The sequence below is a fragment of the Streptomyces sp. NPDC057271 genome, assembly GCF_042668715.1.
In the GTDB taxonomy this organism is placed as follows: Bacteria; Actinomycetota; Actinomycetes; order Streptomycetales; family Streptomycetaceae; genus Streptomyces.
In genome coordinates this window covers 1-48,386 of the sequence record NZ_JBHUYJ010000060.1, presented here as the reverse complement: position 1 = coordinate 48,386, position 48,386 = coordinate 1, and the positions used below count along the sequence as shown (strand labels likewise).

General features: G+C 72.0%; 46 protein-coding genes and 1 riboswitch. Of the genes, 25 read left to right on the top strand and 21 right to left on the bottom strand.

Annotated features, from left to right (window positions below):
- Positions 1 to 54 precede the first annotated feature (54 nt).
- Positions 55 to 1,851, bottom strand: coding sequence for an AMP-dependent synthetase/ligase (locus ACFUJR_RS25005; protein WP_383180670.1), 1,797 nt, complete (start codon positions 1,849 to 1,851; stop codon positions 55 to 57).
- A gap of 255 nt (positions 1,852 to 2,106) precedes the next feature.
- On the opposite strand from ACFUJR_RS25005, the gene ACFUJR_RS25000 reads away from it, so the two are divergent.
- The 6 genes from ACFUJR_RS25000 to ACFUJR_RS24975 all read left to right on the top strand — a co-directional run bounded on the left by ACFUJR_RS25000 (position 2,107) and on the right by ACFUJR_RS24975 (position 7,052).
- Complete coding sequence (locus tag ACFUJR_RS25000) at positions 2,107 to 2,874, top strand: metallophosphoesterase (protein WP_383180667.1); 768 nt, start codon at positions 2,107 to 2,109, stop codon at positions 2,872 to 2,874.
- 90 nt (positions 2,875 to 2,964) lie between these two features.
- Complete coding sequence (locus tag ACFUJR_RS24995) at positions 2,965 to 3,408, top strand: SRPBCC family protein (protein ID WP_383180664.1); 444 nt, start codon at positions 2,965 to 2,967, stop codon at positions 3,406 to 3,408.
- Between the two features lie 124 nt (positions 3,409 to 3,532).
- Positions 3,533 to 4,648 (top strand): ArsA-related P-loop ATPase, encoded by a 1,116-nt coding sequence (locus ACFUJR_RS24990; RefSeq protein WP_383180661.1) that lies wholly within the window; start codon positions 3,533 to 3,535, stop codon positions 4,646 to 4,648.
- A 135-nt stretch (positions 4,649 to 4,783) separates the two neighbouring features.
- Positions 4,784 to 5,227 carry a DUF5304 domain-containing protein gene (locus tag ACFUJR_RS24985; RefSeq protein ID WP_383180658.1) on the top strand — a complete coding sequence of 148 codons (444 nt, stop codon included), beginning with the start codon at positions 4,784 to 4,786 and terminating at the stop codon, positions 5,225 to 5,227.
- Positions 5,228 to 5,293: 66 nt separating this feature from the next.
- Positions 5,294 to 6,235, top strand: coding sequence for an ROK family glucokinase (locus ACFUJR_RS24980; RefSeq protein ID WP_383180655.1), 942 nt, complete (start codon positions 5,294 to 5,296; stop codon positions 6,233 to 6,235).
- A 73-nt stretch (positions 6,236 to 6,308) separates the two neighbouring features.
- Positions 6,309 to 7,052, top strand: a complete 744-nt coding sequence (locus ACFUJR_RS24975; RefSeq protein WP_383173014.1) for an endonuclease/exonuclease/phosphatase family protein — start codon at positions 6,309 to 6,311, stop codon at positions 7,050 to 7,052.
- Positions 7,053 to 7,143: 91 nt separating this feature from the next.
- Here ACFUJR_RS24975 and ACFUJR_RS24970 read toward each other — a convergent pair whose 3' ends face one another.
- Both ACFUJR_RS24970 and ACFUJR_RS24965 read right to left on the bottom strand, forming a co-directional pair.
- Complete coding sequence (locus ACFUJR_RS24970) at positions 7,144 to 7,833, bottom strand: hypothetical protein (protein WP_383173016.1); 690 nt, start codon at positions 7,831 to 7,833, stop codon at positions 7,144 to 7,146.
- Entirely contained in the window at positions 7,826 to 8,608 is a 783-nt protein-coding gene (locus tag ACFUJR_RS24965) for an alpha/beta hydrolase (RefSeq protein ID WP_383173018.1), read from the bottom strand. The genes ACFUJR_RS24970 and ACFUJR_RS24965 overlap by 8 nt, the downstream gene beginning before the upstream one ends.
- Before the next feature lie 224 nt (positions 8,609 to 8,832).
- Between ACFUJR_RS24965 and ACFUJR_RS24960 the strand changes: the two genes are divergently transcribed.
- The 5 genes from ACFUJR_RS24960 to ACFUJR_RS24940 all read left to right on the top strand — a co-directional run bounded on the left by ACFUJR_RS24960 (position 8,833) and on the right by ACFUJR_RS24940 (position 13,812).
- Positions 8,833 to 9,564: a lysophospholipid acyltransferase family protein gene (locus tag ACFUJR_RS24960; RefSeq protein ID WP_361433551.1), complete on the top strand. Its 732-nt coding sequence runs from the start codon at positions 8,833 to 8,835 to the stop codon at positions 9,562 to 9,564.
- Positions 9,565 to 9,598: 34 nt separating this feature from the next.
- Positions 9,599 to 10,825 carry a MacS family sensor histidine kinase gene (gene macS / locus ACFUJR_RS24955; protein WP_383173019.1) on the top strand — a complete coding sequence of 409 codons (1,227 nt, stop codon included), beginning with the start codon at positions 9,599 to 9,601 and terminating at the stop codon, positions 10,823 to 10,825.
- Positions 10,822 to 11,493, top strand: coding sequence for a response regulator (locus ACFUJR_RS24950; protein WP_383173021.1), 672 nt, complete (start codon positions 10,822 to 10,824; stop codon positions 11,491 to 11,493). The genes macS and ACFUJR_RS24950 overlap by 4 nt, the downstream gene beginning before the upstream one ends.
- A 161-nt stretch (positions 11,494 to 11,654) precedes the next feature.
- Complete coding sequence (locus ACFUJR_RS24945; RefSeq protein ID WP_383173023.1) at positions 11,655 to 12,683, top strand: 6-phosphofructokinase; 1,029 nt, start codon at positions 11,655 to 11,657, stop codon at positions 12,681 to 12,683.
- 130 nt (positions 12,684 to 12,813) lie between these two features.
- The gene (locus tag ACFUJR_RS24940) at positions 12,814 to 13,812 is read left to right on the top strand and encodes a 2-hydroxyacid dehydrogenase (RefSeq protein WP_383173025.1); all 999 of its coding nucleotides are present in this window, start codon (positions 12,814 to 12,816) and stop codon (positions 13,810 to 13,812) included.
- On the opposite strand, the gene ACFUJR_RS24935 is transcribed toward ACFUJR_RS24940, so the two are convergent.
- From ACFUJR_RS24935 to ACFUJR_RS24925, 3 genes are all read right to left on the bottom strand, one after another.
- Positions 13,809 to 15,770 (bottom strand): anthranilate synthase family protein, encoded by a 1,962-nt coding sequence (locus ACFUJR_RS24935; protein WP_383173027.1) that lies wholly within the window; start codon positions 15,768 to 15,770, stop codon positions 13,809 to 13,811. The genes ACFUJR_RS24940 and ACFUJR_RS24935 overlap by 4 nt on opposite strands.
- Positions 15,771 to 15,868: 98 nt before the next feature.
- Complete coding sequence (locus tag ACFUJR_RS24930) at positions 15,869 to 15,925, bottom strand: trp operon leader peptide (protein WP_383173064.1); 57 nt, start codon at positions 15,923 to 15,925, stop codon at positions 15,869 to 15,871.
- A 95-nt stretch (positions 15,926 to 16,020) separates the two neighbouring features.
- Positions 16,021 to 18,663 (bottom strand): N-acetylmuramoyl-L-alanine amidase, encoded by a 2,643-nt coding sequence (locus ACFUJR_RS24925; protein ID WP_383173029.1) that lies wholly within the window; start codon positions 18,661 to 18,663, stop codon positions 16,021 to 16,023.
- Positions 18,664 to 18,820: 157 nt separating this feature from the next.
- Between ACFUJR_RS24925 and ACFUJR_RS24920 the strand changes: the two genes are divergently transcribed.
- Positions 18,821 to 20,173, top strand: coding sequence for a class II 3-deoxy-7-phosphoheptulonate synthase (locus ACFUJR_RS24920; protein WP_383173031.1), 1,353 nt, complete (start codon positions 18,821 to 18,823; stop codon positions 20,171 to 20,173).
- Positions 20,174 to 20,305: 132 nt separating this feature from the next.
- Positions 20,306 to 20,557: a bacterioferritin-associated ferredoxin gene (locus ACFUJR_RS24915; RefSeq protein ID WP_383173033.1), complete on the top strand. Its 252-nt coding sequence runs from the start codon at positions 20,306 to 20,308 to the stop codon at positions 20,555 to 20,557.
- On the opposite strand, the gene bfr is transcribed toward ACFUJR_RS24915, so the two are convergent.
- Positions 20,554 to 21,030 (bottom strand): bacterioferritin, encoded by a 477-nt coding sequence (gene bfr, locus ACFUJR_RS24910; RefSeq protein WP_383173036.1) that lies wholly within the window; start codon positions 21,028 to 21,030, stop codon positions 20,554 to 20,556. The genes ACFUJR_RS24915 and bfr overlap by 4 nt on opposite strands.
- A 176-nt stretch (positions 21,031 to 21,206) precedes the next feature.
- On the opposite strand from bfr, the gene ACFUJR_RS24905 reads away from it, so the two are divergent.
- Positions 21,207 to 21,839, top strand: coding sequence for a sulfite oxidase-like oxidoreductase (locus tag ACFUJR_RS24905; RefSeq protein ID WP_383173038.1), 633 nt, complete (start codon positions 21,207 to 21,209; stop codon positions 21,837 to 21,839).
- 119 nt (positions 21,840 to 21,958) lie between these two features.
- Here the strand turns inward: ACFUJR_RS24905 and ACFUJR_RS24900 are convergent, their stop codons facing one another.
- The 5 genes from ACFUJR_RS24900 to thiO form a co-directional block, all read right to left on the bottom strand.
- On the bottom strand, positions 21,959 to 22,810 hold the full coding sequence (locus tag ACFUJR_RS24900; RefSeq protein ID WP_383173040.1) for a deoxyribonuclease IV: 852 nt from the start codon (positions 22,808 to 22,810) through the stop codon (positions 21,959 to 21,961).
- Positions 22,811 to 22,816: 6 nt separating this feature from the next.
- The gene (gene pknB / locus ACFUJR_RS24895; RefSeq protein WP_383173042.1) at positions 22,817 to 24,727 is read right to left on the bottom strand and encodes a Stk1 family PASTA domain-containing Ser/Thr kinase; all 1,911 of its coding nucleotides are present in this window, start codon (positions 24,725 to 24,727) and stop codon (positions 22,817 to 22,819) included.
- A gap of 81 nt (positions 24,728 to 24,808) precedes the next feature.
- Positions 24,809 to 25,603 (bottom strand): thiazole synthase, encoded by a 795-nt coding sequence (locus tag ACFUJR_RS24890; RefSeq protein WP_383173044.1) that lies wholly within the window; start codon positions 25,601 to 25,603, stop codon positions 24,809 to 24,811.
- Between the two features lie 5 nt (positions 25,604 to 25,608).
- On the bottom strand, positions 25,609 to 25,857 hold the full coding sequence (gene thiS / locus ACFUJR_RS24885; protein WP_383173046.1) for a sulfur carrier protein ThiS: 249 nt from the start codon (positions 25,855 to 25,857) through the stop codon (positions 25,609 to 25,611).
- Positions 25,854 to 27,020, bottom strand: coding sequence for a glycine oxidase ThiO (thiO, locus tag ACFUJR_RS24880; protein ID WP_383173048.1), 1,167 nt, complete (start codon positions 27,018 to 27,020; stop codon positions 25,854 to 25,856). Before thiO ends, thiS begins: the two co-directional genes overlap by 4 nt.
- Positions 27,018 to 27,130: riboswitch (TPP riboswitch) on the bottom strand. It overlaps the preceding gene by 3 nt.
- A 51-nt stretch (positions 27,131 to 27,181) precedes the next feature.
- On the opposite strand from thiO, the gene ACFUJR_RS24875 reads away from it, so the two are divergent.
- The 6 genes from ACFUJR_RS24875 (at position 27,182) to ACFUJR_RS24850 (ending at position 32,099) form a co-directional block, all read left to right on the top strand.
- Positions 27,182 to 27,577 carry a hypothetical protein gene (locus ACFUJR_RS24875; RefSeq protein ID WP_383173050.1) on the top strand — a complete coding sequence of 132 codons (396 nt, stop codon included), beginning with the start codon at positions 27,182 to 27,184 and terminating at the stop codon, positions 27,575 to 27,577.
- Positions 27,578 to 27,656: 79 nt separating this feature from the next.
- Positions 27,657 to 28,820, top strand: a complete 1,164-nt coding sequence (locus tag ACFUJR_RS24870) for an NAD(P)/FAD-dependent oxidoreductase (protein ID WP_383173066.1) — start codon at positions 27,657 to 27,659, stop codon at positions 28,818 to 28,820.
- Between the two features lie 232 nt (positions 28,821 to 29,052).
- Positions 29,053 to 29,418: an Rv2175c family DNA-binding protein gene (locus ACFUJR_RS24865; protein ID WP_260228814.1), complete on the top strand. Its 366-nt coding sequence runs from the start codon at positions 29,053 to 29,055 to the stop codon at positions 29,416 to 29,418.
- Positions 29,419 to 29,504: 86 nt separating this feature from the next.
- Positions 29,505 to 30,152 carry a thiamine phosphate synthase gene (thiE, locus tag ACFUJR_RS24860; RefSeq protein WP_383173053.1) on the top strand — a complete coding sequence of 216 codons (648 nt, stop codon included), beginning with the start codon at positions 29,505 to 29,507 and terminating at the stop codon, positions 30,150 to 30,152.
- Between the two features lie 135 nt (positions 30,153 to 30,287).
- Entirely contained in the window at positions 30,288 to 31,205 is a 918-nt protein-coding gene (gene metF, locus ACFUJR_RS24855; protein WP_383173055.1) for a methylenetetrahydrofolate reductase [NAD(P)H], read from the top strand.
- Positions 31,206 to 31,256: 51 nt separating this feature from the next.
- Positions 31,257 to 32,099, top strand: coding sequence for a hypothetical protein (locus tag ACFUJR_RS24850; RefSeq protein ID WP_383173057.1), 843 nt, complete (start codon positions 31,257 to 31,259; stop codon positions 32,097 to 32,099).
- Positions 32,100 to 32,137: 38 nt separating this feature from the next.
- Here ACFUJR_RS24850 and ACFUJR_RS24845 read toward each other — a convergent pair whose 3' ends face one another.
- The 5 genes from ACFUJR_RS24845 to ACFUJR_RS24825 all read right to left on the bottom strand — a co-directional run bounded on the left by ACFUJR_RS24845 (position 32,138) and on the right by ACFUJR_RS24825 (position 38,208).
- Positions 32,138 to 33,571, bottom strand: a complete 1,434-nt coding sequence (locus ACFUJR_RS24845) for a phytoene desaturase family protein (protein WP_383173059.1) — start codon at positions 33,569 to 33,571, stop codon at positions 32,138 to 32,140.
- 94 nt (positions 33,572 to 33,665) lie between these two features.
- Positions 33,666 to 34,286, bottom strand: coding sequence for a DUF4126 domain-containing protein (locus tag ACFUJR_RS24840; RefSeq protein ID WP_383173061.1), 621 nt, complete (start codon positions 34,284 to 34,286; stop codon positions 33,666 to 33,668).
- Between the two features lie 263 nt (positions 34,287 to 34,549).
- Positions 34,550 to 35,158: a TetR/AcrR family transcriptional regulator gene (locus tag ACFUJR_RS24835; protein WP_383172485.1), complete on the bottom strand. Its 609-nt coding sequence runs from the start codon at positions 35,156 to 35,158 to the stop codon at positions 34,550 to 34,552.
- A 43-nt stretch (positions 35,159 to 35,201) separates the two neighbouring features.
- The gene (locus tag ACFUJR_RS24830; RefSeq protein ID WP_383172487.1) at positions 35,202 to 37,289 is read right to left on the bottom strand and encodes a YhgE/Pip family protein; all 2,088 of its coding nucleotides are present in this window, start codon (positions 37,287 to 37,289) and stop codon (positions 35,202 to 35,204) included.
- A complete protein-coding gene (locus ACFUJR_RS24825) occupies positions 37,261 to 38,208 on the bottom strand; it encodes an ATP-binding cassette domain-containing protein (RefSeq protein ID WP_383172488.1) in 948 nt (315 codons plus the stop codon). The genes ACFUJR_RS24830 and ACFUJR_RS24825 overlap by 29 nt, the downstream gene beginning before the upstream one ends.
- A gap of 168 nt (positions 38,209 to 38,376) precedes the next feature.
- Between ACFUJR_RS24825 and ACFUJR_RS24820 the strand changes: the two genes are divergently transcribed.
- The 3 genes from ACFUJR_RS24820 to ACFUJR_RS24810 all read left to right on the top strand — a co-directional run bounded on the left by ACFUJR_RS24820 (position 38,377) and on the right by ACFUJR_RS24810 (position 40,478).
- Complete coding sequence (locus ACFUJR_RS24820; protein WP_383172489.1) at positions 38,377 to 38,937, top strand: SAV_6107 family HEPN domain-containing protein; 561 nt, start codon at positions 38,377 to 38,379, stop codon at positions 38,935 to 38,937.
- Between the two features lie 79 nt (positions 38,938 to 39,016).
- Positions 39,017 to 39,805, top strand: a complete 789-nt coding sequence (locus ACFUJR_RS24815; protein ID WP_383172491.1) for a methyltransferase — start codon at positions 39,017 to 39,019, stop codon at positions 39,803 to 39,805.
- A 268-nt stretch (positions 39,806 to 40,073) separates the two neighbouring features.
- Positions 40,074 to 40,478: a DUF3040 domain-containing protein gene (locus ACFUJR_RS24810; protein WP_352191812.1), complete on the top strand. Its 405-nt coding sequence runs from the start codon at positions 40,074 to 40,076 to the stop codon at positions 40,476 to 40,478.
- Between the two features lie 359 nt (positions 40,479 to 40,837).
- On the opposite strand, the gene ACFUJR_RS24805 is transcribed toward ACFUJR_RS24810, so the two are convergent.
- The 4 genes from ACFUJR_RS24805 to ACFUJR_RS24790 all read right to left on the bottom strand — a co-directional run bounded on the left by ACFUJR_RS24805 (position 40,838) and on the right by ACFUJR_RS24790 (position 46,348).
- Positions 40,838 to 43,258 carry a DUF3488 and DUF4129 domain-containing transglutaminase family protein gene (locus ACFUJR_RS24805; RefSeq protein ID WP_383172492.1) on the bottom strand — a complete coding sequence of 807 codons (2,421 nt, stop codon included), beginning with the start codon at positions 43,256 to 43,258 and terminating at the stop codon, positions 40,838 to 40,840.
- Positions 43,255 to 44,628: a DUF58 domain-containing protein gene (locus ACFUJR_RS24800; RefSeq protein ID WP_383172494.1), complete on the bottom strand. Its 1,374-nt coding sequence runs from the start codon at positions 44,626 to 44,628 to the stop codon at positions 43,255 to 43,257. The genes ACFUJR_RS24805 and ACFUJR_RS24800 overlap by 4 nt, the downstream gene beginning before the upstream one ends.
- On the bottom strand, positions 44,628 to 45,647 hold the full coding sequence (locus ACFUJR_RS24795) for an AAA family ATPase (RefSeq protein WP_383172495.1): 1,020 nt from the start codon (positions 45,645 to 45,647) through the stop codon (positions 44,628 to 44,630). The genes ACFUJR_RS24800 and ACFUJR_RS24795 overlap by 1 nt, the downstream gene beginning before the upstream one ends.
- Positions 45,648 to 45,808: 161 nt before the next feature.
- Complete coding sequence (locus ACFUJR_RS24790; protein ID WP_383172497.1) at positions 45,809 to 46,348, bottom strand: beta-class carbonic anhydrase; 540 nt, start codon at positions 46,346 to 46,348, stop codon at positions 45,809 to 45,811.
- 313 nt (positions 46,349 to 46,661) lie between these two features.
- Between ACFUJR_RS24790 and rsmH the strand changes: the two genes are divergently transcribed.
- Entirely contained in the window at positions 46,662 to 47,618 is a 957-nt protein-coding gene (rsmH, locus tag ACFUJR_RS24785; protein WP_383172499.1) for a 16S rRNA (cytosine(1402)-N(4))-methyltransferase RsmH, read from the top strand.
- 100 nt (positions 47,619 to 47,718) lie between these two features.
- Positions 47,719 to 48,270 carry a septum formation initiator family protein gene (locus ACFUJR_RS24780; protein ID WP_383172501.1) on the top strand — a complete coding sequence of 184 codons (552 nt, stop codon included), beginning with the start codon at positions 47,719 to 47,721 and terminating at the stop codon, positions 48,268 to 48,270.
- Positions 48,271 to 48,386: the final 116 nt, after the last annotated feature.

The following is a 48,386-nucleotide window of genomic DNA, read 5'->3' as shown; positions in this document are numbered from 1 at the left end:
GGCCCCCTACCCGGGGGGGGGGGGGTCGCCCCCCTCCACGTCCCGGGTTCCGCGCTACGCGCGGTAGATCGCCTCGATCTCGTCCGCGAAGTCCTTCGCCACCACGTTCCGCTTCAGCTTCAGCGACGGCGTGATGTGGCCCGCCTCCTCCGTGAACTGGGACGGCAGGACGCGGAACTTCCGGACCGACTCGGCCTTGGACACCGCCGCGTTGCCGTCGTCCACCGCCCGCTGGACCTCGGCGAGCAGGTCGGCGTCGTCACGCAGCGACGCGGCCGTCGCGTCCGCGGGCTTGCCGTGCTCGGCCGCCCAGCGGCCCAGGAACTCCTCGTCCAGGGTGACGAGCGCGCCCACGAACGGGCGCCCGTCGCCGACCACCATGCACTCCGCGACCAGCGCGTGCGCCCGGATCCGGTCCTCGATGACCGCCGGGGCGACGTTCTTGCCGCCCGCCGTCACCAGGATCTCCTTCTTCCGGCCGGTGATCGCGAGGTAGCCGTCCTCGTCGAGGGTGCCGATGTCGCCCGTGTGGAACCAGCCGTCCGCGAGCGCCTCGGCCGTCGCCGTCTCGTTCTGCCAGTAGCCCGAGAAGATGTGCTCGCCGTGCAGCAGCACCTCGCCGTCGTCGGCGATCCGCACCACCGAACCCGGCAGCGGCTGCCCGACCGTGCCGATCTTCTGCCGGTCCCACGGGTTGAACGCGGTCGCCGCGCACGACTCCGTCAGGCCGTAGCCCTCCAGGACCGTGAAGCCGATCCCGCGGAAGAAGTGGCCGAGCCGCTCGCCCAGCGGCGCGCCGCCCGAGATCGCGTACTCGCCGCGCCCGCCGAGCACCGCCCGCAGCTTGGAGAAGACCAGCTTGTCGAAGACCTTGTGCTTGAGCCGCAGGCCGAGGGACGGGCCCTGGGGCGTGCCGATCGCCCGGCTGTACGCGATCGCCGTGTGCGCCGCCTTGTCGAAGATCTTGCCCTTGCCGTCGGCCTGGGCCTTCGCCCGCGCCGAGTTGTAGACCTTCTCGAAGACACGCGGCACACCGAGGATCAGCGTCGGCCGGAAGGACGCCAGCTCGTCCGTGAGGTTCTTGATGTCCGGAACGCAGCCCAGCTTGATCGGCGCCATCACCGACGCGACCTCGACAAGGCGCCCGAAGACGTGCGCGGCCGGCAGGAACAGCAGGACCGAGCACTCGCCGGTGCGGAAGAGCGGCTTCAGGCGCTCCACCACGTTGCCGCACTCGGCGAAGAACGCCCGGTGCGTCAGCACACAGCCCTTGGGGCGGCCCGTGGTGCCCGAGGTGTAGACGATCGTCGCCGGATCGTCGGCGTGCGCGGTCGACATCCGCTGGTCGAGGAGTTCGTCGGAGATGTCCGCGCCGGTCGCCGTGAGCCGCGCTACGGCGTCCTCCTCGATCTGCCAGAGGCCCTTGAGGGCCGGCAGGTTCGCCCGTACCGACTCCACCGACTCCTGGTGGGCCGCCGATTCGACGAGGGCGAGCGAGGCGCCCGAGTCGCCGAGGATCCACTGGATCTGCTCCGGCGAGCTGGTCTCGTACACCGGCACGGTCACCGCGCCCGCGCTCCAGATCGCGAAGTCGAGGAGCACCCACTCGTAGCGCGTTCTGGACAGCAGGGCCACGCGGTCGCCCGGCTCGACGCCGGCGGCGATCAGGCCCTTCGCGGCCCCGCGGACCTCGGCGAGGAACTGCTTGGCGGTGACGTCCGTCCAGACGCCGGCCACCTTGCGTCCCATCACGGCGGTGTCTGGGTGCTGAGTGGCGTTGCGGCGGATGAGATCCGTCAGGTTGCCGTCCGAGGGGACCTCGTACAGGGCCGGAAGGCTGAACTCGCGCAAGACTGCTGCTCCTCATCGGGCGCCGGCGCCACGGCTCTGTGTGAATGCACCGGTGCGGTCCAAGATCGGGCAGGTGCTCAGTGGGGTGAGCACAACTGGACTGCCCGGACGTTACCCATCAGTACTGGGTTCCCGATAGGGGGTCCTGACCAGATGTTCCATGCGTCACACAGCTGTGGCGATGCTTCGCGCACAGTAGTCCACAGCTTTGACGACTCGGAAGTAACCGCAGGTCCGGCGCCCTACGCTGACCGCATGAGGATCAACGTGGTCAGCGACGTACACGGGAACAGCGGGGCCCTCGCCAAGGCGGGGCAGGGCGCGGACGCCCTGGTCTGTCTCGGTGACCTGGTGCTCTTCCTCGACTACGCCGACCACAGCCGGGGCATCTTCCCGGACCTCTTCGGCGTCGAGAACGCCGACAGAATCGTCGAGCTGCGCACCGCCCGGCGCTTCGACGAGGCGCGTGACCTGGGACGACGCCTGTGGTCCGAGCTCGCCGTCGACCGCGACACCGCGATCGAGTCCGCGGTGCGCCACCAGTACGAAGAGCTCTTCGCCTCCTTCCCGACCCCGACGTACGCGACCTACGGCAACGTCGACATCCCCGGGCTGTGGCGCGAGTACGCCCGCCCCGGAACGACGGTCCTGGACGGTGAGCGGGTCGAGCTCGACGGACTGGTCTTCGGCTTCGTCGGCGGCGGACTGCGGACGGCGATGCGGACGCCGTACGAGATCTCCGACGAGGAGTACGCGGCGAAGGTCGAGGCACTCGGCGAGGTCGACGTGCTGTGCAGCCACATCCCGCCGGACGTGCCGGAGCTGACGTACGACACGGTGCCGCGGCGCTTCGAGCGCGGCAGCCGGGCGCTGCTGGACGCGATCCGGCGCACCCGGCCGCGGTACGCGCTCTTCGGCCACGTCCACCAGCCACTGGTGCGGCGGATGCGGGTCGGGAGCACGGAATGCGTGAACGTCGGCCACTTCGCGGCGACGGGCAGGCCGTGGACGCTGGAGTGGTGACGGGCGTTCGGTGACGGCGCGATAGCCTTCGGTCGGCACGTTCGTGCCCTTACGACTTCCGCCGGACCGCACAGTGGAGGAGCCACCACGATGGCCGAACACACCAGCTCGAGCATCACCATCGAGGCGGCGCCGGCTGACGTCATGAGCGTCATCGCCGACTTCGCGCGCTACCCCGAGTGGACGGGCGAGGTGAAGGAGGCCGAGGTCCTGGAGAAGGACGCGGCCGGCCGCGCGGAGAAGGTCCGGCTGCTGCTCGACGCGGGCGCGATCAAGGACGACCACACCCTGGCCTACACCTGGACCGGCGACGACGAGGTCTCCTGGACGCTGGTCAGGTCCCAGATGCTCCGCGCGCTCGACGGCTCCTACCGGCTGGCGCCGGCGGGCGGCGGAACGCGGACCGAGGTGACGTACCAGCTGACGGTGGACGTGAAGATCCCGATGCTGGGGATGATCAAGCGCAAGGCGGAGAAGGTCATCATCGACCGGGCGCTGGCGGGCCTGAAGAAGCGAGTCGAATCGGGCGCGTAACCCCTCCCGCGGCGGGGCGCGCCCTCGCCCGTCGTGGGCAGTCCTCCCGCCGGGGCCGGGCCCCGGCCCCGGCGGAACGACTGCCCGCAACCGGGGCCGGTTCGTACCGGTAACGTTCCGCCGTATGGGGATCTTGCTTGTCACCGGGGCCGGCGGCGCCGGGCGGACCACCGTCGCCACCGCGGCCGCGCTCGCCGAGGTGCACGCCGGGCGTCGCGTTCTGCTCGTCTCGGGAGACGTCGACGACGGGATCGGGGTGGACGTCCTCCGTCCCACCCCCGCCGCCGACTTCCGGCGCGAGTTCCTCGCCCTCCAGGAGCGCTCCACCACCGCCCTCGACCTCCTCGGCGCCACGCCCTTCGAGGACGCCGAGCTCACCGAGCTCCCCGGCAGCGCCTCCTTCGCCCTCCTCCGCGCCCTGCGCGACGCCGCCGCCCAGGACCGGGACCTCGTCGTCGTCGACCTGCCCCCGCTCCCGGACGCCCTCGCCCTCCTCGCCCTGCCCGAGCAGCTGCGCCGCTACCTCCGCCGCCTCCTGCCGCCCGAACGGCAGGCCGCCCGCGCCCTGCGCCCCATGCTGGCCCAGCTCGCCGGCGTCCCCATGCCCGCGCAGTGGCTCTACGAGACGACCGCCCGCTGGGAGGCCGAGCTCGCCGCCGTCCAGGCCGTCGTCGACGCCCCCACCACCGGCGTCCGCCTCGTCGTCGAGCCGGGGCCCGCCGCCGCCGACACCCTGCGCACCGCCCGCCTCGGGCTCGCGCTCCACGGCCTCACCCTCGACGCCGTCGTCGCCAACAAGCTGCTCCCCGACGAGTCGGCCGACCCCTGGTTCGCCGCGCTGACCGCCCAGCAGCACGAGCACCTGGCCCGGCTCCGTACCGGACACGACGGAGTCGTCCACGCGCTCCCGCACCTCGGCCGGGACCCTCGCGGCCCCGAGGACCTCGCCCTGCTCGCGGTCGACGCCAAGCCCGCCGCGGCACCCGAGTGGGCCGTCGAGGACCGCCGTGCCGAGGACGGCATCCTGGTCTGGCGCATCCCGCTGCCCGGCGCCGTCAAGGAGGAGCTGTCCCTCGTCCGCCGGGGCGACGAACTCCTCCTCGCCGTCGGGCCGTTCCGCCGCCACGTCCCGCTGCCGTCCGCCCTCCGCCGCTGCACGGTCGCCGGCGCCGGGCTGGTCGACGGCGACCTCCGGATCAGGTTCACCCCGGACGCCGGTCTCTGGCCGAAGCGGCCGTAGCGCCGTGGCGGCCGTGGCGGCCGTGGCGCTCAGGACACCGTGGCGGCCGTGGCGGCCGTGGCGCTCAGGACGCAGTGGCCCCCGAGACCCCCGACGCCGTGTACCGTCGACGGTATAAGCCGTAAGGAGTACGCCATGAGCGATTCGGATGCCTGGGCCAAGGCGTGCGCCGAGGACCTGGAGGCCGAGAAGGCCCGCCGCCGCGCCGCGGCCGGCCAGGAGCCCGGCTCGGCCACCGAGGAGTTCCGCAAGCTCTTCGAGGCTGTCGCCGAGAAGGTCTCCACACTGCGCAGCCCGCTGATGGGCATGGCCGCACAGGGAACGGTGCAGCAGTTCGTCAACCAGGCGAAGGCCGCCGTCGAGCCGATCATCGAGCGCAACCCGCAGGTCTTCGACCACCTCGCCGCGGCCGGCAACGAGCTGCTCGCCGCGTACCGCTCGGCGGTCGAGAACCACGAGACGCGCTGGACGCGCGAGGAGCCGGACGACCCCCGCAGGGAAGCCCCGGCCGAGCGGCCCGAGGACGCGAAGAGAGACGACGAGGGGCCCGGAACCGGGCAGCACATCGACCTGGACTGATCAGGACGGTCGGCCCCCTCGGGTACGGTTGGCCTTAGCGGGGCTCGACCGAAAACTGAGGGACACATGGGACTCACCATCGGCGTCGACATCGGCGGCACGAAGATCGCGGCCGGCGTGGTCGACGAGGAGGGCAACATCCTCGACACGCACAAGGTGCCCACCCCGCCGACCCCCGAAGGCATCGTCGACGCGATCTGCGCCGCTGTCTCCGAGGCCGGCAAGGGCCACCAGATCGAGGCTGTGGGCATCGGTGCCGCGGGCTACGTCGACGACAAGCGCGCCACCGTCCTCTTCGCGCCGAACATCGACTGGCGGCACGAGCCGCTGAAGGACAAGGTCGAGCAGCGGGTCGGTCTGCCGGTCGTCGTCGAGAACGACGCGAACGCGGCCGCCTGGGGCGAGTACAAGTTCGGCGCGGGCAAGGGTCACGAGGACGTCATCTGCATCACGCTGGGCACCGGCCTCGGCGGCGGCATCATCATCGGCAACAAGCTGCGCCGCGGACGCTTCGGCGTGGCGGCGGAGTTCGGCCACATCCGGGTCGTCCCGGACGGTCTGCTCTGCGGCTGCGGCAGCCAGGGCTGCTGGGAGCAGTACGCCTCCGGGCGCGCGCTCGTCCGGTACGCCAAGCAGCGGGCCAACGCCACCCCCGAGCGCGCCCAGATCCTCCTCGGCCTCGGCGACGGCACCTCCGGGGGCATCGAGGGGAAGCACATCAGTCAGGCCGCCCGCGCCGGCGACCCGGTGGCCGTGGACTCCTTCCGTGAGCTGGCCCGCTGGGCCGGCGCCGGCCTCGCCGACCTCGCCTCGCTCTTCGACCCGTCCGCCTTCATCGTCGGCGGCGGCGTCTCCGACGAGGGCGAGCTGGTCCTCGACCCGATCCGCAAGTCCTTCCGGCGCTGGCTGATCGGCGGCCAGTGGCGCCCGCACGCCCAGGTCCTCGCCGCCCAGCTCGGCGGCAAGGCCGGCCTGGTCGGCGCGGCCGACCTGGCCCGCCAGGGCTAGCTTTCCCAGCACACCGACACCCGCCCGCCGCGTCCTCTGGGGACCGGCGGGCGGGTGTCGTATGTTGCTCGGCATGGCGATCACCCCGTTGCCCAACTCCCGTACCGAGGCGGACGGTTCGGCTGTCCTCCGGGTCCTCTCCTACAACGTCCGCTCGATGCGGGACGACGAGGAGGCCCTCGCCCGGGTCATCCGGGCCTGCGCGCCCGACCTCGTCTTCGTCCAGGAGGCACCGCGGTTCTTCCGCTGGCGCAAGCACGCCGCCCGGCTCGCCGCCAAGAGCGAACTCGTCATGCTCAGCGGTGGCGCGACGGCCGCCGGGCCGCTGCTGATGTGCTCGCTGCGGGCGACCGTGGAGCGCACGGAGGACGTGCTGCTGCCGCTCACCCCCGGCCTGCACCGGCGCGGCTTCGCCACCGCCGTCGTACGGTTCGCGGGCGCCCGGGTCGGCCTGATCAGCTGCCATCTGAGCCTGCGGGGCGAGGAACGGTACGCCCAGGCCGGGATGCTCCTGGACCGGGTGGCCGCCATGGACGCCCCGCACGCGATCGTGGCCGGAGACCTCAACGAGCGCCCCGGCGGCCGGAGTTTCACCCGGCTCGCGAAGGAACTCCAGGACGGCTGGGCGGTCAGCCCCTGGGGCGGCGAGTACACGTCGACGCCCGTCGACCCGCATCAGCGCATCGACGCGATCCTGGCCACGCCGGGGGTGGAGTTCCTGGGCTGCGGCGTACCGCAGGACCTCGATCCGGCGGACCTGCGGGCGGCCACGGACCACCTCCCGGTCCTGGCCGCCGTACGGATCCCGGCCTCCTGACCCCCGCCGGGCAGGCGTCCGCGGAACGGGACCGGCGACGTGAAGGCCCCCGCCGGACCGAGGCGGGGGCCGTACGCGAGGGTGCGCGCCGTCACACCACCGCGCCGCGGCCCGGGTCGTCGAAGCCGTCGTCCTCGTCGTCGTGCCGCATCCGGGCGACCAGCGTCGCGAAGCCGCCCAGGAAGCCGCCCACGCACACCGTGGTGAGCCACCACGTCATGTCCCACCGGAGCAGCACGGCGAGGAGCATGAGGACCGGGCCGCCGACGACTCCCAGCCACGCGAACTTCGTCGTCGCGTCCGCCTCCGGCAGCGGCGGCGGCTCCGGCGGGACGAAGTGCCCCTCGCCGTCGTCGTCGCCCCTCTTCCCCGCCTTCCTGCCGCCCTCACCGGCGCCCTCCGCGGCGGCCTCGGCGTCCGGGTCCGCTAGCTCGTAGTCGCGGGGACCGCCGCCGGCCACGCCCACCCCGGGCGCGAAGACGATCGAGCTGCCGAGCGCGGGCTTGGCCGGCCCTTCGGTGTCGCCGTCCCCGTCGTCGTCCTCGTCCTCGTCGTCGTCCTCGTCGTCGTCGTCCTCGTCGGCGTCCGCCTCGCCGTCCGCGTCACCCTCGTCCTGGCCCTCCACCGGCTCCGGGAGCGCCAGATCCTCCACCGACCGGAACGGCCTCGCCCCCGGAGGGTCCGCCGGCTCCTCGCCGTACCCCGCGACGATCGCGGCCCAGGCCGCCTCCTCGTCGATGGGCTGCGGGTCGCCGCGCTCCCCGTCCTGCTGCTCAGCCACCGCTCGTGCTCCCCTTCTCGCCGGCCATGTCCGGAGCGAGCCGACCCACGAAGGCCAGGCTCTCCTCGAAAATCCGCTCCGCGTCATGGTCCAACGTCGCCACGTGGTAGCTCTGTTCCAGCAGGATCTCCGTCACGTCCGTCGAGGAGATCCGGCTCAGGATCCGCGCCGTGTCGGCGGGCGGCACCACATGGTCCTGCGGGCTGTGCAGGATCACCACCGGCTGCGTGACCTGGGGAAGCTCCGCGTCCACCGTCAGGAAGAACCGGCGCAGGGAGTACGCCGCGTGCAGCGGCACCCGGTCGTATCCGAGCTCCGCCACGCCCTCCTTGGCGATGTCGCTCGCGATGCCGTTCGTCGAGCGGACGAAGTGGCGGACGACCGGCAGCGCGTGCGCCGCCACGCCGTGCACCTTGTTGCCCGGGTTCACCAGGACCACACCCCGCACCGCGTCCCCGTGCTTGACCGCGAGGCGCAGCGCCAGCGCCCCGCCCATGGAGAGGCCGAAGACGAAGACCTGCTCGCAGCTTGCCAGCAGCTCGCGCAGCTCCCGGTCCACCTCCGCGTACCAGTCGTGCCAGGTGGTGAGCTGCATGTCCTCCCACCGGGTGCCGTGACCGGGCAGCAGTGGCACCGACACCGTCAGTCCGCGCTCGGCCAGGTACTCGGCCCAGGGGCGCATCGACTGCGGGGAACCGGTGAATCCGTGACAGAGAAGGACACCGACCTTGCCGCCCTCGTGGCGGTACGGCTCGGCTCCAGGAAGGACCGGCACCGGGGTCTCCTGTTCGGGGGTTTCGGCTTCGAGGAGGACGAGGCTTCGACGAAGCGACGACAAAAGGGGAAGGCCTTCACGGTACGCGACCGGGCCGACACCGACCAGGTCCGTATCCACGAAGGTGTCCCGCTCACGGCCGCACCCGCGCGGGCAGGCGGGAAAAGGCGGGATAAGGTCTGTCCGACGGCACACGGAAGGTACTCGAGTTGATCTACGGCGCAATGAAGTTCTCCATCGGAGGGTCACTGAAGCTCGCCTTCAGGCCGTGGGTGGAGGGCCTCGAGAACATTCCCGCCGAGGGGCCGGCGATCCTCGCGAGCAACCATCTCTCCTTCTCCGACTCCTTCTTCCTGCCCGCCGTCCTCGATCGCAAGGTCACCTTCATCGCCAAGGCCGAGTACTTCACCTCGCCCGGAGTGAAGGGCAAGCTCACCGCCGCCTTCTTCAAGGGTGTCGGCCAGCTCCCCGTGGACCGCTCCGGCGCACGCGGCGCGGGCGAGGCGGCGATCAAGGCCGGCATCGAGGTCATCGAGAAGGGCGGGCTCTTCGGCATCTACCCCGAGGGCACCCGCTCGCCCGACGGCCGGCTCTACCGGGGCAAGCCCGGCGGCCTCGCGCGCGTGGCGCTGGCCACCGGAGCGCCGGTCATCCCGGTCGCCATGATCGACACCGAGAAGATCCAGCCGCCCGGCAAGGTCGTCCCCAAACTGATGCGCCCGGGGATCCGGATCGGCAAGCCGCTCGACTTCAGCCGCTACCACGGCATGGAGGGCGACCGCTTCATCCTCCGCTCGGTGACCGACGAGGTCATGTACGAGATCATGAAGCTGTCCGGCCAGGAGTACGTCGACATCTACGCGACCGCCGCCAAGCGTCAGATCGCGGAGGCCGAGAAGGCCGCCAAGGAGGCCGTCAAGGCCGAGATCGCGGCACGGGAAGAGTCCGGCGCCTGATCCTCGTCGAAGGGGCGCCCGGGGGGTGGGGGAGATGGCCAAGCGCGAGCGTGTCGTGCGGATGTCGGTCGAGCAGCCGTTGTGGCGCGCGCTCACCGCGTACCGCGTCGGAACGATGGTCTACGCCGTTCTGATCTTCGTCTTCGCCCGGGACCGCTACGAGCGGCCCTGGGTGGCCGTCGCCTTCCTCGCCGTCATGTGCGTCTGGACGCTGGCCACCCTGCCCAAGGTGGCGAACGCGGTCAGCTGTACCAAGCGCTTCCTGATCGCCGATCTCACCGTCGCGCTGACCGGCATCCTGCTCACCCCGCTCGCGGACCAGCACGCCCAGTCGGTCGACGGGCCCACCCTGCCGACGATATGGACCGCCGGGGCCGTCCTCGCGTATGCGATCAAGGGCGGCTGGCGCTGGGCCGGCTTCGCCTCCTCGCTGGTTGCCGTCGCCAACATCATCGAGCGTGCCCACCCCAGCCGGGACACCCTCCACAACGTCCTGCTGGTGTGGGTGGCGTCCATCGCCATCGGTTACGTCGTCGAGGTCGCCCGCGCCTCCGAGCGCACCCTTGCCCGCGCCCTGGAGATCGAGGCCGCGACCCGGGAGCGGGAGCGCCTCGCCCGGGACATCCACGACAGCGTCCTCCAGGTCCTGGCGATGGTGCAGCGGCGCGGTACGGCGCTCGGTGGCGAGGCCGCCGAGCTGGGCCGGATGGCGGGCGAGCAGGAGATCGCCCTGCGCACCCTGGTCGCCGGCGGGCTGAACCGGCCGTCGCTGGTCTCGGAGGACGAGTCCGAAGGGGCGGTGGTCCGCGTCGTCGAGGAGCCGGACGACGACGCCCCGGTCGATCTGCGCGCCCTGCTCGTCCCGCGCGCCGGGGCGAAGGTCACGCTCTCGGACCCGGGCGCCCCGGTCATGCTGCCGCCGGCCGCCGGCCGGGAGCTGGCCGCCGCCGTCGGCGCCGCCCTGGACAACGTCCGGGTGCACGCGGGCGAGGACGCGCGGGCGTGGATCCTGGTCGAGGACTGGCCGGACGAGGTGATCGTCACGGTACGGGACGACGGGCCCGGCATCCCGGAGGGACGGCTCGCACAGGCGGAGGGCGAGGGACGGATGGGCGTCGCGCTCTCCATCCGCGGCAGACTGCGCGACCTGGGCGGCACGGCCGAGCTGATCTCGGTACCGGGCCAGGGCACGGAAGTGGAACTGAAGGTCCCGAGGGGCACACGCCCGACGGACACACGGGGGAAGGCGGGAACGAGATGAGCGAGCAGCAGATCAAGGTGATGGTCGTCGACGACCATCCGATGTGGCGGGACGCGGTCGCCCGCGACCTGGCCGAGGCCGGGTTCGACGTGGTGGCCACCGCGGGCGACGGCGAGCAGGCCGTGCGGCGCGCCGGGGCGGTGAGCCCGGACGTGCTCGTCCTCGACCTCAACCTGCCCGCCAAGCCCGGGGTCCAGGTCTGCAAGGAGCTGGTCGGCGCCATGCCCGCGCTGCGGGTCCTGGTGCTCTCCGCGAGCGGCGAGCACGCCGACGTACTGGAGGCGGTCAAGTCCGGCGCCACGGGCTATCTGCTGAAGTCGGCCAGTACGGCCGAGCTGATCGACGCGGTACGCCGTACGGCGGCCGGCGAACCCGTCTTCACCCCCGGACTCGCGGGTCTCGTCCTCGGCGAGTACCGCAGGCTCGCCTCCGAGCCCGCTCCGGCCGCCGGCGCGGACGAGCCGAGGGCGCCCGAACTGACCGAGCGTGAGACGGAGGTCCTGCGGCTCGTGGCCAAGGGCCTGAGCTACAAGCAGATCGCCGAGCGTCTGGTGATCTCGCACCGGACCGTGCAGAACCACGTCCAGAACACGCTCGGCAAGCTCCAGCTGCACAACCGGGTGGAGCTTGTCCGGTACGCGATCGAGCGCGGTCTCGACGACGCCTGAGGCCGTCGCCGAGGCCCTGTCGCCGCCGCGCCCGAGCGCCCGGGTGCGGAGCCGTACGCCCGTACGGCGCAGGACAATTCACTCTCCGTGCCGTGCCGAAGTGACTCAGGTCACTACTAGCGTGGGTCGCGCATCCCGTCCGCACGGCGAAGGAGAGGTCCATGCGCGTCGGCGTACTGACCGGAGGCGGCGACTGCCCCGGTCTCAACGCGGTCATCCGCGCCATCGTCCGCAAGGGCGTCCAGGAGTACGACTACGAGTTCACCGGCTTCCGCGACGGCTGGCGCGGCCCCCTGGAAGGCGTCGCCGTACCGCTCGGCATCCCCAGCGTCCGGGGCATCCTGCCGCGCGGCGGCACGATCCTCGGCTCCTCCCGCACCAATCCGCTCACCGCCGAGAACGGCATCCGCCGGATCAAGGAGAACCTCGCCAAGTACGAGATCGACGCGCTGATCGCGATCGGCGGCGAGGACACCCTCGGCGCGGCCGCCCGGCTCGTCGACGAGTACGGCGTCCGCTGCGTCGGCGTCCCGAAGACGATCGACAACGACCTGTCCGCCACCGACTACACCTTCGGCTTCGACACGGCCGTCGGTATCGCCACCGAGGCGATCGACCGGCTGCACACCACCGCCGAGTCCCACATGCGGGTCCTGGTGGTCGAGGTGATGGGCCGCCACGCCGGCTGGATCGCGCTGCACTCCGGGCTCGCGGGCGGCGCCAACGTCATCCTCATCCCCGAGCAGCGCTTCGACCTCGACCAGGTCTGCGCCTGGGTCACCTCCCGCTTCAGGGCGACCTACGCCCCGATCGTGGTCGTCGCCGAGGGTGCGATGCCCCGGGACGGCGACATGGTCCTCAAGGACGGCACGCTCGACGCCTACGGACACGTCCGGCTCTCCGGCGTGGGCGAGTGGCTCGCCAAGGAGATCGAGAAGCGGACCGGCCACGAGGCCAGGACCACCGTCCTCGGGCACGTGCAGCGTGGCGGCACGCCCAGCGCCTTCGACCGCTGGCTCGCCACCCGGTTCGGCCTGCACGCCGTCGACGCGGTCCGCGACGGGGCCTGGGGGCAGATGGTCGCGCTGCGCGGCACCGACATCGTCCGCGTCCCCATCTCCGAGGCCACCGCGCGGCTGAAGACGGTCGATCCGGCGCTGTACACGGAGGTGGGCGTCTTCTTCGGCTGAGCCGCGCGGCGCCGGTGGGGCCGGTCGGTGTTCCAGCCGGTCGGCCGTCCCGGCCTGCGGCGCGGACCGCTCCAGGAGCCGTATATTCGCCGGTACCCGACAACTCCGGCCGAACCCCGGGAGGGGATCCGTGGACATCCTGGCATTCGGTGTGCAGGCCGACGAGAAGCCGCTGATGGAGAAGGCCTTCGCGGGACTCCACGACATCCGCTGCCTGGACGTGTTCCTCACCGAGGCCACCGCCCGCATCGCGGCCGGCCACGAGATCATCTCGACGAGCGTCAACGCCGACCTCGGCCCAGATGTCCTGCACACCCTCGCCGCCGGCGGCACGAAGCTCATCGCCCAGCGCTCCACCGGCTTCAACAACATCGACCTCGGCGTCGCGGAGCGCCTTGGCCTGACCGTCGCCCGGGTGTCGTACTACTCCCCGTACTCCGTCGCCGAGTTCGCCTGGACCCTGGCCATGGCCGTCAACCGGCGGATCGTGCGCGCCTCCAACCGGACCCGCGACTTCGACTTCCGGCTCGACGGACTGATGGGCCGCGACCTGCGCGGCCGCACGGTCGGCGTCCTCGGCACCGGGAAGATCGGCGAGGCGTTCACCCGGATCGCCCACGGCTTCGGCATGCGCCTCCTCGGCTGGGACGTCGCCGAGAACCCCGCCTGCCTCGAACTCGGCATGAAGTACGTCGAGAAGGAGCGGCTCCTCGCCGAGTCCGACCTCGTCAGCCTGCACGTGCCGCTGCTCCCCGCGACCCTGCGCCTCCTCGACGCCACCGCGCTCAGGACGATGAAGGACGACGCCATCCTCGTCAACTCCAGCCGCGGCGGGCTCATCGACACCGAGGCGCTGGTGGCCGAGCTCCGCGCCGGCCGGTTCACCGGCGTGGGACTCGACGTGTACGAGGCGGAGGCCGGGCTCTTCTTCCTCGACAGGTCGCTGGAGGTCGTCGCGGACGACACCCTGGCCCGCCTGGTGACCTTCCCGAACGTGGTGGTCACCTCGCACCAGGCGTACTACACGGTCGACGCGGTCGGCCAGATCATCGACACGACCGTCCAGAACGTCCTCGACTACACCGCGGGGCGGCGCAGCGAGAACGTCCTGGTCCCGGCCGGCTCCTAGACCAGCACCCCGGCGAGCAGGGACGCCGTCACCGCCGCCCCCTCCATCGTCAGCACCGACTCCGGGTGGAACTGGACGCCCGCGAAGCCGGGGCCGCGCAGTGCGTGGACCTCGTCCGTCTCCCTGTCCCGGCTCACCTCGATACGGTGCAGGGCCAGTTCGGTGGCGGTCCGGTCGTCGCAGCGGGCCGTGAAGCTGTTGTAGAAGCCGACCGTCTGCTCCTGCCCGAAGAGATCGATCCGCACCTGCGCCCCCTGGAACGGGGTGCGCTTGCGGACGATCTCCAGGCCCAGCTCGGCCGCGATCAGCTCATGGCCGAGGCAGACGCCCAGGAGGCAGGGGCGGCCCGAAGGGCCTCGATGTGGGGTGGTGGCCGGGCGACGGGCGGGCCCGTGCCGGTGGTCCCGTACGAGATCGGCCGTGAGCCCGCGCAGGAAACGCATCTTCGGATCGGCCGCGTCCGACGGATCCCCCGGCCCGGGGCCGAGCACCACCGGACCCCGGTGGGCGAGCGCGAGGTCCCGCACCCCCGGCTCGTCGTAGCGGACCACGGAGACCTCCAGGCCGGACGAGCGCAGCAGATGCGCGAGCATCGCGGTGAAGGTGTCCTCGGCGTCGATCACCAGCGCGTGGCCGGTCAGCTCGGCCGAGCTCCCCCAAGCTCTCAGCTCCGTTCGAGCAGGGGGGTCCCCCACCTGCATCCGCAGCCAGAACGGAGCCAGGCCGGCCCTTCGGGCGTCCAGCGCCGCCCGGACCCGCGGATCGTCCGCGAGCCGCGGGACGACCGGTGACTCGTCACGCGGCCGGCCCTCCCGCACCCCCAGCGCGGCGAGCACGCCCGCCGCCTTGGCGTGCGTCTCGGCGACCTCGCCCGCCGGGTCGGAGTGCCGTACCAGGGTCGCGCCCACCGGCACCCGCAGCCGCCCGTCCCCGGAGATGTCGGCGGTCCGGATGAGGATGGGGGAGTCCAGGGTCTGCGCCCCGCCCTCGTCGGTGCCCAGCAGGGCCAGGGCGCCCGCGTAGTAGCCGCGCCCGCCGGCCTCGTGCCGCTCGATCACCCGGCAGGCGTTCTGCACGGGCGAGCCCGTGACGGTCGCCGCGAACATCGTCTCCCGCAGCACCTCCCGCACGTCGAGGGACGAACGGCCCCGCAACTCGTACTCGGTGTGGGCGAGATGCGCCATCTCCTTGAGCCGGGGCCCGACCACCACCCCGCCCATGTCGCCGACCGTGCACATCATCTTCAGCTCCTCGTCCACCACCATGGAGAGTTCCTCGGTCTCCTTGCGGTCGGCCAGGAACGTCAGCAGATCCTCGGGGGTGGGCGCGGCCCCGGCCGGGTAGCGGTACGTCCCGCTGATCGGGTTCATGACGACCGTTCCGCCCGACATCCGGACGTGCACCTCCGGGCTCGCCCCGACGAGGGTCCGGTCGCCGGTGTGGACGACGAAGGTCCAGTACGCGCCCCGCTCACCCGCGAGGAGACGGCGGAAGAGCGCGAGGGCGTCGGCCCGCCCGAAGCCCGGGATCTCGCCGGTGTAGGTCCGGCGGATGACGAAGTTGGCGCCTTCGCCGGCGCCGATCTCCTCGTCGATCACCCGCCGCACGGTCTCGGCGTAGGCCTCGTCCGACACGTCGAACCCGCCGCCCTCGACACGGACGGCGTGCGTCGGGAGCTGGGCGAGCGCGTCGGCGAGCGGCAGCTCGTACGCCTCCTCGGCGACGAGCACGGAGAGCGGGGTGCCGTCGTCGCGTACGTCGAAGCCGCGCTCGCGGATCTGCCGGAACGGTACGAGGGCGAGCGTCGGCAGCGAGCCGACGGGCAGCTCGGCGAGCCGCTCGGCCACCCGGACCGAGCCGATCAGGACCTCGACGGTGTCGTGGTCGCGGCCGGGGGTGCGGCGTCGGAGGAGGGCGAACGGGGGGCAGGAGTCGTCGAGGAGGCGGGAGAGGTCCATGGGAGTGCGTCGTTCCTTCCGGGTGGGAGAGGAACGGCCCGTGAAACGGAGAAGGCCGCCCTCTCGGGCGGCCTTCGCGTGTCTGGGGTACGCGCCAGTCAGTGGGCCGCCGGAGGAGCGGTCCACCACCAGTTCTGGATCCGGGGCGCGAACATGCGAGCACTGTAACCCAGCCGGGCATGCGCAAGGGGCCCGGTTCACACCGCGGACGGTGCGAGCCGGGCCCCTCAGAACGTCGGGCGGAGCAGGGTCAGAAGACCATGTTGTAGATCTGCCAGCCACTGCCGACCTTGGTGCGCGGCGCGTACGGGGCGGTGGTGCTGCCGGTGCCCTTGTAGAACCACAGGGTCCCGGCGCTGTCGCGGGCGACGAGGTCGGCCTTGCCGTCGGCGTTCAGGTCACCGGTGCTGACGAGCTGGTTGTAGATCTGCCAGCCGCCACCGACCTTGGTGCGCGTGGCGAACGGCACGGCCGGGTTGCCGGTGCCCTTGTAGAACCAGAGCGTGCCGGACTTGTCGCGCGCCACGAGGTCCGCCACGGAATCCCCGCTCAGGTCCCGGGCGCCCACGATCTTGTCGTAGATCTGCCAGCCGCCACCGGTCCTGAGCCGGGCCTTGAAGGGGGCGGAGGGGTTGCCGGTGCCCTGGTAGTACCAGAGCACGCCGGAGGCGTCCCGGCCGACCATGTCCCCGGTCCCGTCCGCGCGCAGCGCGGTCATCGGGGTGATGGCGTTGAACATGTTCCAGCCGCTGCCGACGCGGTAGCGAGTCAGGAACGGCGCGGTGGCGCTGCCGGTGCCCTGGTACTGGTAGAGCACACCGGAGGCGTCACGGGCGAGGAGGTTGTAGCGGTTGGTGCTCGGGACGAGACCGGCGGCGGGCGCCTCCACGACGTCGCTCTGCTTCACCCAGGTGATCTTGTGGTGGAAGCGGATCGGCACGAACATCGTGCTGCCGATGACGTTCTTCTGGGCGGAGCCGAACCAGTCGTCGCCCTTCACCGCCGGGCCGGCCTTCACATAGGCCTGACCGGAGTCGAAGCCGTAGGTGCCCGTGAACTTCGTCAGATGGGCGTTCTCGTCGCCGGGCGCGCCAAGGCCCGCGGCGGTGTACGCGGCGGTCTCGGGGAAGGAGCGCCCGAAGACCTTGGCCGTGGTCGCGCCCGCCTTGACCTTCACGGTCGTGGCACCGGTCACCGGCACGGTGTACTGGCCGCCCGGGTTGTAGAACCACGCCTTCTGACCCGCGTACCAGATCGCTGTCCAGCTGTACGTGGACTCCGCGACGACGTAGCTGCCACCGGCGCGGACCTTGTTCGCGTAGTTCGAGCCCTCCGTCCACAGCGAGGTGAAGTACGGGTCCTTCAGGGTGCTCGCGCTGGTCGAGGGCGACGTGTAGAGGTAGCCGAAGTTCGACGGGCGCGGCGTGACGGCGTTGCCCCCGGTGGTCAGCTTAGGCTGGTTCGCCGTGGTGAACGGAGGAACCACACGGACCACCTGGCCGGGCTTGAGCAGGCCGCCCGCGCCCCGGTCGCCCTGCGGGGCGCCCAGCAGCTTCATGTAGTGGTTCCAGTCCCAGTACGGGCCCGCGTCCCAGTGGAGCTTGCTCATGCCGGCGTCCGTCTGGAGCGCCACCTCGTCGTGGCCGATGATGTGCTCACGGTCCAGCGGCACGCCGTACTTGGCAGCCAGGAACTTCACGAGCTCGGCGGAGGACTGGTACTGGGACTCCGTGTACCACTTCCCCTCCTTGATCGCGTAGCCCTCGTGCTCCACGCCGATCGCGTGCATGTTGTGGGTCCAGTTGCCCGCGTGCCACGCCAGGTTCTTGTTCTCGACCATCTGGGTGACCAGACCGTCCGAGGCGCGGATCAGGTAGTGGGCGCTGCCCGGGACGTCGGGGTTGGTGAGCGCCGCGAGTGAGCCGTCGTAGCCGCCCTCGGTGTCGTGGATGATGATCTGCCGGATGTCCACACCCTGGTTGGGGCGGTCGCCGAGCGTGTAGTTGCGCTTGCCCGTGCTGGACGTGCGGGACGGCACGAAGTTGCAGTTCAGTCCGGCGGGGCACTCGGGCGTGGGAGTCGCCGTCGTGGAGGCGAAGCTCGCCGCCAGCGGCACGTTCGACGGCTTGACCGGCTCGACCGACGGGTCGGCCGGCAGGGCGACCTGCTCGCCGTCCAGCGTGAGCTCCCGCTCACCCGTCTTGATCGACTCGAAGACACGCTTCGCGAAGAGGTCGGCGCCCTTCTTGTCAGGCGACTGGCTGTAGCGCGCCACGGCCGGGTACCAGTCGCCCGGCTCGTCGGACAGCTCGGCCCCGGCCTGCTTCTGGTACTCCGCGAGGAGCGCCGCGCCGGCCCGGATGGACTCGGAGGAGTCGTTCTGGACCGCCTCGGCGGAGCTGTCGATCAGCTCGGCGGCCTTGTCCAGGGTGTGCAGCCGGGGGTCGTCGGTGTCGACCTCCACCTTGTCCAGGATCTGCCTGACCTTGGCGGGGTCGAACGTCTTCTCGATCTCCCGCTTGCCGCTGCCGTTGAAGTGGGCGACGGCCTCGTCTTCATGATCCTTGTCGCGCTCGATGTCCTCGGGCTCGACCTTCGTCAGCCCCATGACGTTGTACGCACCCGTCGTGCTGGGCTCGCCGTCGTGCGACTCCCACCGCGTCTGCCGGTACGAGACCGCCATCAGCACGCTCTGGGGGACGTCGAACTCCTCCGCCGCCTCCGCGAACTGCGACTGCAGCGACGTTTCCCCGCCGCCCTTGCCGTCCGACGACCCGAGGATCCCCGGCGACGCCACGGCGATCGTCCCGATCGTCGCGGTGGCGACGACAGCCGCCGCCGCACCGTAAAGCAGCCGTTTCTTCTTGCGGTCCCTGCGGTGCCCCTGGCTCACGCCCACCCCTGTGAAGTATTTAGGCCTCAGTTGTTTAAACGCGCGTGAGGGTAACACCACTCGAAGGCGTGATGATCGTCATCGGACAAAGCGGACGCGCGTCTCAGCCATTGGGCGGCGCGATGGACAAGGCGCCGGACACCGTAATGTGGTGGTTGTGACCGTGAACGCTAAGACCACCGCAACCGGTGGCAACACCTGGCGAGACCTTCCCGCGGCGCAGCAGCCCGAGTACCCCGATGCCGAGGCTCTGCGCGATGTGATCGCGGACCTCGAGTCGTATCCGCCGCTCGTCTTCGCGGGCGAGTGCGATCAGCTGCGCGCCCGCATGGGAGCCGTCGCCCGTGGCGAGGCGTTCCTGCTCCAGGGCGGCGACTGCGCCGAGGCCTTCGACGCCGTGTCCGCCGACCACATCCGTGCCAAGCTCAAGACGCTGCTCCAGATGAGCGCCGTCCTGACGTACGCGGCCTCCGTGCCCGTCGTCAAGGTCGGCCGGATCGCGGGGCAGTACTCCAAGCCCCGTTCCAAGGGGACCGAGACCCGCGACGGCGTGACCCTGCCGACGTACCGAGGCGACTCGGTCAACGGCTTCGACTTCAACGAGAAGGCCCGCGTCCCGGACCCCGAGCGCCTGAAGCGGATGTACAACGCGTCCGCCTCCACGCTCAACCTGGTGCGCGCCTTCACGACGGGTGGCTACGCCGACCTGCGCCAGGTGCACGCCTGGAACCAGGACTTCGTGAAGTCGTCGCCCTCCGGTCAGCGCTACGAGCAGCTGGCGCGCGAGATCGACAACGCGCTGAACTTCATGAAGGCCTGTGGCACCGACCCGGCCGAGTTCAAGGCCGTCGAGTTCTACGCCTCCCACGAGGCGCTGCTGCTCGACTACGAGGGTGCCCTCACCCGTACGGACTCGCGTACCGGCAAGCTGTACGACACCTCCGGCCACATGGTCTGGATCGGTGAGCGCACCCGCCAGCTCGACCACGCCCACATCGAGTTCGCCTCGCGGATCGCGAACCCGATCGGCATCAAGCTCGGCCCGACGACCACGGTCGACGACGCGCTGACGTACATCGACCGGCTCGACCCGGACCGCGAGCCCGGCCGGCTCACCTTCATCGTCCGCATGGGCGCCGACAAGGTCCGGGACAAGCTCCCGGAGCTGGTCGAGAAGGTCACCGCCTCGGGCGCGACCGTCGCCTGGGTCACCGACCCGATGCACGGCAACACCTTCGAGGCGGCCTCCGGCCACAAGACCCGGCGCTTCGACGACGTGCTCGACGAGGTCAAGGGCTTCTTCGAGGTCCACAAGAGCCTCGGCACGCACCCGGGCGGCATTCACGTCGAGCTCACCGGTGACGACGTCACCGAGTGCGTGGGCGGCGGCGACGAGATCTTCGTCGACGACCTGCACCAGCGCTACGAGACGGCCTGCGACCCGCGCCTGAACCGCAGCCAGTCCCTGGACCTGGCGTTCCTGGTGGCGGAGATGTACCGCGATCAGTAAGTGGCTTCGTACGACGACGGGGCGCGGATCCATGTGATCCGCGCCCCATCGTCGTCGGGAGGGCTTTTCGGCCTCGCGAGTGCCGGGTAAGGTTAGGTTAGCCTTATCGATCTCGGCAGGAGGTGAAACCGCGTGTACGTATGCTCATGCTTCGGTGTCACGGAGAAGCAGGTGCAGGAGCACGCGGACGCGGGCGCCTGCACACCTCGCCAGATCGCCTCCGCCTGCAAGGCCGGAACCGACTGCGGTTCCTGTGTCCGACGTATCCAGGCCATCCTCGGGCGCGGCAACTGCCCGCGGCGGGACCTCCTGGACCAGGGGCTGCCGGCGCTGACCTCGGTCTCGGACCCCGAGGAGCTGCGGGAGCTGCCTGAGGCCGCCTAGCTCGGCTGCTCGATCAGCGTCGAGATGTAGAGCGCCTCGCCGAGGTTCTCGATGAGCTCCAGCTGGGTGTCGAGGTAGTCGATGTGGTGCTCCTCGTCGGCCAGGATCTCCTCGAAGAGGTTGGCCGAGGTGATGTCTCCCTTGGCCCGCATGACCTCGATGCCGCGCTTGAGGCGGTCGATCGCCTCGACCTCCACCTGGCGGTCCGCCTTGAACATCTCGGTCACCGTCTGACCGACCCGCACATGGAAGAGCCGCTGGTAGTTGGGCAGGCCGTCCAGCATCAGGATGCGCTCGGTCAGCTTGTCCGCGTGCTTCATCTCATCGATGGACTCTTCGCGCGTGTACTTGGCGAGTTTCGTCCAGCCCTTGTTGTCCTGGATGCGGTAGTGCAGCCAGTACTGGTTGATGGCCGTCAGCTCGCCGGTCAGCTGCTCGTTGAGGAACTCGAGGACCTCGGGGTCGCCCTGCATCGCAGAGGCTCCTTCCACGCATGTCTGGGTCGTGACTGGGCAGGATGGCGGCATCCTTGCACCACGGATGGGGGGCGTCCAGTAAGTGGAGGCTTAGTGGGACTTGCCCTGAATCGTGTGCGCGTACGAGGTTGCCTGGTCATGACCACCCCTCGCGGTCTGTCACCATGGATGACATGGGTCAGCCGGAGAGCGGAGTACGCCGGGAAGCAGAGCAGTCGGATCTTCCGCCGGGACAGCGGCTGCAGCGCGGCTGGCCGGTCACCCATTACGGCCCCGTCCCCAAGTTCAAGCCGGACCGCTGGGAGTTCCGGGTCTTCGGGGCGACTGCGGACGGCGACAAGCGGTGCTGGAACCACGAGGAGTTCTCGGCCCTCCCGTTCGCGACGGTCGTGGCCGATCTGCACTGCGTCACGAAGTTCAGCATGCTCGGGGCCGAATGGGGTGGCGTACCCGCCCGGACGATCCTGGAGCTGGCCCCGCCGGCCCCCGGTGTCACGCATGTGATGGTCTGGGCCGAGTACGGCTTCAGCGCGAACATGCGGCTGGCCGACTTCGCCGCCGAGGGCAGCATCTTCGCCACCCACAAGGACGGAGAGCTGCTCACCGCCGAGCACGGCTTCCCGCTGCGGCTCGTCGTCCCGCACCTCTACGCCTGGAAGGGGCCCAAGTGGGTCCGCGGCGTGGAGTACATGACCGCCGATCGCCGGGGCTTCTGGGAGGAGCGCGGCTATCACAACATCGGCGACCCCTGGAAGGAACAGCGGTACTCCTACCAGGAGGAGCCGGGCGACGGCCCGGAGCTGTAGGCGCCTCGGGCCGGGGGTCTCGGTGGTGGCACCGGTGCACACGGTCGCGTTGCCTGCCGCTTCGCAGGAACCCCGTATGCCCCCTAGGGGTATTCCTCAACGGGAGACCCGAGTCCGCCTCACCCCCGGAGCTTCTTCAGCCTCTCCACGTCCGCCGCATGGCCTTCCCTGCCGCCCGGCGTCTCGATGACCAGCGGAACGCCCTCGGTCGCGTGGTGCCGCATCAGCTCGCGGAACGGCTCCTCGCCGATGTGGCCGGCCCCGATGTTCGCGTGCCGGTCCTTGTGTGCGCCGACGACGTCCTTCGAGTCGTTGGCGTGGATCAGTTTCAGCCGCCCCTCGCCCACGGTCGCCACCAGCTGGTCGAGCGTCTGCGCCATCCCGTACGGGCCGGTCAGATCGTGGCCCGCCGCGAAGACGTGGCAGGTGTCGAGGCAGATGCCGAGCTTCGGGTGGCGGTCGAGCGCGTCGAAGTACGGACCGAAGTCCTCGGCGCGCGAGCAGAGCGAGAAGCCCTGCCCCGCCGTCGACTCGAGCAGCAGGAACGGGTCGTCCGGGTGCGTCAGCTCGTCCAGCAGGGGCCGCATCCGCTCCCGTACCTGCGCCAGCGCCGCCGCGCGAGGGCGGCCCCCGGTCGCCGAGCCGGTGTGCACCACGACGCCCTTCGCCCCGATCTCCCGGCCCCTGCGCAGCGAGTGCCGCAGCGACTCGACCGATCGCTCGACGGTGGCCTCGGTGTGGGAGCCGAAGTTGATCAGGTACGGGGCGTGCACCCAGGCCGACAGGGACTCGGCCTCGCACGCGGCGCGGAACAGCTCGTCCTGCGCCGGGTTGCCCACGGGGGTCGCCCAGCCGCGCGGGTTGGCGACGAAGACCTGGACCGTCTCGGCGCCCAGCTCGCGGGCGTAGCCGAGACCGACCGTGGCGAGGCCGCCGGCCACGGGGACATGGCCGCCGACGGGGTTGCGCATGAGTGCTTACAGTCCCTTGATCGTGATGGTGATGGTGGAGCCCTCGGGAGCGGTGGTGCCGCCGTCGACCGACTGGCCCGAGACGGTGTCCCCGAGGAAGGGGAAGGTCTTCTCGACCTTCACCTCGAAGCCCGCCCCCTCCAGGGTCCGGCGCGCGGCGTCGGTCGACGCGCCCGTCACGTCGGGGACCTCGATCATCCGGGGTCCCTTGGAGACGGTGAGGACGATCCGGTCGCCCTTCGCGGCACGGCTGCCCTCGGCGAGCGACTGTGCCGCCACCGTGCCGGCCTCCTCGGAGGAGTGGATCTGCTCGGTCGCGATCCGCACGGTGAGCCCGGCGCCCTGGAGCGTGCGGGTGGCCTCGGCCACCGACTCCCCGGCGACGTCGGGGACGTCGACGGGGCGGCCCTTGCTGACCACGAGCGCGACGGCGGAGTCCGGGCTGCGCTCGGTGCCGGGTTCGGGATCGGAGCCGATCACGGCGCCCTGCGCGACGTCCTGGCTGAAGGCACTGGTGATCACACCGGGGGCCAGGCCCTCCTGCGCCAGGAGCCGCTTGGCCTCCGCCAGCGGCTTCCCCTTGAGGTTCGGGACCTTCACGATCTCGGGACCCCGGGAGATGGTCAGCGTGACCGTGCCGTTGCCGCGGATCCGCGCGCCGGAGGCGGGGTCGGTGGCCATGACCGTGCCGCGCTCGTACACCTCGCTGAACGCCCGCTTCGTCGTGCCGACGTCGAGCCCCGCGTCCGTGAGGCGCTCGGTCGCCTCGGCCTCGGTCTGGCCGAGGACGGCGGGCACCCGCGTGAACTGGCCGGAGTTGATGTACCAGACGCCGCCGCCGAGCCCGAGGACGAGCAGAACGGCGGCGAGGACGAGCAGCGGCCGACGGGGCAGACCACCGGTGTTCCGGCGTCGCGACGGAGGCTCGGGCGGCGGCATGGTCAGCCGGCTGGTGTGCTGCACCGGCTGCTCGGTGTCCACGGGCAGGACCCGGGGGATCACGCTGGTCCGGTCCTCGGAGCCCGTACGGTCCTCGGGGTGGGCCTGCGGCGGTACGGCGTCCAGCTGCTCGTCCCGGAGCGCGGCGCGGGCCTCACGGGTCTGCGCGAGGAGTGCGACGGCGTCGTGCGGACGGATGTCGGGGTTGCGGGCGGTGGCGCTCGCCACGAGCTCGTCCAGTTCGAGGGCGAGGCCGGGGAAGGCCGCCGAGGGGGCGGGAACGTCGGTGTTCAGGTGCTGGTAGAGGACCTGGGCGGGGGTGTCCCCGGAGTGCGGCTTGCCGCCCGTCAGCATCTCGTACAGGACGACGCCGCAGGCGTAGACGTCCGCGCGGGTGTCGGCGGTGCCGTGCTCGATCTGCTCCGGGGCCAGGTAGGAGACCGTGCCGAGGACGGCGCCGGTGGTGTTCGTGGCCGAGCCGACCGCGCGTACGAGACCGAAGTCGGCGACCTTCACCCGGCCGTCGTCCCCTATGAGGACGTTCTCCGGCTTCATGTCGCGGTGGACGAACCCGGCCCGGTGCGCGGCCCCCAGCGCCGCGAGCACCGGCTCCAGGACGTCGAGCGCGGCGCGCGGCTGGAGCGCCCCGCGCTCGCGCAGCACGTCGCGGAGCGTGCACCCGGCCACGTACTCCATGGCGAGATAGACGTACGCGCCGTCCGCGCCCTGGTCGAAGACCCCGACGACGTTGGGGTGGGAGAGCCGGGCGACGGACTTGGCCTCGCGGATGAAGCGCTCGACGAACGTGGCGTCGGCGGCGAGGGCCGGGTGCATCACCTTGAGCGCGAGCACCCGGTCGAGGCGGATGTCGACGGCCCGGTAGACCGTGGCCATCCCGCCGACGGCGATGCGCGCGTCGACGCGGTAGCGGCCGTCGAGCAGCTGCCCGACGAGGGGGTCCTGAAGGGTCGTGTCCACGGCCCCGAGTTTACGAGCCGCCGAGCACCGCCCGCCCCCACCGCCCCCGACCGCAGCACAGCTGTGACGCGCGGCCGCCGCTCAGAACGCCGGCCGCTCCGGGTCCAGGGCGGCCCGGCCGTCCGTGGGGGACGAGGCCCGGGCGAAGTGGCGGCGGGGGATACGGCCCGCCCGGTGGGCCAGCCTGCCCGCCTCCACCGCGTGGCGCATGCCCTCCGCCATCAGGACCGGGTCCTGGGCCCGGGTCACCGCGGAGGCGAGCATGACCGCCGAGCACCCCAGTTCCATCGCCTGCGCCACGTCCGAGGCCGTTCCGGCCCCCGCGTCCAGGATCACCGGCACGCCCGCGGCCGCCACGATCAGTTCGAAGTTGTGCGGGTTGCGGATGCCCAGCCCGGAGCCGATCGGCGAGCCGAGCGGCATGACCGCCGCGCAGCCCACGTCCTCCAGCTTCCGCGCGAGGACCGGGTCGTCGTTGGTGTACGGCAGGACCGTGAAGCCGTCGTCCACCAGCGTCTCCGCCGCCTCCAGCGTCTCGACGGGGTCCGGCAGCAGGGTCCGCTCGTCGGCGATGACCTCCAGCTTGATCCAGTCGGTCCCGAGCGCCTCCCGGGCCAGACGGGCGGTGAGGACCGCCTCGCCCGCCGTGAAGCAGCCCGCGGTGTTCGGCAGGACACGGATCGAGAGCCGGTTCAGGACGGAGAGGACCGAGCCCTGGACGGTCGGGTCCAGACGGCGCATGGCGACCGTCGTCAGCTCCGTGCCGCTGACGGCCAGCGAGCGTTCGAGCACGTCCAGGCTGGGCGCCCCGCCGGTGCCCATGATCAGCCGTGAGGTGAGCTCCGTGCCGGCGAGGAGGAAGGTGTCGTCGGACATCGCGCTCAGCCTCCCTGTACGGCGGTGAGGATCTCGACCCGGTCGCCCTCGCCGAGGACGGTCGCGGACCACTGGCTGCGCGGCACGACCGTCTCGTTGACGGCCGCGGCCACACCCGACGGCGCGGCCGTCAGCGTCGCCACCAGGGTGTCGAGGGTCGTGGGCGCGGCGAGGACACGTGCCTCGCCGTTGACGGAGACGCTGGCCGAGGTGTTCGTCGACGTGTCGGTCGAGCTGTTCGTCGAGACGTTCATACGGGCTGCTCCTGACGTACGGGGGAGAAGCGGCGGGGAGTGAAGGGGCGGGCCTCGTCCGGAAGCACGCCCGTGGTGAGCAGCTCGGCCATGACGTCGCCGGTGACCGGCGTGAGCAGGACCCCGTTGCGGTAGTGCCCGGTGGCCAGCTGGAGGCCGGGCAGCGCGGTCGGGCCGAGCAGAGGCGCGTTGTCGGGGGAGGCGGGCCGCAGACCCGCCAGTGTCTCGGTGAGCGGCAGCTCGGTGAGGCCGGGTACGAGTTCGTGGGCGTCCCGGAGCAGCTCGTAGACCCCGCCCGCCGTCACGGTGGTGTCCCAGCCCAGCTCCTCGCTGGTGGCGCCGACCACCAGCTCCCCGTTCTCGCGGGGCACCAGGTAGACGTGGCTGCCGCGGACGACGGCGCGGACGGTCCGGGACAGGAACGGGGCGAGGGCACGCGGCACGGTGAGGCGCAGCACCTGGCCCTTGACGGGACGTACCGGCGGCAGGACGTCCCGCGGTACGCCCGCGAGCCGGCCGCTCAGGCTGCCCGCGGCCAGCACCACCTGGTCGGCCTCCAGGGGGGAGCCGTCCGCGAGCACCACGCCCGTGGCCCGGTCCCGTACCACCGTCAGCCGCTCGGCGAGATCCCGGTGGAAGACCACCCCGGCCCGCTCGCAGGCGGTGACCAGCGCGGCGGCGAGTCGGCGTGGGTCGACCTGGTGGTCGCCGTCGACCCTGAGCCCGCCGCGCACCCCCGGCGCCAGCATCGGCTCCAGGCGCCGGCAGTCGCGCCCGCTGAGCCACACCGACTCCAGGCCGCAACGGATCTGCAGGGCGTGCAGTTCGCGCAGATGCGCCCGGTCGTCGGCGTCGAGCGCGACGGCGAGCGTCCCGGATGCGCGGTAGCCGACGTCGTGCCCCGTGGCGTCCCGGAGTTCGGCGACGAACTCCGGATAGCGGCGCGCGGAGGCGAGGTTGAGGGCGAGCAGGGTCTCCTCGCCGTAGTGGAGTTCGGTGACGGCGGCCAGCATCCCGGCCGCCACCCGGGCGGCCCCGCCGCCCGGCCCGGGGTCCACGACCGTGGTGCTCAGCCCGCGCTGCGCGGCCCGCCAGGCCGTGACCAGGCCGATGATTCCGCCCCCGACGACGAGAACGTCAGGGGTACTGCGTGTACGCGACATGGGCGTCCAGCCCCTCCCTTCGCCGGCATGACCCGGATCAGGTTCGTACGGTCGGAGGCCGGCCAGCCTCCCTCTCAGCCCGGTGCGTCCGGGCTCCCGCGAGTGCTCTACGTTGACGGTCAGCGTAACCCCCGCCCCCGACGCCCAGTAAGGGAGCCTCCGTGCCCCTCCCTCCCGTCTCCCACCACCACCCTCGACCGACGGGCTCCGCCCCGGGCTCTCGATCCCTCGACGGACTCGTCCTCGTTCCCGTCGCCGACCAGGCCCCCGGTCAGGTCGGGACGCGTACCCGGTTCGTGTACCACGAGGAGGACGGCCGGATCTGGGCCGAGTACGCGGGTGGGGACGTGGTCCGCGGGAATCTCGTCGGCACGCGCGCGGGGGACCGGCTCGACTTCCGCTATGTGCAGTTGAAGCAGGACGGATCGACCTCTTCCGGGCATTGCGTCTCCACCGTCGTGGAGCTGCCCGACGGCCGCGTTCGGCTGGAGGAGAGCTGGGCATGGGAGTCCCAGGAGGGCTCCGGCACCAGTGTCGTGGAGCAGCAGTCTTCCTGACAGTCTGTCAGATACGTAAGGTGATCGGGTGAGCGAGCAGAAGCAGGCACAGCAGCGGGTCGTCGTCGTGGGCGCCGGGATGGCGGGGGTGCAGACCGCCGTCGCCCTGCGCGAGCAGGGCTTCACCGGTGCGGTCACCCTCATCGGGGCCGAGCCCCACCAGCCTTACGACCGCCCGCCCCTCTCCAAGGCGGTCCTCCTCGGCAAGGCCGAGGACTCGGCCTTCGACGTCGACTTCGAGGCGCTCTCCATCGACCTGCGTCTCGGCCTCGACGTGACCGGGCTGCGCGCCGACGCCCACGAGGTCGACACGGAGGCCGGGCCCGTCCCGTACGACGTGCTGGTCGTCGCCACCGGCGCCGAGCCCGTCACCCTGCCCGGCACCGAGGGTGTGCCCGGGGTCCATCTGCTCCGCACCCTCGACGACGCCGCCCGCCTCAAGCCCGTCCTGGAGCGGCGGCACGACATCGTGGTGGTGGGCGCCGGCTGGATCGGCGCCGAGTTCGCCACCGCCGCGCGCGAGGCGGGCTGCGCGGTCACCGTCGTCGAGGCCGCCGACCGCCCGCTCGCCGGCGCGCTGCCCGTCGAGGTCTCCGCCCCGATGACCCGCTGGTACGAGGAGAGCGGCGCCGAACTCCTGACCCACGCGCGCGTGGACCGGATCGAACCCGGCACGGTCCACCTGGCCGACGGCCGGCGGCTGCCCGCCGACGCGGTCGTCGTCGGCATCGGCGCCCGGCCCGCCACCCGCTGGCTCGCCGGCTCCGGCATCGCCCTCGACGCCGACGGCTCCGTCACCGCCGACGACCGGCTGCGCACCTCGCTGCCCGACGTGTACGCCGTCGGCGACTGCGCCTCGTTCCCCTCCGCCCGCTACGGCACCCGGCTCCTGGTCCACCACTGGGACAACGCGCTCCAGGGCCCCCGTACCGTCGCGGCCGACATCATCGGCGAGACCCCCGGGGTCTACGACCCGGTGCCGTACTTCTGGTCCGAGCAGTTCGGCCGCTTCGTCCAGTACGCGGGGCACCACGCCGCAGACTCCGAGCTGGTCCACCGAGGGGATCCTGCCGAGCCCTCCTGGTCCGCGCTGTGGCTGCGCTACGGCGCCCTGGTCGCCCTCCTCGCCGTCGGCCGCCCCCGCGACCTGGCCCAGGGCCGCAAGCTGATCGAGTCCGGCGCACGGCTCGACCCGGAGCGCGCCGCCGACTCCTCCGTCCCTCTGAAGGCCGCAGTCCTTTAGGGGGTGTCTCGCCGATCAGGCCGGGCTCGCGGGGTCTGGCACGCACGCTCGCCGCGTTGTCGTCGGTCGCCAACGCTCCGCGTCGACTCTCCCCCGGCCTTCGGCCGGGGGGACCCCCATCCTCCGACTCGCGATCGCACGCACCGGACCCCACTCCCTGATCCGGCCTGATCGACGAGACACCCCCTGGGCCCGACTACCGACTGTCAGTCCGGGATGGCAGGCTTGTCCCGTGACCGAGATTGACGCAAGAACCGATGCTCTCGTCCCCGCCTGGCTCTACCTCCCCGACATCGCGGAAATGCTCGATGTCGAGGTGACGCGCGTGCGGCAGCTGGTCAAGGAGGGCCAGCTCATCGCCGTGCGCCGCGGCGAGAACAAGGCGCTCCAGGTGCCCGCCGCCTTCATCGACGGCGACAAGGTGGTCAAGGGGCTCTCCGGGACCCTGACCCTCCTGAAGGACGACGGCTTCACCGACGAAGAGATGCTGGAGTGGCTTTTCACTCCCGACCCGACCCTGCCGGGCACGCCCGCGCAGGCCCTCAGCGAGAATCGCGGCACGGAGGTGAAGCGCCGCGCCCAGGCGCTCGCCGTCTGACGCACCGAAGACATCACAAGGAGTCCCCGGGGGCCGGGCCCCGCCCGGCCCCCGGGGGGCACCGCACCCAACGGGGGGAAGCACCCATGTCCACGCCTCGCGCGCAGCTCGCCGACGCCCGGCTCTACCTCTGCACGGACGCCCGTCGGCGCCAGGGCGACCTGCCCGCGTTCCTCGACGCCGTGCTCACCTCCGGCGTGGACATCGTGCAGCTGCGCGACAAGGGCATGGAGGCCGGCGAGGAGCTGGAGCACCTCGCCGTGTTCGCCGAGGCCTGCCGTCGCCACGGCAGGCTGCTCTCCGTCAACGACCGGGCCGACGTCGCCCACGCCATCGGCTCGGACGTGCTGCACCTGGGCCAGGGCGACCTGCCGGTGCCCGCCGCCCGCGCGATCCTCGGCGAGGACATACTGATCGGACGGTCCTGCCACTCCGAGTCCGAGGTGGACGCGGCCGCCGCCGAGCCCGGCGTCGACTACTTCTGCACCGGCCCCTGCTGGCCCACGCCCACCAAGCCCGGGCGGTACGCCCCCGGCCTCGGCCTCGTGCGCCACGCGGCCGCCCTGGAGCAGGACCGGCCCTGGTTCGCCATCGGCGGGATCGACGAGACCAACCTGGACGAGGTCCTGGACGCGGGAGCGCGCCGGATCGTGGTCGTCCGGGCGATCACCGAGGCCGACGACCCGGGCGCGGCCGCGGCCCGGCTGGCCAAGCGGATCCGCGAGCGCCGGTAGCCGACGCCTCGGCCCGCACCGCCCGGTTTGTCGTATCGTCCGAGAGGCCCACCCGTTCGCTGGGCGATGTCCAAAATCGTGTCCATCACTCGGACGCCGCTACGTCGGCCGTGGCACCCCGTCTAACCTGCCGGTATGGCCCTTGGTACCGCTTCCACCCGCTCGGACCGCGCGCGAACGGTCCGCGACATCCTCGCTTCCGGCAGGCCTTCGTACTCCTTCGAGTTCTACGCGCCCAGGACCGAGAAGGGCGAGCGGAGCCTCTGGAACGCACTGCGGCGGGTCGAGGCGGTCGGCCCCAGCTTCGTCTCCGTGACCTACGGCGCCGGCGGCTCCACCCGCGGCGGCACCGTCAAGGCCACCCAGAAGATCGCCGGCGACACCACCCTCACCCCCGTCGCCCACCTCACCGCCGTCGACCACTCGATCGCCGAGCTGCGCAACGTCCTGGGCCAGTACGCCGACGCCGGCATCCGCAACATGCTCGCCCTGCGTGGCGACCCGCCGGGCGACCCGCTGGGCGAGTGGATCGAGCACCCCGAGGGTGTCCGGTACGCCGCCGACCTGGTCCGGCTGATCAAGGAGTCCGGGGACTTCTGCGTCGGCGTCGCGGCCTTCCCCGAGATGCACCCGCGCTCCACCGACTGGGACACGGACATCCGTCACTTCGTGGACAAGTGCCGGGCCGGTGCGGACTACGCCATCACCCAGATGTTCTTCGACCCCGAGAACTATCTGCGGATGCGCGACAGCGTGGCGAAGACCGGCTGCGAGACGCCGATCATCCCCGAAGTCATGCCTGTTGTGAACGTGAAGACCCTCGACCGGCTGCCCCAGCTGAGCAACGCGACCTTCCCCGCCCACGTGAAAGACCGCATCCTCGCCGTCAAGGACGATCCGGCCGCTGTACGCTCCATGGGCATCGAGTTCGCGACGGAGTTCTGCGCGCGTCTGCTCTCCGAGGGTGTCCCCGGACTGCACTTCATCACGCTGAACAACTCCACTGCGACGCTGGAGATCTACGAGAATCTCGGACTGCACGTGCAGTCGTGACCGGCGTACCCGCCCCAGACCCGCGGCGGTGGCCGTAGGAGAGGGGCGGGCATGGGGTGGACGGTCCTCTACATCGCGTTCGGTGTCGTCGCGTTGTGGCTGCTGGGTGAGGTGCTCCTGCAGTACAAGGCGAGGCTGCGCTGGCGCGTGCTCGCCTTCTGCGGCTTCCTCGGAGTCGTCCTCGGCGTGCTGGTGCCGTCCGTCGCGGTGATCATCGTGGGCGCGGTGGCCTTCGCCGTCGGCCAGACCTACGTGACCCTGTCGTTCCGCCGCGGTTTCTCCACCGGCTGGGCGATCGGCGGAAGCCCCGGCGCGAGCAGGCGGCGCAAGTCCGGCGCGCCGGTCGCGGCCGGGCCCACCCTGGAGGTCAGCGACCTCGCCTACGAGCAGGTCGATCCGTCCCCCGCCGAGACCACCGCAGTCTACGAGCCCCAGCCGCTGCCCGACGACACCGGCCAGTACGGCGTCTACGACACCGAGTACGACCACTCCCAGGCCCACGCCGAGACCCCGCAGCCCGCCTACGCGGAGTACGACGGCTACGGCACGCAGGGGGCACCGGGCTACGCCCAGCAGCCAGGCGGCTACGAGGAGCAGCCCGGCTACGCGCAGCCCGCCTACGACTACGGCACCGGCCAGCAGCAGTACGCCGCCTACTCGGACCCGTACATCGGCCCGACCACGGACGGTCAGCAGTACGCCGCGTACGACTACGGCACGGGCGGTCGGCAGCAGCCCTACGCGGACCCCTACGCGCCCTCGTACGGCTACGACACGCCGCCCGGCGGGGTGTGGGTGCCGCAGCAGCGCGACGGAGAGCAGCCCGCGCAGCCGCCGCAGCAGGGCTACGAGAACTACGAGCCCTACAACAACGACCAGCCCTACCGGTACTAGGGGGCCGCGGAGCAGGGGCCGCCGGCCGCTCCCGGGCCTCAGCGGGAGCCGCGGAAGTCGTCGCCCTCCACGATCAGCCCAGCGACCAGCGCGCCCGACATGCCCGCGTGGGCGAGCCCGCCGCCGGGGTGGGACCAGCCGCCCGCGAAGTACAGCCCGGGCAGCGAGGAGCGGTTGGCCGCGGGCAGGAAGGCGCCCCGCCCGCCCCCGAGCGCGGGCCCCGGCACCCCGGCGGCGCCGGTCTCCCGCAGGGTGTCGTCCGGGGTGCGGACCTCCTGCCAGAGCAGCCGCTCACGGAGCCCGGGCACGGCCGATTCCGCGGCCGTCACCATCCCCTCGGCGATCTCCGCCCAGTCGTGCTCCGGGTACAGACTCACCGTCGCGGTGAGGGTGAGCGACTCGTGGTCGTCGTCGGGGCGGAGCGACGGGTCGTCGGGCCGCAGCACGGTCGTGGTCGGGCGGTCCGCGGCCGCGTGGACGACCGTACGGTGGACGGAGCCCGCCTCCCGCGCGCCGCGCAGGGCAAGACAGACCGTCATCCGGCCCGTCCCGTCGGCCTGGTACCGCGGCCACTCGTCCTGGCGTCGCCGGCCCACGACGTGCTCCCGGTACAGCGCGGGGACGGGCGCGCCCGCGACGACGTGGTCCGCCTCGACCGTCTCGCCTCCCGACAGGACGACGCCTACGGCTCTGCCGCCCTGCTCCAGCACCTCGGCGACCTCGCTGTCGAAGACGAACCCCACCCGCCGCTTCAGACACCGCTGGTACACCGCGTCCGCGAGAGCCCGGATACCACCGCCCACGTACCAGGTCCCGAACGTCTGCTCCATGTACGGCAGGACGGCGGCCGCGGCAGGGGCGGTGGCCGGATCGAAGCCGTACCCCCATGCGTACGTGTCGAGGAGCGCGACCAGCCGGGGATCGCGCAGCTCCCGCGCGCCGACCTGCGCGAGCAGGGTCGTGGGGCGCCGCAACAGCCCCGCCTTCAGGGCCGGGTACGGCTCGCGGGCCAGGGGCGAGGTGTCCTCCGTCTGCGGCTCCTCCAGGAGCGGGCGGCGCGTGCGGTCCCAGGCCTCGCGGGCCCGGACCAGGAAGTCGCCCCAGCGCTCGCCGGCGCCCGCGCCGAGCGCCTCGTCCAGGGCGGAGACCGTGCCCGCCCGCGAGGCGTTCGGCAGGTCCACACGGGTGCCGTCGGCGAAGACATGACGGCTCGCCGGATCGACCTGACTCAGCTCGACGCAGTCCTCCAGCGGCTCCTTGCCGGTCTTGACGAAGAGATCGCGGTACACCGCGGGCAGATGCAGCAGCCCCGGGCCGGTGTCGAAGCCGAACCCGTCCCGCTCGAGGCGGCGCACCGCGCCGCCGTACGTCCCGCCCCGCTCGTACACCGTCACCCGGTGGCCCGCCACGGCCAGCCGGGCGGCGGCCGCCATGGCGCCGAGACCTGCGCCGATCACCACAATCCGTGCCATGTCAGCGACCTTATCGGCCGTCACCGACAGTCAGTCGGGCCGCCCCTGCCGGTCCCGAGGCAGGCTCCCCGGTCAGTAGGGCAGGGCTACCCGGTCAGTAGGGCGGGACTCTCCGGGCCCCTGCCGTGGCCAGGCGCCGCTCCTCCCGCCGTTGCGCCCTTCGGTGCAGGAAGCGGCGGATGCTCCGGGCGAGGACGACGAGTATCACCAGGCCGAACAGGAGCAGGACGGCCGCGATGATCGCCGCCACCTCCGGATTGAACAGGGCGAAGGTGATGATCCCGGCCACCCCGAGGTCCTCCGCCGCGCTCATGGCGATGTTGGAGAACGGCTCGGGCGAGGTGTTGATCGCCATCCGGGTCCCCGCCTTGACGAAGTGGCTCAGCAGGGCGGTGGTACCGCCCACCGCGCCCGCCGCGAGCTCGGGGACCGAACCGGACTGACCGGCGAGCAGCGCGGCCACCACCGCGCCCGCCACCGGCCGGATCACGGTGTGGACGGAGTCCCAGACGGAGTCGACGTAGGGGATCTTGTCCGCCACCGCCTCGCAGAGGAACAGCACACCGGCGACGATCAGGACGTCGGTGCGCTGCAGCGACTCGGGCACCTCGTCGGTGAGACCGGTCGCGCCGAAGACGCCGAGAAGCAGGACCACCGCGTAGGCGTTGATCCCGCTGGCCCAGCCGCTGGTGAAGACGAGGGGGAGCACGGACACGCCCGTGATCGTAACCAGGTCTGAGTACCCGTACCTATACGTCGAGATGAGTAGGTGCGCGGATGGGTTCCGACCTGCGAGGACGAGAGAGTGGTGGCACGGAGGGAGCGCGGCTCCGGGACCGCCGACACGGGGTGGCGGAACGGGGTCGCGTGCCTGACGGCACGGGGGTGCAACGGGGGTTGCAGGAACGGCGGACGGCGAGGCTCGGGGGGATCGAGCCTCGCCGTCCGTCGTCCTGGCCGTTCAGGTCGGCGGGGCGGTCAGCGGCCGCTCACGCGACCGTGCAGCAGCCGGGACAGCGCGCTGTGGACGTCGTCGATCGAGCGTTCCCGCTGGAAGGCCTGCCAGTCGAGGGCGGCCACCAGGACCATCCCCACCAGCGCCGCGGCGGTGAGCGGGATGTCGATCTCGTCGCTCAGCTCGCCCTCCGCGACCCCCTCGCGCAGCACGCCCTCCACCACCGCGACGGCCTGCTGGCGGACCACCAGGAGGGTCGAGTTCCAGGCCCGGTTGGTGCGCCAGAGCTCGGCCACGTACAGCTGGGTGAAGGCCGGGTAGCGGTCGATGAAGACCAGTCCCGCCCGGATCATCGCGTCCAGCGCGTCGACCCGGCTTTCGCCCCGCTCCGCCGTCTCCTCCGCCGCCGCCCGCAGGGAGGCGGTGAGGAGCCCGACGCCGTGCCGCAGCAGCTCCTCGAACAGCTCGGTCTTGCTCTTGAAGTTGTAGTAGACCGTTCCCTTGGCGACGCCCGCGCGCTCGGCGATCTCGTCCACCGTCGTCGCCGAGAAGCCCTGCTCGGCGATGAGGGTGACGGCGGCCTCGTAGAGCTTCGCGCGCGTGGCCTGGCGTCTGGTGCTGCTGCTGTCCATGGGCTCGATTCTCACAGGTCTCGCGGGGGCCACAGGGGTGGGTTCACAAGGACAGATCGGGGTGGAGCCGGTCCAGCGTCCACACCTGCTTGCGCCGCGCGGAGACGGCCGTCAGCGCCAGCGCGCCCAGCGTGAAGGCGGCCAGGACCGCGCACGCCTGCCAGACCGGTCCGATCCCGCCGCCCGAGATCAGCCGCCGCAGCGACTCGACCACATGGCTCATCGGCAGGAAGGGGTGGATCGCGTTGAAGAAGCCGGGGCTGGTCTGCACGGGGTAGGTGCCGCCCGCCGAGGTCAGCTGGAGCATCAGCACGGCCAGCACCAGGATCCGGCCCGCCGCGCCGAAGCGGGCGTTGAGCCACTGGATGATCGCGGCGAAGCAGCAGGTCACCAGCGCCAGGAATCCGACCGTTCCGGCAGCCCTGGTCATCTGGAGACCCAGCCCCCAGTGCAGGACCGACATCAGCGCGGCGACCTGGAGCAGGCCGATGGCCGCGACGGGAAGCCAGCCGGCCAGGGCGATCCGCCAGGCCGAGGCGCCCGCGGCGAGCGCGCGCCGGTTGAGCGGCTGGATCAGCATGTACGCCACCATCGCGCCGACCCAGAGGGAGAGCGGGATGAAGTACGGGGCGAAGCCGGTGCCGTAGTTGGGCGCCTTGTGGAGCGACTGGGAGGCGAGTTCGACGGGGTCGGCCATGACCTCCGTACGCCGGTCGCGGTCCTGCTTGTCGTAGTCGGGGATGTCGTCGACCCCCTGCTTCAGACCGGTGGCCAGCTCGCCCGATCCGTCGGCGAGCTTGAAGAGTCCGCCGTCGAGCTCTCCCGCGCCCTTCTTGAGCTTGCCGACGCCGCTGTCGAGGTTCGCCGAGCCGGTCTTGGCGCTGGTCAGGCCCGTGTGGAGCTCGTCGGCGCCCTTGGCGACCTTCTGGGCGCCCTCGTTCAGCCTGTTGATCTTCTTGACGGCGCCTTCGAGGTCGTCGTCCAGGTGTGGGGCGTCCTTGGCGAGCTGGTCGGCCTGCTTCTGGACGTCGGCGAGCCGCTTGTCCAGCTTCTTCAGGTCGCCGTCGCTGTCCTTGGCCAGCTCGTAGAGGTCGTCGGCGATCTTGGCCACGTCGTCGGCCGAGGTCTTGGCCTCCTTGAGGACGGGGCAGGCCTTCGGGTCGGGCAGCGGGTTGTCGACGCAACTCTTCTTGTGGAGGGCCTCCAGCTTGTCGTCCGCGATGTGGGCGGCGCCGCGGGCGACCGGGGCACGGCGGACCACGTCGTCCAGGTCGTGGCGGACGGCACCGGCCGCGTCGGCGACCAGGCGGGCGGTGTCGCCGATCGTCTTGCCGTTGTTCCTCAGGTACGGGCGGACCTTGTCGGCCTTTCCGTTGACCTTGTCCGCAAGCGCCTTGGTGCCGGCGGCGACCTGCCGGGAGCCGGTCTCCAGCTCGCTCGCGCCCTTGTCGAGCTTCTTCAGCCCGGAGGAGAGGTTGCCGCTGCCCGTCTTGGCGTCCTTCAGCCCGTCGGCCAGGCTCTTGGAGCCCTTCTTGGCCTTGTCCACGCCGTCCTTGAGATCGCCGGCGCCCTTGGCCGCGTCGGCGGTGGCGTCGTGGATGTCGGAGAACGAGATGAAGATCTTGTCGAGGAAGGAGCGCGAGGACTTGGTGGAGGCGGCGGTGCGCACCTCGGAGAAGACCGTCCGCGAGATCTGCCCGACGATGTAGTTGTTGGCGTCGTTCGTACGGACCTTCAGCGCAGCGGTCTCGGGGGCGTCGCCCGAACTGGAGGCGATCCGGCTGCTGAAGTCCTCCGGCATGGTCAGCGACAGGTAGTACGTCCCGTCCTCGACACCCTTGCGGGCCTCCTCGTCGCTCACCTGACGCCAGGCGAAGATCTTGCTGTCGAGCAGGTTCTCGGTGATGTCGTCACCGGCGTTGATCTTCTTTCCGTCGGCGGTGGCGCCCTTGTCGGCGTTGACGAGCGCGACGGGTATCCGGTCGAGCCTGCTGTACGGGTCCCAGAAGGACCAGAGGTACAGCGCTCCGTAGAGCAGCGGCAGCAGCAGGATCGCGACGAGCGCGGCGCGCGGCAGTTTCCCCCTGCCGAACCGCTTCAGCTCAAGCGCGGCCAGTTTCGGCGAGCGCATCGGCTTCCCCCTCCTCGGTCGTGTCTTCGTTCGCGGCGTCGGCGTCGGCGTCGGCAGCGGGAGCGCCAGCGGAGACGTCGGTCGCGTCTTCGGCCGTGGTGTCGGCGGTGTCTTCGGCCGGGGTGTTTTCGGCGGTGTCCTCGGTCGCGTCTTCGGCCGTGGCGTCGGCGGTGTCATCGGCCGTGGCGTCGGCCTGGGTGGCCTCGGCGGTGCGCGGGACCGTGGTGACCTTCAGGGCGCCCTCGGGGGCCTCGCTGCACACGGCGAGCACCGTCGTTCCGGCGTCGGCGATCGAGCGCAGGAGCGCCCACGCCTCGGCCCGGTCGGCCGGCGAGAGCTTGAGGTCGGTGTCGTCGAGGGCGAGCAGCCGGGGCCGGCCGATGAGGGCCAGGGCCACGGACAGGCGCAGCGCCTCCAGGCGCTCCAGATCCCGTACGGAGGTCCGCTCGCCCTTCGGCAGGGCGTCCAGGTCGAGTCCGGAGGCCTCCAGGGCCGCGTCGATCCGGGCCCGGGTGGCGGCGGCCCGCTCGCCGGGCGGCCGGAGCAGAGCGCGGACGGCGCCGTCGTAGCGGCGCTGGAGCAGGGCCCGCTCGCGCAGATGCTCGGCGACGGTGAGGGACGGGTCGAGGTCGCTGACCCCGGGCACCGGGCCGAGCGCGCTGATCCGGCGCACGGCGGCCATCCTGCGCGGCAGGGAGTGTCCCGCGACCTCCGCGTGGCCCTCCTTCGGCTTCATCCGGCCGGTCAGCGCGAGCAGCAGACAGGTGCGGCCCGATCCCGACGGGCCCTCGATCGCGACGAGCGCGCCCGGTTCGGCCCGGAAGCCGACCTCGCGGAACACCCAGCCGCGCGGTCCCTTCAGCCCGAATCCGTCCGCGACGACGGCTGCGCCGTGCGGCTCCTCCGGGTTCGCTTCCACCGGTCCACCCCCAACTTCCCCAAGTTTTTGAACTGACCAGTCAGTTCAAAAACTTACCCCTTGATCGCCGCTCTCGGCAAAACAGCAGGTCGGCGTGATTGTCAGTGGTGCCCTTCACGATGGACACATACGGACACAGAGCCGTCACACGACGACAGGAGGCTCGTCATGACCAGCTCCTCCGCAGCAGCCGCGCCCAGGCGCCGCCTTGGGGGCACCTCCCACGCCGAAGGCTCCGGGGGAGGCCGACCCGCCCCCGTACTGGCAGGACCACCGTCCGACGTCCACCCCGTGCTGCGCCGCTCCACGGCGCCGCCCGCCGCCCTCGACCTGCTCGCCCAGGCCCGCACCGGGCTCGACGAGGCGGCTGCCTTCGACCGGCCCAACGAGCGATACGCCACGGCGCACCTCGCCGCCCTCCGTACCGCCGCCGCCGTGCTCGCCGTCCGAGGGCGCCCTGAGACCGATCCCCGTAAACGGGCCAGGATCCGCAGCGCCTGGGAGGTGCTGCCCGAGATAGCGCCCGAGCTCACCGAGTGGAGCGCCCTCTTCGCCTCCGGCGCCTCCCGCCGGGCCCGGGCCGAGGCGGGCATACCGGGCGCCGCGACCAACCGGGACGCCGACGACCTGATCAGGGACGCCGCGATGTTCCTGCGCCTGGTCGAGCAGCTCCTCGTCCTCCAGCCCGTACTGCCCCGCCAGACCGGCGCCGGCGAGGCCACGGGGTGAGCGGCGGTTGAGTGGGGCAGTACGGCCGAGGCCATAGGGTGGGAGGCGTTCGTACACCGTCACCGAGGAGTCAACAGCCGTGTCGGACCCTTCCCCTGTCTTTGGTCGAGAGGCGTCGTCGCGCCCGTCGCGCGCCTCCCTGCGTACGGCCGTCGTCTGGGACGTCCTCAAGGACGCCCTCGATCGCCGGGTCAAGGTCACCGGGAAGGGCAGCCTGGATGTCCTCGACACGGGCGGCGGCTCCGGGAACTTCGCCGTGCCGGTGGCCCGCCTCGGCCACCGGGTCACCGTCGTCGACCCCAGCCCCAACGCGCTGTTCGCGCTGGAGCGCCGGGCCGCCGAGGCCGGCGTCGCCGAGCGGGTCAGTGGGGTCCAGGGCGACATCCGCGGCCTCTTCGACGTGGTCGGGCGCGACGGCTTCGACGTGGTGCTCTGCCACGGCGTGCTGGAGTACGTGGACGACCCGGCCGAGGGCGTACGGAACGCGACCGCGGCACTCCGGGACGGCGGTGCGCTCAGCCTGCTCGCCGCCGGCGTCGGCGGCGCGGTTCTCGCCCGCGCGCTGGCCGGACACTTCACCGAGGCCAGGAACGCCCTCAGCGACCCGGCCGGCCGCTGGGGGACCGGCGACCCGGTGCCCCGGCGGTTCACCGCGGAGCAGCTCACCGAGCTGGCGGGCGCGGCCGGTCTGGACGTCGGCGCGGTGCACGGCGTGCGGGTCTTCGCCGACCTCGTCCCCGGCGTCCTCGTCGACACCGAGCCCGGCGCGGCCGAGGCGCTACTCAAGCTGGAGGCCGCAGCGGCGGAGCTGCCCTCCTTCCATGCCATCGCCACCCAGTTGCACGTCCTGGGCGAGAAGCCCGCCTGATACCTCGGTCGCGCCGCTGATCAGCGGCGCGATCGCACATGGAGTACGCCACAGCGCCTCCGGTCGCGGGCTTTGCCCCGTATGATCGGGGGACACCGTCCGGCATGACGGGCAGGTGGCCGGGGAATCAACGCCTCAGCAACCGAACCGCATGGCGGCCCGGATTGGCGATTAGGCGTTGAGGGCGGGTTTCACGGGGGCGATTCCCTGCCTATCCTGAAAGGGCCGCATCCCGGTCGCCCCCGCGACCGACGACTAGGAGGACTCCGTGCCGCTCTCGGAGCACGAGCAGCGAATGCTCGAGCAGATGGAGCGAGCGCTGTACGCCGAAGATCCCAAGTTCGCGACAGCGCTCGAGGGAAGCGGACTGCGTACGTACACCCGGCGACGGGTCTACCAGGCAGTCGCCGGCTTCCTGGTGGGTATCGCGCTCCTCATGGCTGGAATGGTCGCTCAGCAGATCTGGATCAGCGTGGTGGGGTTCCTCGTCATGCTGGGCTGCGCGGTACTGGCGGTCACCGGATGGCGCAAGGCGCCCAAACCGGGTGAGCAGCAGGCGAGTGGCGGGGCGGCGGCCGGTGGCCGTCAGACCCGGCAGCGCCGCTCGATGATGAACCGGATCGAAGAGCGTTGGCAGCGCCGCCGCGACGAGCAGCAGGGCGGCGGCCACTGACGCCGCGTTGAGGGCGCCTCGCGCCCCTACACGACACCGAGCCCCGCGGGCCCGCGCCACAGCGCGTCCCGCGGGGCTCGTCCCGTTTCGCCTCGCCATCACGGCGCGAGTGTTCCGTGCCCCCGACGGGGTGCGCCTGACGGGGGGAGTGTTCCGTGCCCGACGGGCTCGACCGTCGGGGCCGCTGTCGGGGGCGACCGTTTCGTGCCCCTGACGGGTGCGCCTGTCGGGGGCGACCGTTTCGTGCCCCTGACGGGTGCGCCTGTCGGGGGCGACCGTTCCGTGCCCCTGACGGGGTGCCCCAACGGGGGCGACCTTCCCGTGACCCCGGCGGGGTGTCGGGTGGCGCCCCCGTCGGGTCAGGGGTTCGTGCGGGTCAGGCGGCGGAGGGACGACGTCAGGCGGAGCGTCACGGCCTGGCGGCGCGCGCCCCAGCGGTCCGTCAGGGCCGACCAGCCCGCCGACGCCCTCCAGATCACCCGCGCGGCCGAGCGCGGAGCCAGCAGTGCCCGCAGCCGGACCTTCCGGGAGGCGGCCGCCGCGAAGCCGGACCCGACCAGGGCCACCTCGTCCGCCAGGCCCGTGCCGGGACGAGGCTGCGGGGCGTAGAGGACCTGCTCCACCGCCCGCGCCACCCGGTGCACCGCGTCGGCCGGCTCGCCCTCCAGGGCACCGAGCCGGACGATCCTGGCCGCCGTCTTCCGAGGTGTGATCGACTCGTCCGGCACCACCCCGTGGTCCCAGGCCGTGTCGACGATCTCCTGCCACGCGTCCAGCGTCCTGGCCACCGCGTCCTCGGCGGTACGGCCCGAGGAGCCGAGCCGCCGCGACCGTACCCGCCTGCGCCACAGCAGAGGTGTCAGCGGCAGAAGCACCACCACCGCCACGCCCAGGCACACCAGGACCACCGTCAGCGGATCGATCCCGCCGCCGTCCGATGAGGCACCGCCCGCCGCCGCGTCCGGTCCGCACTCACCGAGTCGGCGCAGCTGCGGCGGGCAGCTGTCCGACGCGCTCGGCACCGCCGACGGCGCGGCGGACGCGCTCGCCGACGGCTGCGCCGACTCGGTCGGCGTCCCCGACGGGGACTGCTGCCGCGTGTACTCCGGCGTGAAGCCCCGCGTCGGCGTGGGCTCGAACCGGGTCCACCCCGCGCCCTCGAAGTACAGCTCGGGCCAGGCGTGGGCGTCCCGGATACCCACCGACATCGAGCCGTCGGCCTGCGGGCTGCCCGGCATGAAGCCGACCGCCACCCGCGACGGGATCCCCAGGGTCCGCGCCATCGCCGCCATCGAGAACGAGAAGTGGACGCAGAAGCCCTCCCGCCGCTCCAGGAAGCGCGAGATCGCCTGGACACCCGTACCGGACTCGACATCGACGTCGTAGCGGAAGCCGCCGTCCGACGCGAACCAGTCCTGCAGCTTCACGGCCCGCTCGTAGTGATTCCGCGCGCCCTTGGTGACCTGGAGCGCCGTCGCCCGTACGTCGAGCGGCAGAGAGTCGGGGACCTTGGTGTACTCGGCGCGGAGCCGGCCCGGCGCCGGCGGGGCCGCCGCAAGCTGCGCGGCCGTGGGCCGCACGTCCAGGCTGGCCACCGTGTACCGGGCGCCCCGGGTGGTCTGCCCGTCGTCGCCGACGAGCATCCGCCCGGCCGGCTCGTACCGCCAGCGCCCGCCGATCTCCACCCGGGACGCCGGGTACGGCATCGGCAGCCACTTCTGCTCGTACGTCGGGGAGGCGACGAAGTTGCCCGTCACCTCGGTCGTCCCGACCTGCCCACTCAGGCCGTCCGGCCGCGGCAGCGGCTTGGGCACGTCCTCGATCGGGCGGACGGAGGACTTCCACGACGTTCCGTCGAACTGGTCGAGCGCCACGAGCCGCAGATACATGCCACTGGTGTCGGCAGCGTTCGTCCGGTACCGCAGCACCTCCCGGTCCTCGGGCTGGCGCAGATTGTCCTGGAGCGAGACCAGCGGGTTCACCGCCGAGATCGTCCCGCCCGTGCCGCTCTGGCCCGGCCCCCCGCCCGAGCCGCCGAACAAACCGCCGGAGAGCGTGGGCAGCACCGCCGGCACGGCCAGCGCGACACCCATCGCGACCACGCCGATCCGCCGGCCGGTCCGCACCGGGGCGAGCGGCCGCGCGCCCCCGGAGCCGGACGTACCGGGGCGGCCGGCCCGTGGCGCGGCGCCGAAGACCCGCCCCCACTGCGAGAGCCGGTCCCGGCTCTCCGCCAGGAGGAGCATGAGATACCCGGAGGCCCCGAGCAGGAACCACATCCAGCTCGCGCCGCCCTCGGAGAGACCCGCGGCCACCGAGTAGAGCGCGAGCAGCGGCAGACCTGCCGGGGCCGCGCTGCGGAAGGTCACCGCGAGCGTGTCCACCAGGAGCCCGATCACCAGCACGCCGCCGACCACCATCAGCCGGATGCCCGCGGTGTCCGGGGCCGGGATCGCATAGGTCCCCACGTCGTCGACGCCCGACCGGAAGAGCGTGGCGAACCGTCCGAGGGCCTCCGGCCCGGGCAGCAGCCCGAGCAGCGCCTGCTCCCGGGCGAAGACCAGGGTCATCGCCAGCACGCTCACGACGGCCTGCGCCGTGATCGTCAGTGGCCTGGCCAGCGGCACCCGCCGGGCCAGCGCGCCGACCCCGCTCTGCACCGCGAGCAGCAGCGCCGCCGTGAAGATCCAGTTCGCCGGCCGCACCAGCGGCAGGAGCGCGCCCGCCGCCATCAGTGTGGCGGCGTAGGCGCCCAGCGTCAGCCGCCCGAGGCCGCTCATGACCAACCTCCGTACGTGTCGCCCGCGGCGCTCTCCGCGCGGATCCCGCCCGCCTGCTGCCACAGCTCGGCGAGCCGGGCACCCGGGGGAACGGCCAGCGCCGTCCAGCCGGCCTCCCGCAGCTGCCTCAGCCGCTCCTCGACCGCCCCGGACGCCGCGCCCCCGGAGATCCACGTGCCGGAGTCCAGGACGAAGGCCACGGCCGCGCCGCTGCGCTGCCGCATCCGGGCGGCGAGCGCCGCCTGCTCCTCGTCGATGTCGCCGACGAAGGCGATCAGCAGACCCTCGTTGCCGCTTCGCAGCACGTCGTACGCGCGCGAGAGACCGGCGCCGTCGGAGTGGTCCACGACGGCGAGGGTGTCCATCATCAGCCCGGCCGCCTCGGCCGAGTCGTGCGTCGTACCGGCGAAGCCCTCGGCGCCCTCACCGGGCACCGAGGTGCCCGTGTCGGTGAGCAGCCGTACCGAGAAGCCCCGCTCCAGCATGTGCACCAGCGCGGAGGCCGCTCCGGAGACCGCCCACTCGAAGGCCGAGTCCGGCCCGGCGCCCTCGTAGGCGATGGCCCGGGTGTCGAGCAGCACCGTGCAGCGGGCCCGCTGCGGCTGCTCCTCCCGGCGCACCATCAGCTCGCCGTAGCGCGCGGTGGACCGCCAGTGGACCCGGCGCAGATCGTCCCCGTGGCGGTAGGTGCGCGGGATCACGTCGTCGTCCCCGGCCAGCGCCAGCGAGCGCAGGCTGCCGTCGCCGTACCCCGCCGCCTCGCCGGCCAGCTTCACCGGCGGGAGCGGCTCGGTTCTGGGGACCACCGTCAGGGTGTCGTACGCGCTGAAGGAACGCGTCAGCTCGCACAGGCCGAACGGATCGTTCAGCCGGAGCTGGAGCGGGCCCAGCGGGAAGCGGCCGCGCAGGTCGGAGCGGACCCGGTACGACACCTCGCGCCGGCCGCCCGCCTCGACCCGGTCCAGGACGAACCGGGGTCGCGGCCCGAGCATGTACGGGACGTGGTCCTGGAGCATGAGCAGCCCGGTGGGCAGCAGGGAGACGTTGTCCATCCGCAGGTGGACGCGCGCCTCCGAGCCGACCGGCACCCGCTGTGGGGAGAGCCGTCGGCTGCCGGCGACCCGGTAGCGGGTGCGGTGGAGCACCACGGCGCAGAGCAGCGGCAGCACCGCGAGCAGCAGCCCGACGCGCAGCAGGTCCCCCTGGCCGAGGACGAAGGCGCAGATCGCGGCGGCGACACCGGCGGCGAGGAAGGACCGGCCGCGCGTGGTGAGTCCGCTCAGGGCTGCCCGCAGACCGCCCCGGTCGTCACCCGCGCGAGCGCCCAGGTCGTCTCCCCGCTGCCCCTCCGGCGTGGCAGCGGTCGCCATCACAGCGGCCGAACGCCGGGCTGCTGGTGGCCGAAGTGCGGTCCGGCGGGCGGCGCGGTGGCCGGGACGGGCGTGCGCTGCAGGATGTCGAGGACCACCTGCTCCGCCGTACGCCGGTTCAGCTGGGCCTGCGCCGTCGGCAGCAGCCGGTGCGCGAGGACCGGCACGGCCAGCGCCTGGAGGTCGTCCGGCAGGACGTACTCGCGGCCGCTGAGCGCGGCGGACGCCTTGGCGGCGCGCAGCAGGTGGAGCGTGGCACGCGGGGAGGCGCCGAGTCTCAGGTCCGGGTGGGTCCTGGTCGCGGCGACGACGTCCACGGCGTACCGGCGCACGGAGTCGGCGACGTGGACGGCCCGCACCGCGTCGATCAGCTTGACGATGTCATGGGCGTGGGCGACCGGCTGCAGGTCGTCCAGCGGGTTGACCGCCCCGTGGATGCCGAGCATCTGGAGCTCGGCCTCGGCGCTGGGGTAGCCGATCGAGACGCGCGCCATGAAGCGGTCGCGCTGGGCCTCGGGGAGCGGGTACGTGCCCTCCATCTCCACCGGGTTCTGCGTGGCGACGACCATGAAGGGACTCGGCAGCTCGTACGTCTGCCCGTCGACCGTGACCTGCCGCTCCTCCATGGACTCCAGGAGAGCGGACTGGGTCTTCGGCGAGGCGCGGTTGATCTCGTCGCCGATCACGATCTGGGCGAAGATCGCGCCCGGCTTGAACTCGAAGTCCCGCCGCTGCTGGTCGAAGATCGACACGCCGGTGATGTCCGACGGCAGCAGGTCGGGCGTGAACTGGATTCGGCGCACCGAGCAGTCGATGGACCGCGCCAGCGTCTTGGCCAGCATCGTCTTGCCGACGCCGGGGACATCCTCGATCAGAAGATGTCCCTCGGCGAGCAGCACGGTCAGCGAAAGCCGTACGACCTCAGGCTTGCCCTCGATCACACCCTCCACCGACCTGCGGACGCGCTCCGCTGTGGTGGTCAGATCTGTGAGGCTCGCTCGATCGTCATAGGTCGTCACCCGGCCCTCCTCGGCCCCTCCGAAAGACACCGACACCTGCCCCCGCGGTTCTTTGCGGGGGGTGTCACCCGAGCATTCTTGTTGCCCTTGCCGGGTTGTGTCACTCGCCTGTGGACAAGTGGGGGCGTTATGCCGGGGTTTGCCATGTTGCGCCCTGCGGATCAGGCGGGGTCGATCTCGCGGAGCAGGCCGGTGGTCACATCGAAGACGAACCCGCGGATGTCGTCGGTGTGCAGCAGGAACGGCGAGGTCCGGACGCGCTGCATGGACTGCCGGACGTCCTGCTCGACGTCGCGGAAGGCCTCCACGGCCCAGGCCGGCCGCTGACCGACCTCCATCTCCAGTTCGTGCCGGAAGTCCTCGGTGAGCGACTCCAGGCCGCAGCCGGTGTGGTGGATGAGCACCACGCTGCGGGTCTTGAGCGCGCGCTGGCTGATCGTGAGCGAGCGGATCACGTCGTCGGTGACGACGCCGCCCGCGTTGCGGATGGTGTGACAGTCGCCGAGTTCCAGGCCGAGCGCGGCGTGGAGGTCGAGGCGGGCGTCCATGCAGGCGACCACGGCCACGTTCAGCACGGGTCGAGCGTCCATGCCGGGGTCGGTGAAGCCGGCGGCGTACCGCTCGTTGGCCTCGACGAGCCGGTCGGTGACCGTGCCGGCGGTTCGGATCACGTCGGCAGAAGGGTGCGCAGAGGTCGACATGTCTACGACGGTAGTGGTCACAGGCGCTCATGGCCCGCTGTGAGAGCGGACAAAGAACGTCAATGAGGCTTGTTGTGAGGTAACCCACAGGCATACGAAGAGGAGGCCCATTCGGGTGAGCCATCCTGAATGCCCGGCTCCGGCCGAAGCCCTGTGCGACGCGCCAGCCGGTTGATTGACCGCCACGGTCAGTGGACTAAAGTGACGCGAAGTTCACGGAGACATTGAGCGATTTCCGCGCTTTCTCCCCCGCGTGCGCGGCGGATGCGTAGCGGCCGCGCCGAATCTTGAGCCGAATTCTGAGAGGGCGCAATTGAGCAACGACCGACACGTCCCGGTGATGCTCCAGCGGTGCCTGGACATGTTGGCCCCCGCCCTGGAACGCCCCGGCGCGGTCGTCGTCGACTGCACCCTCGGACTCGGCGGCCACAGCGAGGCGCTGCTCGCGCGGTTCCCCGAGGCGCGTCTCGTCGCCCTCGACCGGGACAAGGAGGCGCTGCGGCTCTCCGGCGAGCGGCTCGCCCCGTACGGTGAGCGCGCGACGCTCGTCCACGCGGTCTACGACGAGCTGCCCGAGGTCCTCGACCGGCTCGGTGTCCCGCGCGTCGACGGCATCCTCTTCGACCTGGGCGTCTCCTCCATGCAGCTCGACGAGGCCGACCGGGGCTTCGCCTACGCGCAGGACGCCCCGCTCGACATGCGCATGGACCAGACGACCGGCATGAGCGCGGCGGAGGTCCTCAACACCTACCCGGCCGGCGAGCTGGTCCGCATCCTGCGGGCGTACGGCGAGGAGAAGCAGGCCAAGCGGATCGTCTCCGCGATCGTGCGCGAGCGCGAGAAGGAGCCGTTCACCAACAGCGCCCGCCTGGTCGAGCTGATCCGCGACGCGCTGCCGCAGGCCGCCAAGCGCACCGGCGGCAACCCGGCCAAGCGCACCTTCCAGGCCCTGCGCATCGAGGTCAACGGCGAGCTGACCGTCCTGGAGCGGGCGATCCCGGCCGCGGTGAAGGCGCTCGCCGTGGGCGGCCGGATCGCTGTCCTCTCGTACCACTCCCTTGAGGACCGCCTGGTCAAGCAGGTCTTCGCGGCGGGCGCGGCGAACACCGCGCCGCCCGGCCTGCCGGTGGTCCCCGAGCGGTACCAGCCCCGGCTGAAGCTGCTCACCCGAGGCGCCGAGCTCCCCACCGAGGAGGAGATCGCCGAGAACCGCCGAGCCGCCCCGGCCCGGCTCCGAGGGGCGCAGCGCATCCGGGAGGACGAACTGTGACCGCCCGCCCGGCTCCCACCGCCACCCCGAGCGAAGCGCCCCGCGCCGCCGCGGCCACGCGGCTCGTGGGCGGGGGAGAAGCGCGCGGAAGCGAGTGGGCATGACGACGAAGGGGCCGCTCAAAGGGCGGGCGGCGCGGCTCGGGCGGCTCATGCCCTCCGGGCCCAGCACCGCCGCCCGCACCCCCTTCGTCCTCCTTGTCGTGGTGCTGCTCGGCGGCGGTCTCATCACGCTCCTGCTGCTCAACTCCGCCCTCAACCAGGGCTCCTTCAAGCTGCGTGACCTCAAGAACCGCACCACCGAGCTGACCGACGAGGAGCAGGCGCTCCAGCGGGACGTGGACGACCACTCCGCGCCCGACGCGCTGGAGCGCAGGGCCCGGGAACTCGGCATGGTCCCCGGCGGCAGCCCCGCCTTCCTCGACCCGAGCGGCAAGGTCCTCGGCGAGCCCTCGGAGGCGACGGCCGCGCCGAAGCCGCCACCCACCCCGAAGCCCGACCGGACCCCGCCGCGCACGAACCCCGCCACAAGCGCCTCCGCGACACCGGCAGCGACGCCCGGCCAGGGCGGCGCGACCCCCTCGACGCGGCCCGAGACGCCCGATACGACGCCGAAGACGACCGCGCCCGCCCCGACGACCTCCGGCAGGTGACCCGCAGTGCCCTCCAAGGAGCCCCCGCGCCGCCGGGTCCCCGGCCCTGCCGGGCCCGCGCGCCCCGCACGCCCCCGGCCCGCCGCCGCACGCTCCGGCGGCGCCCCGCGCAGGCC

Bases quoted from the DNA above. Each gene is read 5' to 3' on its own strand.
- ACFUJR_RS25000 (WP_383180667.1), top strand. From the start codon at position 2,107: ATGAGGATCAACGTGGTCAGCGACGTACACGGGAACAGCGGGGCCCTC.
- ACFUJR_RS24995 (WP_383180664.1), top strand. From the start codon at position 2,965: ATGGCCGAACACACCAGCTCGAGCATCACCATCGAGGCGGCGCCGGCT.
- ACFUJR_RS24990 (WP_383180661.1), top strand. From the start codon at position 3,533: ATGGGGATCTTGCTTGTCACCGGGGCCGGCGGCGCCGGGCGGACCACC.
- ACFUJR_RS24985 (WP_383180658.1), top strand. From the start codon at position 4,784: ATGAGCGATTCGGATGCCTGGGCCAAGGCGTGCGCCGAGGACCTGGAG.
- ACFUJR_RS24980 (WP_383180655.1), top strand. From the start codon at position 5,294: ATGGGACTCACCATCGGCGTCGACATCGGCGGCACGAAGATCGCGGCC.
- ACFUJR_RS24975 (WP_383173014.1), top strand. From the start codon at position 6,309: ATGGCGATCACCCCGTTGCCCAACTCCCGTACCGAGGCGGACGGTTCG.
- ACFUJR_RS24960 (WP_361433551.1), top strand. From the start codon at position 8,833: ATGAAGTTCTCCATCGGAGGGTCACTGAAGCTCGCCTTCAGGCCGTGG.
- macS (WP_383173019.1), top strand. From the start codon at position 9,599: ATGGCCAAGCGCGAGCGTGTCGTGCGGATGTCGGTCGAGCAGCCGTTG.
- ACFUJR_RS24950 (WP_383173021.1), top strand. From the start codon at position 10,822: ATGAGCGAGCAGCAGATCAAGGTGATGGTCGTCGACGACCATCCGATG.
- ACFUJR_RS24945 (WP_383173023.1), top strand. From the start codon at position 11,655: ATGCGCGTCGGCGTACTGACCGGAGGCGGCGACTGCCCCGGTCTCAAC.
- ACFUJR_RS24935 (WP_383173027.1), bottom strand. From the start codon at position 15,770: ATGGACCTCTCCCGCCTCCTCGACGACTCCTGCCCCCCGTTCGCCCTC.
- bfr (WP_383173036.1), bottom strand. From the start codon at position 21,030: ATGCAGGGCGACCCCGAGGTCCTCGAGTTCCTCAACGAGCAGCTGACC.
- ACFUJR_RS24905 (WP_383173038.1), top strand. From the start codon at position 21,207: ATGGGTCAGCCGGAGAGCGGAGTACGCCGGGAAGCAGAGCAGTCGGAT.
- ACFUJR_RS24900 (WP_383173040.1), bottom strand. From the start codon at position 22,810: ATGCGCAACCCCGTCGGCGGCCATGTCCCCGTGGCCGGCGGCCTCGCC.
- ACFUJR_RS24890 (WP_383173044.1), bottom strand. From the start codon at position 25,603: ATGTCCGACGACACCTTCCTCCTCGCCGGCACGGAGCTCACCTCACGG.
- thiS (WP_383173046.1), bottom strand. From the start codon at position 25,857: ATGAACGTCTCGACGAACAGCTCGACCGACACGTCGACGAACACCTCG.
- thiO (WP_383173048.1), bottom strand. From the start codon at position 27,020: ATGTCGCGTACACGCAGTACCCCTGACGTTCTCGTCGTCGGGGGCGGA.
- ACFUJR_RS24870 (WP_383173066.1), top strand. From the start codon at position 27,657: ATGGCGGGGGTGCAGACCGCCGTCGCCCTGCGCGAGCAGGGCTTCACC.
- thiE (WP_383173053.1), top strand. From the start codon at position 29,505: ATGTCCACGCCTCGCGCGCAGCTCGCCGACGCCCGGCTCTACCTCTGC.
- metF (WP_383173055.1), top strand. From the start codon at position 30,288: ATGGCCCTTGGTACCGCTTCCACCCGCTCGGACCGCGCGCGAACGGTC.
- ACFUJR_RS24850 (WP_383173057.1), top strand. From the start codon at position 31,257: ATGGGGTGGACGGTCCTCTACATCGCGTTCGGTGTCGTCGCGTTGTGG.
- ACFUJR_RS24845 (WP_383173059.1), bottom strand. From the start codon at position 33,571: ATGGCACGGATTGTGGTGATCGGCGCAGGTCTCGGCGCCATGGCGGCC.
- ACFUJR_RS24835 (WP_383172485.1), bottom strand. From the start codon at position 35,158: ATGGACAGCAGCAGCACCAGACGCCAGGCCACGCGCGCGAAGCTCTAC.
- ACFUJR_RS24830 (WP_383172487.1), bottom strand. From the start codon at position 37,289: ATGCGCTCGCCGAAACTGGCCGCGCTTGAGCTGAAGCGGTTCGGCAGG.
- ACFUJR_RS24820 (WP_383172489.1), top strand. From the start codon at position 38,377: ATGACCAGCTCCTCCGCAGCAGCCGCGCCCAGGCGCCGCCTTGGGGGC.
- ACFUJR_RS24805 (WP_383172492.1), bottom strand. From the start codon at position 43,258: ATGAGCGGCCTCGGGCGGCTGACGCTGGGCGCCTACGCCGCCACACTG.
- ACFUJR_RS24800 (WP_383172494.1), bottom strand. From the start codon at position 44,628: ATGGCGACCGCTGCCACGCCGGAGGGGCAGCGGGGAGACGACCTGGGC.
- ACFUJR_RS24790 (WP_383172497.1), bottom strand. From the start codon at position 46,348: ATGTCGACCTCTGCGCACCCTTCTGCCGACGTGATCCGAACCGCCGGC.
- ACFUJR_RS24780 (WP_383172501.1), top strand. From the start codon at position 47,719: ATGACGACGAAGGGGCCGCTCAAAGGGCGGGCGGCGCGGCTCGGGCGG.